59 protein-coding genes and 2 pseudogenes (1 of these 61 running past the window's edge) are annotated in these 57,671 nt (G+C 38.7%); 23 read left to right on the top strand and 38 right to left on the bottom strand.

From position 1 onward, the window contains the following. Positions 1-290, bottom strand: the 5' portion of a protein-coding gene (locus I6E80_RS18265) for a M14 family zinc carboxypeptidase (protein WP_197186155.1). Its footprint begins 2,263 nt before the window's first position; 290 of the gene's 2,553 nt are visible here — the first part of the coding sequence; it begins with the start codon at positions 288-290; the stop codon falls past the left edge of the window. Positions 291-436: 146 nt separating this feature from the next. Here I6E80_RS18265 and nfuA point away from each other — a divergent pair, with 146 nt between their 5' ends. Then, positions 437-1,012 carry a Fe-S biogenesis protein NfuA gene (gene nfuA, locus I6E80_RS18260; RefSeq protein ID WP_002959571.1) on the top strand — a complete coding sequence of 192 codons (576 nt, stop codon included), beginning with the start codon at positions 437-439 and terminating at the stop codon, positions 1,010-1,012. 9 nt (positions 1,013-1,021) lie between these two features. After that, the gene (locus I6E80_RS18255; RefSeq protein WP_002959572.1) at positions 1,022-1,291 is read left to right on the top strand and encodes a hypothetical protein; all 270 of its coding nucleotides are present in this window, start codon (positions 1,022-1,024) and stop codon (positions 1,289-1,291) included. A gap of 13 nt (positions 1,292-1,304) precedes the next feature. On the opposite strand, the gene I6E80_RS18250 is transcribed toward I6E80_RS18255, so the two are convergent. Beyond that, entirely contained in the window at positions 1,305-2,639 is a 1,335-nt protein-coding gene (locus tag I6E80_RS18250; protein WP_197186154.1) for an MATE family efflux transporter, read from the bottom strand. On the opposite strand from I6E80_RS18250, the gene I6E80_RS18245 reads away from it, so the two are divergent. Next, positions 2,619-3,656 (top strand): polysaccharide deacetylase family protein, encoded by a 1,038-nt coding sequence (locus I6E80_RS18245; RefSeq protein ID WP_182196125.1) that lies wholly within the window; start codon positions 2,619-2,621, stop codon positions 3,654-3,656. The two genes, I6E80_RS18250 and I6E80_RS18245, sit on opposite strands and share 21 nt — an antisense overlap. Here I6E80_RS18245 and I6E80_RS18240 read toward each other — a convergent pair. The 13 genes from I6E80_RS18240 to I6E80_RS18180 form a co-directional block, all read right to left on the bottom strand. Continuing rightward, positions 3,646-4,677: a chemotaxis response regulator protein-glutamate methylesterase gene (locus I6E80_RS18240; RefSeq protein WP_024599654.1), complete on the bottom strand. Its 1,032-nt coding sequence runs from the start codon at positions 4,675-4,677 to the stop codon at positions 3,646-3,648. The two genes, I6E80_RS18245 and I6E80_RS18240, sit on opposite strands and share 11 nt — an antisense overlap. 8 nt (positions 4,678-4,685) lie before the next feature. Continuing rightward, entirely contained in the window at positions 4,686-5,303 is a 618-nt protein-coding gene (cheD, locus tag I6E80_RS18235; protein ID WP_197186153.1) for a chemoreceptor glutamine deamidase CheD, read from the bottom strand. Beyond that, entirely contained in the window at positions 5,287-6,117 is an 831-nt protein-coding gene (locus tag I6E80_RS18230; protein ID WP_197186152.1) for a protein-glutamate O-methyltransferase CheR, read from the bottom strand. Before I6E80_RS18230 ends, cheD begins: the two co-directional genes overlap by 17 nt. A gap of 80 nt (positions 6,118-6,197) precedes the next feature. Continuing rightward, complete coding sequence (locus I6E80_RS18225) at positions 6,198-8,504, bottom strand: methyl-accepting chemotaxis protein (protein ID WP_170072822.1); 2,307 nt, start codon at positions 8,502-8,504, stop codon at positions 6,198-6,200. Between the two features lie 45 nt (positions 8,505-8,549). After that, positions 8,550-9,035 carry a chemotaxis protein CheW gene (locus tag I6E80_RS18220; RefSeq protein WP_024599650.1) on the bottom strand — a complete coding sequence of 162 codons (486 nt, stop codon included), beginning with the start codon at positions 9,033-9,035 and terminating at the stop codon, positions 8,550-8,552. Next, entirely contained in the window at positions 9,032-11,122 is a 2,091-nt protein-coding gene (locus I6E80_RS18215; protein ID WP_197186151.1) for a chemotaxis protein CheA, read from the bottom strand. Before I6E80_RS18215 ends, I6E80_RS18220 begins: the two co-directional genes overlap by 4 nt. A gap of 10 nt (positions 11,123-11,132) precedes the next feature. Then, complete coding sequence (locus I6E80_RS18210) at positions 11,133-11,495, bottom strand: response regulator (RefSeq protein WP_024599648.1); 363 nt, start codon at positions 11,493-11,495, stop codon at positions 11,133-11,135. Positions 11,496-11,503: 8 nt separating this feature from the next. Beyond that, on the bottom strand, positions 11,504-11,776 hold the full coding sequence (locus tag I6E80_RS18205) for an STAS domain-containing protein (RefSeq protein WP_024599647.1): 273 nt from the start codon (positions 11,774-11,776) through the stop codon (positions 11,504-11,506). A 151-nt stretch (positions 11,777-11,927) separates the two neighbouring features. After that, on the bottom strand, positions 11,928-12,545 hold the full coding sequence (locus I6E80_RS18200) for an SCO family protein (protein WP_076925824.1): 618 nt from the start codon (positions 12,543-12,545) through the stop codon (positions 11,928-11,930). After that, on the bottom strand, positions 12,542-13,471 hold the full coding sequence (gene cyoE, locus I6E80_RS18195) for a heme o synthase (RefSeq protein ID WP_024599645.1): 930 nt from the start codon (positions 13,469-13,471) through the stop codon (positions 12,542-12,544). The genes I6E80_RS18200 and cyoE overlap by 4 nt, the downstream gene beginning before the upstream one ends. 12 nt (positions 13,472-13,483) lie before the next feature. Then, on the bottom strand, positions 13,484-14,473 hold the full coding sequence (locus I6E80_RS18190) for a heme A synthase (protein WP_197186150.1): 990 nt from the start codon (positions 14,471-14,473) through the stop codon (positions 13,484-13,486). A 28-nt stretch (positions 14,474-14,501) separates the two neighbouring features. Continuing rightward, positions 14,502-14,996, bottom strand: a complete 495-nt coding sequence (locus I6E80_RS18185) for a hypothetical protein (RefSeq protein WP_024599643.1) — start codon at positions 14,994-14,996, stop codon at positions 14,502-14,504. After that, positions 14,986-15,726, bottom strand: coding sequence for an SURF1 family protein (locus tag I6E80_RS18180; RefSeq protein WP_024599642.1), 741 nt, complete (start codon positions 15,724-15,726; stop codon positions 14,986-14,988). Before I6E80_RS18180 ends, I6E80_RS18185 begins: the two co-directional genes overlap by 11 nt. 14 nt (positions 15,727-15,740) lie before the next feature. Between I6E80_RS18180 and I6E80_RS20635 the strand changes: the two genes are divergently transcribed. Further along, positions 15,741-16,049 carry a DUF2909 family protein gene (locus tag I6E80_RS20635; RefSeq protein ID WP_076914941.1) on the top strand — a complete coding sequence of 103 codons (309 nt, stop codon included), beginning with the start codon at positions 15,741-15,743 and terminating at the stop codon, positions 16,047-16,049. Here the strand turns inward: I6E80_RS20635 and I6E80_RS18170 are convergent. The 5 genes from I6E80_RS18170 to lexA form a co-directional block, all read right to left on the bottom strand. Continuing rightward, positions 15,952-16,827 carry a cytochrome c oxidase subunit 3 gene (locus I6E80_RS18170; RefSeq protein ID WP_024595089.1) on the bottom strand — a complete coding sequence of 292 codons (876 nt, stop codon included), beginning with the start codon at positions 16,825-16,827 and terminating at the stop codon, positions 15,952-15,954. The two genes, I6E80_RS20635 and I6E80_RS18170, sit on opposite strands and share 98 nt — an antisense overlap. Before the next feature lie 35 nt (positions 16,828-16,862). Beyond that, positions 16,863-17,393, bottom strand: a complete 531-nt coding sequence (locus I6E80_RS18165; protein ID WP_024599641.1) for a cytochrome c oxidase assembly protein — start codon at positions 17,391-17,393, stop codon at positions 16,863-16,865. After that, complete coding sequence (ctaD, locus tag I6E80_RS18160) at positions 17,393-18,985, bottom strand: cytochrome c oxidase subunit I (protein ID WP_024595091.1); 1,593 nt, start codon at positions 18,983-18,985, stop codon at positions 17,393-17,395. Before ctaD ends, I6E80_RS18165 begins: the two co-directional genes overlap by 1 nt. Next, positions 18,985-20,127, bottom strand: a complete 1,143-nt coding sequence (coxB, locus tag I6E80_RS18155; protein ID WP_024594300.1) for a cytochrome c oxidase subunit II — start codon at positions 20,125-20,127, stop codon at positions 18,985-18,987. The genes ctaD and coxB overlap by 1 nt, the downstream gene beginning before the upstream one ends. 482 nt (positions 20,128-20,609) lie before the next feature. Continuing rightward, positions 20,610-21,227, bottom strand: coding sequence for a transcriptional repressor LexA (lexA, locus tag I6E80_RS18150; protein WP_007584941.1), 618 nt, complete (start codon positions 21,225-21,227; stop codon positions 20,610-20,612). A gap of 167 nt (positions 21,228-21,394) precedes the next feature. On the opposite strand from lexA, the gene I6E80_RS18145 reads away from it, so the two are divergent. Next, a complete protein-coding gene (locus tag I6E80_RS18145; protein WP_024599638.1) occupies positions 21,395-21,835 on the top strand; it encodes a PaaI family thioesterase in 441 nt (146 codons plus the stop codon). On the opposite strand, the gene I6E80_RS18140 is transcribed toward I6E80_RS18145, so the two are convergent. After that, complete coding sequence (locus I6E80_RS18140; protein ID WP_008138697.1) at positions 21,836-22,216, bottom strand: hypothetical protein; 381 nt, start codon at positions 22,214-22,216, stop codon at positions 21,836-21,838. Positions 22,217-22,529: 313 nt separating this feature from the next. On the opposite strand from I6E80_RS18140, the gene I6E80_RS18135 reads away from it, so the two are divergent. Next, the gene (locus tag I6E80_RS18135; RefSeq protein WP_024599637.1) at positions 22,530-23,255 is read left to right on the top strand and encodes a membrane protein; all 726 of its coding nucleotides are present in this window, start codon (positions 22,530-22,532) and stop codon (positions 23,253-23,255) included. Positions 23,256-23,337: 82 nt separating this feature from the next. On the opposite strand, the gene I6E80_RS18130 is transcribed toward I6E80_RS18135, so the two are convergent. Both I6E80_RS18130 and I6E80_RS18125 read right to left on the bottom strand, forming a co-directional pair. After that, positions 23,338-23,658: a chaperone modulator CbpM gene (locus I6E80_RS18130; RefSeq protein ID WP_197186149.1), complete on the bottom strand. Its 321-nt coding sequence runs from the start codon at positions 23,656-23,658 to the stop codon at positions 23,338-23,340. Next, a complete protein-coding gene (locus I6E80_RS18125) occupies positions 23,658-24,626 on the bottom strand; it encodes a DnaJ C-terminal domain-containing protein (RefSeq protein ID WP_197186148.1) in 969 nt (322 codons plus the stop codon). Before I6E80_RS18125 ends, I6E80_RS18130 begins: the two co-directional genes overlap by 1 nt. Positions 24,627-24,851: 225 nt before the next feature. Here I6E80_RS18125 and I6E80_RS18120 point away from each other — a divergent pair. The 5 genes and pseudogenes from I6E80_RS18120 to I6E80_RS18100 all read left to right on the top strand — a co-directional run. Beyond that, a pseudogene (locus I6E80_RS18120) lies at positions 24,852-25,127 on the top strand (endonuclease I); the annotation flags it as partial. A 104-nt stretch (positions 25,128-25,231) separates the two neighbouring features. After that, the gene (locus tag I6E80_RS18115) at positions 25,232-26,665 is read left to right on the top strand and encodes a tyrosine-type recombinase/integrase (protein WP_231616824.1); all 1,434 of its coding nucleotides are present in this window, start codon (positions 25,232-25,234) and stop codon (positions 26,663-26,665) included. Further along, the gene (locus tag I6E80_RS18110) at positions 26,662-28,581 is read left to right on the top strand and encodes a hypothetical protein (RefSeq protein WP_197186146.1); all 1,920 of its coding nucleotides are present in this window, start codon (positions 26,662-26,664) and stop codon (positions 28,579-28,581) included. Before I6E80_RS18115 ends, I6E80_RS18110 begins: the two co-directional genes overlap by 4 nt. Then, positions 28,581-30,497: a hypothetical protein gene (locus I6E80_RS18105; RefSeq protein WP_197186145.1), complete on the top strand. Its 1,917-nt coding sequence runs from the start codon at positions 28,581-28,583 to the stop codon at positions 30,495-30,497. Before I6E80_RS18110 ends, I6E80_RS18105 begins: the two co-directional genes overlap by 1 nt. Beyond that, the gene (locus I6E80_RS18100) at positions 30,494-30,868 is read left to right on the top strand and encodes a hypothetical protein (protein WP_197186144.1); all 375 of its coding nucleotides are present in this window, start codon (positions 30,494-30,496) and stop codon (positions 30,866-30,868) included. The genes I6E80_RS18105 and I6E80_RS18100 overlap by 4 nt, the downstream gene beginning before the upstream one ends. Positions 30,869-31,176: 308 nt before the next feature. Here the strand turns inward: I6E80_RS18100 and I6E80_RS18095 are convergent, their stop codons facing one another. The 7 genes from I6E80_RS18095 to I6E80_RS18065 form a co-directional block, all read right to left on the bottom strand. Continuing rightward, positions 31,177-34,290 (bottom strand): efflux RND transporter permease subunit, encoded by a 3,114-nt coding sequence (locus I6E80_RS18095; protein ID WP_182671364.1) that lies wholly within the window; start codon positions 34,288-34,290, stop codon positions 31,177-31,179. A gap of 53 nt (positions 34,291-34,343) precedes the next feature. Next, positions 34,344-35,282: an efflux RND transporter periplasmic adaptor subunit gene (locus I6E80_RS18090; protein ID WP_197186143.1), complete on the bottom strand. Its 939-nt coding sequence runs from the start codon at positions 35,280-35,282 to the stop codon at positions 34,344-34,346. After that, positions 35,279-36,601, bottom strand: coding sequence for a TolC family protein (locus I6E80_RS18085; RefSeq protein ID WP_182671362.1), 1,323 nt, complete (start codon positions 36,599-36,601; stop codon positions 35,279-35,281). Before I6E80_RS18085 ends, I6E80_RS18090 begins: the two co-directional genes overlap by 4 nt. Positions 36,602-36,674: 73 nt before the next feature. After that, the gene (locus I6E80_RS18080) at positions 36,675-37,070 is read right to left on the bottom strand and encodes a hypothetical protein (protein ID WP_182671361.1); all 396 of its coding nucleotides are present in this window, start codon (positions 37,068-37,070) and stop codon (positions 36,675-36,677) included. Between the two features lie 87 nt (positions 37,071-37,157). Continuing rightward, complete coding sequence (locus I6E80_RS18075) at positions 37,158-38,042, bottom strand: cation diffusion facilitator family transporter (protein ID WP_058549644.1); 885 nt, start codon at positions 38,040-38,042, stop codon at positions 37,158-37,160. Next, positions 38,035-38,394: a DUF3703 domain-containing protein gene (locus tag I6E80_RS18070; RefSeq protein ID WP_058549645.1), complete on the bottom strand. Its 360-nt coding sequence runs from the start codon at positions 38,392-38,394 to the stop codon at positions 38,035-38,037. Before I6E80_RS18070 ends, I6E80_RS18075 begins: the two co-directional genes overlap by 8 nt. Next, positions 38,391-39,026, bottom strand: coding sequence for a cation transporter (locus I6E80_RS18065; RefSeq protein ID WP_182671358.1), 636 nt, complete (start codon positions 39,024-39,026; stop codon positions 38,391-38,393). Before I6E80_RS18065 ends, I6E80_RS18070 begins: the two co-directional genes overlap by 4 nt. Before the next feature lie 81 nt (positions 39,027-39,107). Here I6E80_RS18065 and cadR point away from each other — a divergent pair, with 81 nt between their 5' ends. Next, positions 39,108-39,497 carry a Cd(II)/Pb(II)-responsive transcriptional regulator gene (gene cadR / locus I6E80_RS18060; RefSeq protein WP_182671357.1) on the top strand — a complete coding sequence of 130 codons (390 nt, stop codon included), beginning with the start codon at positions 39,108-39,110 and terminating at the stop codon, positions 39,495-39,497. 429 nt (positions 39,498-39,926) lie between these two features. Next, entirely contained in the window at positions 39,927-40,475 is a 549-nt protein-coding gene (locus tag I6E80_RS18055) for a hypothetical protein (protein ID WP_197186142.1), read from the top strand. A gap of 105 nt (positions 40,476-40,580) precedes the next feature. Here I6E80_RS18055 and I6E80_RS18050 read toward each other — a convergent pair whose 3' ends face one another. Together I6E80_RS18050 and I6E80_RS18045 are read right to left on the bottom strand one after the other, a co-directional pair. Next, positions 40,581-41,099: a response regulator gene (locus I6E80_RS18050; RefSeq protein WP_197186141.1), complete on the bottom strand. Its 519-nt coding sequence runs from the start codon at positions 41,097-41,099 to the stop codon at positions 40,581-40,583. 114 nt (positions 41,100-41,213) lie between these two features. Then, positions 41,214-41,951 carry an excalibur calcium-binding domain-containing protein gene (locus I6E80_RS18045; RefSeq protein WP_197186140.1) on the bottom strand — a complete coding sequence of 246 codons (738 nt, stop codon included), beginning with the start codon at positions 41,949-41,951 and terminating at the stop codon, positions 41,214-41,216. A gap of 192 nt (positions 41,952-42,143) precedes the next feature. On the opposite strand from I6E80_RS18045, the gene I6E80_RS18040 reads away from it, so the two are divergent. The 7 genes and pseudogenes from I6E80_RS18040 (at position 42,144) to I6E80_RS18010 (ending at position 49,575) form a co-directional block, all read left to right on the top strand. Beyond that, a complete protein-coding gene (locus I6E80_RS18040; RefSeq protein ID WP_197186139.1) occupies positions 42,144-43,238 on the top strand; it encodes a nucleotidyltransferase in 1,095 nt (364 codons plus the stop codon). A 5-nt stretch (positions 43,239-43,243) separates the two neighbouring features. After that, a complete protein-coding gene (locus I6E80_RS18035; protein ID WP_197186138.1) occupies positions 43,244-45,454 on the top strand; it encodes a ThiF family adenylyltransferase in 2,211 nt (736 codons plus the stop codon). Between the two features lie 4 nt (positions 45,455-45,458). Continuing rightward, positions 45,459-46,523, top strand: a complete 1,065-nt coding sequence (locus tag I6E80_RS18030) for an SAVED domain-containing protein (RefSeq protein ID WP_197186137.1) — start codon at positions 45,459-45,461, stop codon at positions 46,521-46,523. Positions 46,524-46,690: 167 nt separating this feature from the next. Beyond that, positions 46,691-46,897, top strand: coding sequence for a helix-turn-helix domain-containing protein (locus I6E80_RS18025; RefSeq protein WP_197186136.1), 207 nt, complete (start codon positions 46,691-46,693; stop codon positions 46,895-46,897). 198 nt (positions 46,898-47,095) lie between these two features. After that, positions 47,096-47,485, top strand: a pseudogene (locus tag I6E80_RS18020) (endonuclease); the annotation flags it as partial. Positions 47,486-47,584: 99 nt separating this feature from the next. Beyond that, positions 47,585-49,204, top strand: a complete 1,620-nt coding sequence (locus I6E80_RS18015) for a S41 family peptidase (protein WP_197186135.1) — start codon at positions 47,585-47,587, stop codon at positions 49,202-49,204. After that, positions 49,204-49,575 carry a hypothetical protein gene (locus I6E80_RS18010; RefSeq protein WP_197186134.1) on the top strand — a complete coding sequence of 124 codons (372 nt, stop codon included), beginning with the start codon at positions 49,204-49,206 and terminating at the stop codon, positions 49,573-49,575. The genes I6E80_RS18015 and I6E80_RS18010 overlap by 1 nt, the downstream gene beginning before the upstream one ends. Before the next feature lie 69 nt (positions 49,576-49,644). On the opposite strand, the gene hmpA is transcribed toward I6E80_RS18010, so the two are convergent. Genes hmpA through I6E80_RS17995 form a run of 3 tightly spaced genes read right to left on the bottom strand, consistent with a single transcriptional unit; the run spans position 49,645 to position 52,348 of the window. Then, a complete protein-coding gene (gene hmpA, locus I6E80_RS18005) occupies positions 49,645-50,826 on the bottom strand; it encodes an NO-inducible flavohemoprotein (protein ID WP_197186133.1) in 1,182 nt (393 codons plus the stop codon). A 20-nt stretch (positions 50,827-50,846) separates the two neighbouring features. Next, a complete protein-coding gene (locus tag I6E80_RS18000) occupies positions 50,847-52,079 on the bottom strand; it encodes an NnrS family protein (RefSeq protein WP_197186132.1) in 1,233 nt (410 codons plus the stop codon). After that, positions 52,079-52,348 (bottom strand): hypothetical protein, encoded by a 270-nt coding sequence (locus tag I6E80_RS17995; RefSeq protein ID WP_197186131.1) that lies wholly within the window; start codon positions 52,346-52,348, stop codon positions 52,079-52,081. The genes I6E80_RS18000 and I6E80_RS17995 overlap by 1 nt, the downstream gene beginning before the upstream one ends. A gap of 160 nt (positions 52,349-52,508) precedes the next feature. Between I6E80_RS17995 and norR the strand changes: the two genes are divergently transcribed. After that, positions 52,509-54,065 carry a nitric oxide reductase transcriptional regulator NorR gene (gene norR, locus I6E80_RS17990; protein ID WP_197186130.1) on the top strand — a complete coding sequence of 519 codons (1,557 nt, stop codon included), beginning with the start codon at positions 52,509-52,511 and terminating at the stop codon, positions 54,063-54,065. A 21-nt stretch (positions 54,066-54,086) separates the two neighbouring features. Here the strand turns inward: norR and I6E80_RS17985 are convergent, their stop codons facing one another. After that, on the bottom strand, positions 54,087-54,986 hold the full coding sequence (locus tag I6E80_RS17985; protein WP_024599628.1) for a LysR family transcriptional regulator: 900 nt from the start codon (positions 54,984-54,986) through the stop codon (positions 54,087-54,089). 119 nt (positions 54,987-55,105) lie between these two features. Here I6E80_RS17985 and I6E80_RS17980 point away from each other — a divergent pair, with 119 nt between their 5' ends. Beyond that, positions 55,106-55,672: an NADPH-dependent FMN reductase gene (locus I6E80_RS17980; protein ID WP_182197794.1), complete on the top strand. Its 567-nt coding sequence runs from the start codon at positions 55,106-55,108 to the stop codon at positions 55,670-55,672. Positions 55,673-55,697: 25 nt separating this feature from the next. On the opposite strand, the gene I6E80_RS17975 is transcribed toward I6E80_RS17980, so the two are convergent. Beyond that, the gene (locus tag I6E80_RS17975; RefSeq protein WP_197186129.1) at positions 55,698-56,138 is read right to left on the bottom strand and encodes a TerB family tellurite resistance protein; all 441 of its coding nucleotides are present in this window, start codon (positions 56,136-56,138) and stop codon (positions 55,698-55,700) included. A 99-nt stretch (positions 56,139-56,237) separates the two neighbouring features. Between I6E80_RS17975 and I6E80_RS17970 the strand changes: the two genes are divergently transcribed. Then, positions 56,238-56,618, top strand: a complete 381-nt coding sequence (locus I6E80_RS17970; protein ID WP_076925808.1) for a hypothetical protein — start codon at positions 56,238-56,240, stop codon at positions 56,616-56,618. Between the two features lie 2 nt (positions 56,619-56,620). Here the strand turns inward: I6E80_RS17970 and I6E80_RS17965 are convergent, their stop codons facing one another. After that, positions 56,621-57,214, bottom strand: coding sequence for a hypothetical protein (locus I6E80_RS17965; protein ID WP_197186128.1), 594 nt, complete (start codon positions 57,212-57,214; stop codon positions 56,621-56,623). Positions 57,215-57,671: the final 457 nt, after the last annotated feature.

Here is a 57,671-nt window from a genome sequence, read left to right as displayed (position 1 = left end):
TTTGATAACTTATCAGCAGCAGTAATTGTTAGCATTACTAACGGGCGTTGTTCATGCGTGCGGCCAATCACCTCAAAATTTATACGGTCGCTTTTATCAGCAAGTATTTCCATATAACGTACGAGCTGATCGTGTCTCACGTGCCACTCTCCTACTTCGTAACCGAGTACTTGCTCAGGAGTAGGAATTGAAGGGTCAAATTTTACATCTTGTTCAAAATAATACGAAAGTGGCTTAGCTACACTTGAAAAGCTAAGCAACACCACCATTAATGTTAATACCAAACGCATATAAATCACTCAAAAAATGTTCGTTGTTTGCACGCTACCATTGCTTAAAATAGATGCCAACTTTTTACGCTCAACACTAGCCGCAACACGATGAGCGGAGTATGATACGCAGTATCCGAGTAATTTAGTCAAGTATAGATGGTTTTATGATTTCTATTTCCGAAACAGCGCAAGCGCATTTTGCTAAACTATTAGCAGATCAATCACAACAAACCAATATTCGTGTGTTTGTTGTAAACCCTGGTTCATCACAAGCGGAATGTGGTGTCTCTTATTGTCCAGAAGACGCTGTAGAAGCGAGCGATATTCGCCTAAACTTTAACGGTTTTGATGCCGTTGTAGATGCAGAAAGTGCTCCATTTTTAGAAGAAGCTGAAATCGATTTTGTTACCGACAAAATGGGTACTCAGTTAACGCTAAAAGCACCAAATGCAAAGGCGCGTAAAATAGGTGATGATGCATCGTTAAACGAACGTGTACAGCACATGCTAGAAACCGAAGTAAATCCACAACTTGCTAACCACGGTGGTCAAGTAAGCCTTGTTGAAATTACAGCTGCAGGTATAGCTATACTTCAGTTTGGTGGTGGTTGTAACGGTTGTTCTATGATCGATGTAACGCTAAAAGAAGGCATTGAAAAAGAAATGATAGCTAAGTTTGAAGAAATCACCGGTGTTGCTGATATAACAGAGCACGAAGCGGGCGATCACTCTTACTATTAGGCCTTTTAAATGCTAAAGCAGCTTATCTATCGCTTAGGGAGCAACCCTAAGCTGAGCTTAAAGCGCTTTTTTCGCGGCTTAGCACTGTTTGTGCTAGCCGTGATATTCATATCTATTGGGTATTACACTCACTACAGCTTACAAATAATTGGCGTTATAATTTTACTCCCCGCATTATTTTTTGCCGGTTGGGGCTACTGCGGTATTTTTGCTAATCGTTTTTCACAAGTTTTAAAAGATATGGGCCCTAAACACCACGACCCCGATCTCTGGAAATAAACCATTCATTTATTTAATCTAATAGCTGATTATTTATTTTTAAGTGGTAATATTTAATGATTAATGTAACCCCGCGCATTAACATAAAGCAGCTCATAGCCAGCCATAACCCATTATTTTCCCAGTCTATAAACACCCAAAACACACCAAAAAAACCAACTCCAGCGGAAAGTATCATACTGTTACGCATGTTCTTTGCTCTTGTGAGTCCAACAAAAACACCATCAAACAAAAAGCAACTCATGGCCAAAATAGGCAATACTATTAGCCATGGCAAATAGTGAGTTGCCTCTTGAATAACCTCTGGTACATTGGTTAAAAGCTTTATTATAGTGCTGCCAAATAATGCAAAAAAAGCGCTATATAACACGCCAAAAAGCATGCCCCAAAATACACTTATTTTAACCCATAGTTCTATATTTTTAACACTTCCTTGGCCTTTAGCTTGCCCTACTTTTGCCTCAGATGCGTAAGCAACGCCATCAAGAGCAAAACTCACCAACATTAGAAAGTTAAGTAAAACAGCATTAGCGGCGAGTGTAGTTTCGCCAATTCGCGCTGCGTAGAATGTCATAAAACTAAAGCATAATTGCAGTATCAAAGAGCGAATAAATATATCTCTATTCAAACTCAATAATTCAGCCATTTTGCTAATACTTAGCCAATTCGGTACATTTAGTTCAATACCTTGCTTTTTAGCTAATTTAACCACTAAAAACAGTGCAAATACTAAAGCCGTATAATCAGCAATAAGTGAAGCCCACGCAGCGCCTGCAACTGCCCAATCTAAATAAACCACAAAACAAATATCGAGCACTATATTAACGATATTAGTGACGAGTAATAAATAAAATGGTCCTCGACCATAATGCACACCAAGCATCCAACCCAGTAACACTAAATTACACAATGCTGCTGGAGCACTAAAAATACGAATGCTAAAATACTGATACGCTTGGGCGAGTACATCGCCATTGGCGGCGGAGAGATAAGCAATAGCGTGCTTTATTAATGGGGATAACACAATTAATAGCACAGCCACTGCGCTTGCAAGTAATAGGCTTCGTTTAAGTAAAGCGGCAAGTTGGGTTAAATCGTTTTTTCCGTACGCTTGTGCCACGAGTCCCGTGGTGCTCATTCTTAAAAAACCAGCAAGCCAAAATAAAATAGATATAACTGCAGAGCCAAGGGCAATACCCGCTAAGTAATGAGCGCTTCCTAAGTGCCCAATTACAGCAGTATCAACAATTCCTAACAACGGCACTGTGATATTTGATAGTATCATCGGACCCGCTAACAACAGCAAGCTTTTATGGTGTGCCTTATTATGTATAAGAAATTGTTTCATTTAGTATTATTTATCCTCATTAGTATATCTGTGCGGGCTCAAGCAGCCGTTATTTTACAGTATCATCATGTTAGTGAAACCCTGCCTGCTGTAACGAGCGTTAGCGCGAATACTTTTACTAAACATTTAAGCTATTTAAAAGAGCACAACTTTAACGTTATTCCTCTTAATGAGTTAATAAGCGCGCTTCAGCAAGGTGAAACCTTACCTGATAAAACTGTCGCTATCACCTTTGATGACGGTTATAACAATAACTATGAACAAGCTGCACCTATTTTAGAAAAGTTTGGCTACCCGTACACTATCTTTGTAAATCCTAAATTAATAGACGAAGGCATGAGTTACGTAATGGGGTGGGGTAAGCTCAAAGAATTATCTAAAAAAGGGGCATTAATAGCCAATCATAGCGGACAACATGATTACTTACACCTTAAGCTTGAAAACGAAACTGATGCGCAATGGCAATCACGTATTAAGCAAGATATTCTTAGCTCTCAAAAACGTATAAAAGAAGAGATAGGCCACGACTATAAATACTTAGCATACCCGTATGGTGAGTTTAATAACGAGCTGCAAGCACTTGTGACAGAGCTTGGTTTTGTGGGTATTGGTCAGCACTCCGGCGCTGTAAATAAAGATTCTAATTTTAGCCGCTTACCACGTTTTCCTGCATCAGGCTTTTACAGCAAACTAGAAACTCTTATTACTAAGCTTAACTCACGCGCGTTTAATATCACCAATTTAACTTATCAAGATAGCGTTACACAACAAAATCCACCCGCGCTCACAATTGAATTTAATATGGGTGATTTCCATAAGAGTCAATTTGCCTGTTACGTATCAAGCGTAGGACAAGCTGATTTAAAATGGATAAATAAAAATACAGTTGAAATAACCTCACCAAAAGTACTTAATGAAGGGCGCTCTCGCTTTAACTGTACTGCCCCTTCTATTTCAAGTCCTAGTGATTATTTTTGGTTTTCACAGCCTTGGGTAATCGAAGCGCCTAAACCTTAACGGCCTGATGTAAAAGCCGCTGGGTTATTTTATCCAGCGCAACTATTTCGTCTGCCGCATTTAGCTCAGCGGCAGCTTTAGGCATACCCCATACCACCGATGAATACTCATCTTGAGCTAGGGTATACGCACCGTTTTGTTTTAGTGCAAGTAGCCCTTTTGCGCCATCACTCCCCATTCCAGTTAATATTGCTGCAACTACATTTTTAGCCCCAGTCTCTACTAATGAGTTAAACAACACGTCTACCGCGGGTTTATGTCTGTTGACCGGCTCGCCATCATCAAGCTGGCAATACAGGCTAACACCCCGTTTTTTAATACTTAAATGAAAACCACCTGGTGCTATATAAGCCCAGCCCGCGCTAAGCTTATCTCCATGTTCAGCCTCTTTCACATTTATCGCGCATGTACGGTTCATTCGCTCAGCAAATGAAGCGCTAAACACAGGAGGGATATGCTGAGTAATTACAATGGGCGGGCAATTTGGTGGCATTTTAATAAGTACTTCTTTTATAGCCTCAGTTCCACCCGTTGAAGCACCTATCGCAATTACTTTATTAAGTAAAAACTGAAAATGAGTATTAATAGGCTCATTTGTGATGGCTACTTTTTTATAGCTTCTTACTCTTGCTCCAGCAGCTATTCGCACCTTTTGCTGGACAAGTGATGCATATTGGCTCAATTGCTCTCTTACGTTGTTAGTCGGCTTAGCTATAAAATCAACAGCCCCTAATTCGAGTGCTTCTAATGTGATAGGAGAGCCTTTTTGAGTTAGTGTTGAAATCATCACTACTGGCATTGGCCTTAATCGCATTAAGTTTTTTAAAAAACTAATACCATCCATTTTTGGCATTTCGACGTCGAGCGTTAATACATCAGGACTGAGCTTTTTTATCATTTCACGAGCTTCGTAGGGATCCTCAGCGCTACCCACTACTGTAATATCTTCAGCTTGTTGTAATATTTCAGTGAGTAAACGCCTTATTAAAGGAGAGTCATCAATTATTAATACTTTAATCATGCATACTCCTAAAACAGCTCTATATCAGTCATTACTTCTTGCTTTTTAAGATTTTGTAAATAACGGACTTCGCGTTTTTCAATCGTATTGTTGTGTAGGTTTTTAAGCTTTTTCATATGAACTTTACCGGTATTCGGATGAAAAAATATTTTCCGCGGCCATGGTCCACCCATATCGTGGGCAACTAGATTTAATGCCTCTTCTTTAATATACGCCGCTGCAAAACTAATATTACCTAGCCCTATATCCGTCATCGCACTAATAATTTTACCCCCGCCAAAAAGCTTTACTTTTAGGTTGCATCGAGATGCGCCATTTTTTAAAACTTCATTTATAAGATACTCCATAGCCCAGTTGCCGTAACGACAACTTAAACTATGCGCATTTTTAAGGTCTGCCCCTTTTTGAATTGGCAACATAAAATGATTCATGCCTCCAATTCCTAGCACTTCATCATAAACGCAAGCCGCAATACACGAGCCCAAAACAGTAGAAATCAGCTCATTATTTTTAGAAACATAAAACTCACCCGGAAGCACTTTGGCAACAACGCTACCTCTGCCTGAATCCCAATATCGTTTAATATGTTCAAAGTTAGGTAATACCGGCCTAAACTCTGTGTGCATCTTGTCCCTTTTGGTACATAGTTTTCCCTAAATTTTTAAATTGCGCATGCTCTTTCCCCATACTTTCTGAGTGACCTAAAAACAAATAACCTTGTTCATTTAATATATTGGCGTAACGTTTAAACAGCTGATCTTTTGTTTCTTTATCAAAGTAAATAACAACATTACGGCATAAAATAAGATCAAATGATCCTTTCATTGGCCAGTTTTGCAATAAGTTTAAGCGCCTAAATGAAATAGATTCTTTCAGCCTATCTTTAACTTTATAGTTTTCACCATCTTTACTTTTTAAAAACCAACGCTTAAGTTGCACACCATCTAAGCCGTTAACATTCGCTGCGGTGTAAATACCCTTTTGTGCCTTTGCCAATACATTAGAATCTAAATCGGTTGCTAGTATTTTTACATCCCAATTGCTTGGAAATGCATTATTTAAAGTCATCGCCAAACTGTAAGGCTCTTCCCCTGTTGAGCAACCTGCAGACCAAATTCTTACTCGCTTACTGTCTTTATTTGCCTTTAAAAGAGCTGGTACAAGCTCAGATTTTATAAATTCAAAATGGTGTATTTCACGAAAAAAAGACGTTAAGTTAGTTGTTATAGCATTGATGAAAGCATCAAATTCTTTATCTTTGTGGTTATTTAAATACTCTAAATACGCTTTAAAATCAGTTAGTTTACGCTCTCTAATACGTCTTGCTAAGCGTGAATAAACCATCTCTCTCTTATGTTCACCTAATACAATTCCACACGCGTTATAAACTAAGTTAGCAATTTCTTTAAAGTCGCGTTCGGTACACAAAAACTCTTTCATTGTTCGCTCTCAATTAAGCCTACCGAATAACACCTCGCTGTGATTATGTATCCAGCGAGGTATATTAAGAAGATTGGTTATTAAAACTCTTCCCATTCATCAGCAGAGTCTACAAAGTTATCGCCTCTGGGCTTATTACTCACAAAGCTACTTTGCGATCTATGAGATAATTTAGGCGTGTGCATAGTCGGCGAAATCATTGCCATCTCTTGCTGGCCTATTGAGAAAAAATTGAGTAGTCGACGCATCTCATTAGCTTGCTCAGCCATAGACTCGCCTGCTGCAGAAGCTTGCTCTACTAAGGCAGCATTTTGTTGCGTCATTTCGTCCATTTGGGAAATGGCTTTATTAACTTGCTCTATACCCGCACTTTGCTCTTCAGATGCCTCTGTAATATCAGAAATCATTTGTGTCACTCTTTGCACCGACACAACAATTTCTTTAAGTGTAGCGCCCGACTCATTAACTAATTGAGAGCCATCGGCTACTTTGCCTACGCTATCTCTTATTAACTCTTTAATCTCTTTAGCTGCACCTGCAGAGCGCTGTGCTAAATTACGCACTTCACCTGCCACGACGGCAAAGCCTCGACCTTGTTCACCCGCTCTTGCAGCTTCTACTGCTGCATTAAGCGCTAATAAATTAGTTTGAAATGCTATTTCATCAATGACACCAATAATGTCTGCAATTTTCTTGCTCGACTCATTAATTGCCGACATGCTCGTAACGGCTCTATTAACAACCTCACCACCTTGAATCGCTTTTTCACATGTTTCTTCTGCTAGATCGTTCGCTACTTTTGCGTTATCAGCATTTTGGCGAACGGTACTGGTCATTTCTTCCATACTTGACGCTGTTTCTTCAAGTGACGAGGCTTGCTCTTCTGTACGTTGGCTTAAATCAGCATTACCTTGAGAGATTTCTTCTGCACCACTGGCTACTAGCGTTGCCGATGAATTTATGCGATTAATCACTTCCGTTAACTTATCTGCCGTAGCATTTGCGTCGCGTTTAAGCTTATCAAATGAACCTTTATATTCTTTTTCAATACGTTTTGATAGATCACCACTTGCCATCGCATCTAGCATATTGCCAGTGTCGGCAACTGCATCATCAACTATTTTAACTAAGCTGTTTAGCCCTTGAGCCAAACGTAAAAAGAACCCTTCCTTCCCATCTTCCGCTACTCTTGTATCTAATTCGCCATTACCTGCAGCACCAATAAGCTCAGCAATCTCTTTTTCAAGCGCAACTTCATTGGTCCTATCTTCCCACTCAACAATAGTGCCTAAATGCTTTCCGTCTTGACTAATCCAAGGTGAAGCAATCAAGGTGAAAGTGACACCCGCTAAAAGTAATTCGGCTTTATGAGGCTTATCGAGATTTTTTAATAAATCGCGCTGATGGTTAGGGTGTTTATGAAAATCATCAACACAGGTGCCAATTAAATTATCAACAGAAAAGCTTGGTAATACAGTTTGTAATTCTTTTTCACGTACTTTTAGCATTTTCTGAACACGGTCGTTCACAAATACTATATTGAGATCTTTATCAGCAATCATTACATTAGCTTGGCAAACTTTAAGCGCATTTGCTAAATCGGCTGCTTTGCGAGATGCTTTTTCAAGCTCTTTTTGTTCAGTAATATCAGATGCATATTTGATCACTTTAAACGGCTTACCGTTCATATCATAAATTGGGTTATAAGAAGCCTGGATCCAAACCTCCTGACCCTGTTTCCCTATTCTTAAATATTCCCCTGAATCAAATTCACCGCGACCTAGTTTGGCCCAAAACTCTTTATACTCGATACTATTTGCATGTTCGGGGTCAATAAAAAGCCTATGGTGCTGACCTTTAATCTCACTGAGTTGATAGCCTAGCGCATTTAAAAAGTTATCATTGGCATCAATAATGGTGCCATCTAAATTAAATTCGATAACCGCTTGGGATTTACTTATAGCGCTAATTTGTCCAGAAGCTTCTGCTGAAATTAACTTTTGTTCAGTCACGTCGGTGGCAAATTTAACGACTTTTAATACTTGCCCTTGCTCATCAACAATTGGATTATAAGTTGCTTGAATCCATACCTCAGTTCCACCTTTAGCATTTCGCTTAAACTCATCTGAGATAAACTCGCCGTTACGCAAGCGTTGCCAAAAGTTTTTATAGTCGTTGCCCTGAGCTTCATCTGGGTCCACAAACATAGAGTGATGCTGGCCTTGAACCTCTTCAAGACGATAGCCCATCGCGTTTAGAAAGTTCATATTTGCAGTAATTATCTTACCGTTAGGTTCAAACTCAATCACCGCTAATGATTTATTTAATGCATCTACAATTAAATCGTTGCTTGATTTTGACTGCTTTGGATTACTAAACCATCCCATGCCCATCACCACCTTTAAGTTTATTATTCATTTAGTTTCTATTTGCTAAATATTCATTGTTTTTTGCAGGTCAATTAGCGCTACCATTTTTTCACCGACATTCACCAACCCCGCTACATATTCACAATTACTCGATTCAGATAAACTAGGGACCGCTTTCGCATCCTGCTCTGCAATACTGTAAACATCAGAGACGGCATCAACAGCAACACCTATAATTTTACTACCTAATTCAAATTCTATTTTGACAACGATAACCACCGTTAATGGACCATAGTCGACACTTGGTAATCCAAAGCGCAACCGTAAATCAATAATTGGCACTATTGTTCCACGTAAATTAATAACGCCTTTTACAAATTCAGGCGCATTGGGCAGTACTGTAATTTCTTCCCAACTGCGAATTTCTTGTACTGTTAAAATATCAACGCCGTATTCTTCATCAGCCATAATAAAAGTTAAAAACTGTTTTACACCTTGCTGTTGCTGAAGATTTAATTGATTACTTAACTGGCTTTGCTCTGAGCTCATAACGCCTCCAAAGTGGCTTGCGTTTCAATCGTTAGTTCTTGGCTACCTGGTTTTTTTAAACCTGAGAGCTTTATTAAGCCGCTAACGTCAACAATCAGTGATACTCGCCCATCGCCTAAAATAGTGGCTCCTGATACGCCATCAACTTTGTGATAGTTAGCCTCTAAACTTTTAATAACAACCTGTTGTTGAGACAGTAAATCATCAACTAATAAACCGACCTTTTGATTATCTGTTTCTACAACAACAAGTAGCGTTTTATCGAGTGATTCAATGGCATTTTTATGATTAAAAATATCGTAGAGCCTTAAAATAGGAATGTATTCGTCCCGAAGCCTCAATACATCAAGGTTTTTACCCACTCGACTCACTTTAGCAATATCAATTTGCAGAGATTCCACAATAGAAATGAGCGGAATAATATAAGTATGCTGAGCCACCTTAACTAATTGCCCATCTAAAATAGCGAGAGTAAGTGGTAATCTAATAGTAAACGTAGAACCAACACCGGGCTCTGAGGTTACCTCTACTGAGCCATTTAAAGATTGAATATTTCTCTTAACTACATCCATCCCAACTCCACGACCAGATAAATCACTTACCTCATCCATTGTTGAAAAGCCGGGCATAAAAATAAGCTCATTTATTTCATCGTTATTGAGGTGGTTATCAGCTGGGATTAATTGGTTAGCGATGGCTTTTTCTTTTATTTTTTTTGTATTTAACCCCTGCCCATCATCCATGATTTCAATAACAATGTTTCCACCCTGATGAAATGCATTTAAGGTTACTGTGCCAACGGGATCTTTACCTGCCGCCAGCCTTTGCTCAACAGTCTCTAATCCATGATCAAGTGAGTTCCTCACTAAGTGGACCATAGGGTCGGATATTTTTTCCATTACTGTTTTATCAAGCTCGGTTTGCTCGCCAATCAACTTTAGCTCAACCTGCTTGTTTAGCTTTTGTGCTATATCTCGCACTAATCGAGGAAAACGGCTAAATACAAAGTTTATCGGGAGCATACGAATGCGCATCACATTTTCTTGTAAATCACGCGTATTATGGGCGAGTTGCGCTAGGCCTTCTTGTAGTAAAGTGATTGTGGCTGGTGTGATTTCTTGTTCGCTAAGCTGATTTAGCATAGCTTGTGTAATAACAAGTTCACCAACCATATTTATTAACGAATCCACTTTATCAATGCCAACACGAATGGAGGTGGATTCTGGTGTACTTGCAGGTTTTTTTTCTTTATTAGCAGCCGGTTGCTGAGGCTTACTTGGTAACTCAGCTACTTTTATTGAATCGGATTCTTCAAGCTCAACAGCTTTAGATATTTCACCTTGATTTGGTTGTATTTGCTTGTCATTGCCAAATAAGCCTCCGCATAATTCAATTGTTATGTCGGCATCGTCTTCAACCCATTCAAATACTTCTTTTATGGCTTTTTCATCATGGCTAGTACTTAAAAAAAAGCGCCAATGTAAAAAGCATTCATCACTACTTAAATCGGTGATTTCTGGAACTTCATCGTAAAATGCTGTGGTTTCTAACTCGCCTAGCTCTTCAAGCTCACTGATCATATACAGTGGCTCGTTTCCTGTTTTAAATAAATGATGATGAGGTTTAAAGTCTATTTGATAGGTATTACTGCCTGTTTGCGGTTCTTGGCTTTGAGGTTTACTTGCTTGTGTTTCGTTTTTCATTCCAAGTACATGTTCAAATTGTACTTTTAACGAATCTGCCTCGGTTAAATCAGGCTCTTGCTCACCTTGAAGTGCAGCAAGTAAACCGCGTAAGCAGTCCACAGCTTTGAGTAATAAATTTACATGATCGGTGCTAAGCACACGTTCACCTTGGCGAATTTGATCTAGTAATGTTTCAAGTACATGAGTAAAATCAGCAACGGAGCTAAAACCAAATGTTCCACTGCCTCCTTTAATCGAGTGAGCAGCTCTAAAAATAGTGTTGATAGTTTCTAAATCTTCCTCACCTGGCACTAAGTTTAATAGCTCAGCCTCCATGGTATCGAGGCCTTCAAAACTCTCTTCAAAGAAAACTTCAAAAAACTGACTTAAATCTATACTCACACGGCGCTCCCTAGCGAATAACCTTTTTAATTACCGCTAATAGCTGATCGGGATTAAATGGTTTAACAATCCAACCTGTTGCCCCTGCAGCTTTACCTTCTACTTTTTTTTCTAAACCCGACTCTGTTGTGAGCATTAGTAGTGGTGTAAATTTATAACTCGGTAAAGTACGCAGCTCTCGTATTAATGTAATTCCATCCATTATTGGCATATTTACATCTGAAATAACGGCATCAAAGTCTTGCTGTTTGGCAATAGCGAGTGCCTCACTACCATCTTTAGCTTCGGTTACATCAAACCCGGCAGTTTTTAATGTAAAGCTCACCATCTGACGCATCGATGCTGAATCATCAACCGCTAAAATTTTTTTCATATATACCCCTAACTTTTACTTTCGGTTGTTAAGTATTGGCTTAAGCCAAGTTTATTAATTGTATGTGTTAAGGCCTCGCTACTGCCTACCCATATTATTTTGTGCTGTATGGTAAGTAGGTGCTTTTGTAAGGCGCATAAAAGTTGAATTGAGGCAGTATCAGCAGAAATTACATCGTTAATATCAAGACAGATATCATCGTTGCTATTGAGTTCTTGTAGTAAATCTTGATGTAGTGTTTCAACTTGCGAAATAGCAAGTTCGCTCGGAAGTTTTAGCATTAAGTAAGTGCATTCCCTGTCAATTCAATTCATAACAAAAGCTTAGCCCTAGTTATTAAAATTGCCATAAAATGCTTAATTAAATTTAACTTGTCGTTAAAAAACAAAAAAAGGAGCCTAAAGCTCCTTTAAAATTACTAAAAAGTAAAAACTAGTTTTTGTAGTAATCAGCTATTTTTTTAAACTCTTCAGTTAAAGTAGTCGCATTAATTAATGGCACACTACCTTGTTTAAATTCTGGTTTAAAAATAGCTCTAACGGCTCCATTTTGATCAACCATAGCGACCGAGGCACTATGATCAACAGCATATTCTGATTCACTACTATCGCTAATGGCGTAGATTAAACCAAGCTCTCGAACTACAGGAAAAAGGTGTTTATGCTCTCCTGATACAGCTAAAAAGTCAGGGTTAAAGTAATCTATGTATTGCTTTCGTTTAGCTGGCGTATCGCGTTTTGGATCAACCGATAAAAACCAAACTTGCAGCGGATAATCTGCTTGTAAATTTTTATAAACAGCATTTAACTTAGCAAGTGTTAATGGGCAAATATCTGGACAGCTTGTATAGCCTAAAAATACTAAATTCCACTGCCCTAAAAATTGTTGTTTAGTCACTAATTCGCCGCGCTGATCGTTTAGCGTAAAATCAGACAGTGGCTTTGCATTTTCGTAAACCAATGCATCTACATCTGGTCGGCTATTTTCATTTGAACATGCTGATAAAAACAAAACTAAAATAACAATTAATCCAAGCCATAACTGCTTCATAAAGGGAGCCATTTATCTATAAATAAGATTACAAAGAGTACCATTAAATGAATAATCGAAAAACGAAATAAGTCCATTGCAGCCTCATCATTTCCAGCAATTTTTAATTTAACCGCTTTATATATAAACACTGCATTTAATACACACGCACCTATTAAATATATTAATCCAGACATACCAATTAAATAAGGCAATACGCAAACTACAGCGAGTAAAACAGAGTAAGCAACGACGCACGTTTTACAAAAATCGATACCATGTGTTACTGGCAGCATAGGGATTTTAGCGCGTTCATAATCACTTTTTCGTGCTATAGCCAGCGCCCAAAAGTGTGGTGGGGTCCAGGTAAATATTATCATTACGAGTAACCAAGGGGCTGCTGCCATTTGGTTTGTTTCTGACACCCAACCTAATAATGGAGGCATTGCGCCAGCCAACCCACCTATAACAATATTTTGCGGCGTTGCACGCTTTAAAAATGATGTATAAACAAATGCATAACCTACCAATGCAAATAACGTTAATATAGCGGTTAAGACATTAGCCCACACCATCAGCATAATAAAGCCAGCAACCCCAATAACAGCTGCAAAACTAAGCGCATGTGTTTTACTTAAGCGCCCTTTAGCCACAGGGCGATGACGAGTCCGTGCCATTTTTGAGTCTATCTCGCTATCAACCACATGATTAATAACCGCTGCAGCAGCAGAAAGTAGCCCTATACCTAACAAGCTAATAAACTGTACGACCATACCGCGCCCCACATCGGGAGCCAGCGCTAAACCAACCCAAGCTGTTAGCACCAGCATGGCTACCACTTTAAATTTACTAATTGCTAAGTAGTCTTGCAGCAAACTATGAGTACGCGAAATTAGCGATTGAGTATTAACGGGTAGCAGTATTTTTTTATCAATTATAAGTGCCATCATATTTCCCCTTTATGTGCGTGATTTTAGGTAATAACACAACCTAACCATGCTTAATAACAGTATGGCAGCCATCAAGTTATGCGCCAGTGCAACTCCCAACGGAATATGCCAATGTATTAAAATAAGCCCTAAACTAATTTGGCACAGCAGGACAAGTAATACGCTCACAACACAATTTTTAATTTTTTTAGAGTACGCTTGTCTGTATATTTTCCACATAATTAATGCCAGAACGATGCAAGTAACGAGCGCCCAAATGCGGTGTAATAAATGAATAGACATACGCGCTTGCTGTGATAACACACCAAACTCATAATTACTGTGCTCAAGTGGTAATTGAAATACGCTACTCAATGAAAACGGTTGTGCGTAATTACACAATGGCAAACCACTACAATGCGGAGCGGCGTAATTTGCAGCCAGCCAACCACCAAGTGCAATTTGGATAACCAACACACTAAGCGCTACTAAACTCAAACCAAAATAGCGTTTTGCGCCGCTATCGCCCCCCATAATAGGTTTTGCGGTTAGCCGTAAATATAAAAGTGTTATAAGTGACAAAATACTAAAGCCACCTAATAAGTGGCCCATTACAATAAGAGGCTGAAGGCTCATAGTTACTGTCCACATACCAAGGGCAGCCTGAAACACCACTAGTAGAAGCAAAGCCAAAGGCAATTTAACTGGCGTAGTTGGATATTGGCGTTTTAAAAAAGCCAACACAAATAAACCTAAAATAAGTAAGCCTAAAGCACCTGCAAAATAGCGATGAATCATTTCTTTCCACGCTTTTGCGGTTTCGAACATCATATCGGGGTAGCTTTGAGTTGCTAAAGCAATATCGGCCTCATGCTTAGGTACCGTTAAAAAACCATAACAGCCAGGCCAATCAGGGCACCCTAAACCTGCATCGCTTAAGCGGGTGTACGCACCTAAAGCAACTACAATCAAAGCGAGTAATCCTGTTATTAATACTAAGTTTTTATAATTTTTATACATCAGATACTCCAACTTAAGATCAACTTAATTAGCTAGAACGAGAATAGTTAAGTAATTTTTTTAGATCTTTTAATAACCCTTTTTGTACTAAACGGTTTTCTTGTGGCTCGGCCTTAAAGGGATATTCAAGTACCACTAACCCCATATGATCAATTAAATATAAACTTGCAGGATTTAAACTCTGTTGCTCGGTAATAATTTTCCATGGTAGATTTTTATTGTCGGGGCTTCCTATTACAGCCATATCAACCTTACCTTGGTTTTTACCAAGTGCCACATATAAGTTATTAAGTGCATTGAGCTGTTCGCTGCATGGGGTGTTACATTCGTTTGAATAATTAAGTGCGATAGTCCATTGCTTGGGATTATTTTGCGGCCAATTTTTAAGTTTTATTTCTTGGCTTAAAAACTCTCCATTATTAGTAATTGCAGTAGGCAACCAATCAAACTTTAATGCGCCATATGCCAAAACTAATGGGATTGCGCAGCAACCCACAAACAACAAAAGGGGATTATTTTTCATTATGTGTCCTTTTTTTACTCGCAAAAATAGCAACAACAGCACATGCAACAGCAATTAAAAACCATTGCACAGCGTAGGCATTATGTTTTTGAGGGCTCATAACAACGGCCTCATAATGAGGTGTTGCAATCTCATCACCAGTACCTTGTCTGTAAGCCATAAAATTAATTAATGATTGCTGGCTTTGAGTGCTCAGCATATTTAAGTCGATAGATTGGATTCTTTTAGGTAAGTCGTTATTTGTAGTTTTATCTTCAAGCGTAAAGCTACTTAAGTTATTTTCTTTTATTTGCGCTTTAAGAATAAAAACACCTGTAGGCAGAGTAACCTTTGGCAGTGTACCTCTAGATATAGGCGCTTTTACCCATCCTAAATTAACTAAAATCACTTTTTCTTCGCTGTCTGGCTTTAGTAAAGCAAGTAAGTCGTACCCTACTTGCCCGTTATAAACTTGATTATCTAAAAGCCAATATTGGTTTTGTACAAACTGCCCTTTCAACTCAACCAATACACCTGTTTTGTTCCAGCTATCAGGCAGGTTAAGTAATTGAGACCAGCTCATCACACCACGAGTCTGTTGCTTAGCAATAGCGGTTAGTTGCTGCTGCTTTTGCTCACCTCGCTCCAACTGCCAAAACCCTAGTCGCACACACACAAGTACAACAACCACAACCATACAAAGTGTGATTAGTGAACTAAGCTTTTGTTTGTGCCATAAAACTAACTGCATAAAGGGTCAACTCAGTGATTATTAAAATTATTATCGTACTGTTGTTAATATTTATACTTTTTAACTTATTTAGAGCATTGTTTATTATGGTGTCAGGGAAAACTGGGGGACGACCTATGTCTCACTTTTTAGGTCGTCGCGTATTGTTTTCGGTCGTTGTTTTAGTTGTTGTTATTGCAGCGCTTAAACTTGGTTTTATTAAAGCAAATAATTCGCCAATAAACGCTACAGCACATATACAAATACAAACAAACACAGCCACACCACATCAACAAAGTGCCAATACCAAGCCGCTGCTTGAAAAGCAAAATGCTTATCTTTAGTAAAGTGCCCTTTTAATATCCGTAAAAATATTACAAATAAAAGTACGGTTCCAAGGGTTACATGCATGCCATGAAAACCTGTCAGTAAAAAGAACGTATTACCGTAAATACCTGCATCTAGCGTTAAGTTTAAATCGTTATACGCATGAATATATTCCTCAACTTGTAACCCTAAAAAGCAAACACCCAATAAAATAGTAGCGCCTAAAAAAACTTTAAGTGGAGTACGTTTATTGTTTTCCATCGCTACATGGGCAAAATGAAGAGTAACTGAAGAAGTAAGCAGTATTAAGGTATTAATAAGCGGTAAACCTTGCCAGCCCATAGCTTGAGTAGTTTCGCCTGCAGGTGTTGAAACTAGCGGCCAAACAGCTTCGAAAGTTGGCCATAATACTTCATTGGTCATTGCATTATTGCCTGCGCCTCCAAGCCAAGGTACCGACAATACGCGTGCATAAAAAAGCGCACCAAAAAAGGCCATAAAAAACATAACTTCAGAAAAAATAAACCAGCTCATACCTTGCCTAAAAGAGCGATCCATTTGTGCTGAGTACAAACCTTGATCCGACTCACTAATTACATTTTTAAACCAGCTAAACAACATATACACAAGCACAGCAATACCGGCATAAAGCAGGTAAACCCCGCTCCCCCCTTCTTTGCCTACACTCATAACTGTTAAGCCCGCCCCTACTGCAATAAAAAACAATGCAACAGCGCCCACAATAGGCCACGGGCTTTGCTCTGGTACATAATAATGCTCATATTCTTGATTCATTTTATTTACTCCTAGTTTCACACTAGTTTAAAAAGCTAGTTATTACTTGCCACCAGCTGTTCACTAATATCAAATACGGTATAAGATAAAGTTAATTCTTCAATGTCGCTTGGCAGTGCGGTATCAACATAAAAAAGCAATTTAAATTCAAGTTCTTCCCCTGCTTTTAGAGGTTGCTGTTCAAAGCAAAAACAAGCTATTTTATGTAAATACTTTGCCGCTTTACCTGGCGAGACTGATGGTACAGCCTGCATTACTTTATCTAGGTTGCTGTTATTTTTAGCACTAAACATTACTTCACGCATTGCACCGGGTTTTACCACAACACTGTATTCTTTTGATTTAACTTCAAACGGTGCACCTCTTTGCGCGTGAGTAGTAAAACTAACGCCAACTTCTCGGTTTTGTATTATTTGCGTACTTTGCTCTGCTTGCTCAAGCGAAGGTTTTCCATTAAGCCCTGTTACGTCGCAAAACACGTCATACAAAGGTACTAAAGCAAAGGCAAAGGCAAACATGCCTATGCAAATAAGTACCAAACGTTTGAGTAGCGGTGCGTGTGTCATTACTTGATTACCGGCGGCTTAGAAAAAGTATGATATGGCGCTGGAGAGTCAACTTCCCACTCAAGCCCTTCTGCCCCTTCCCATACTTTTGCAGGTACTTTATCGCCACCGCGTGCACATTTAATTACCACAGCTACAAACAACAATTGCGATAAACCAAAGGCAAATCCACCAATACTTATGATTGCGTTAAAGTCGGCAAATTGGAGTGCGTAATCGGGAATTCGACGCGGCATACCGGCAAGCCCTACAAAATGCATAGGAAAAAACAGTACGTTCACGCTCACCAGTGATAGCCAAAAATGCCATTTAGCTAACGTGATATTAAACATATTGCCCGTCCACTTGGGCAACCAGTAATAAGCTCCTGCCATTATCGAAAATACGGCCCCTGTTACTAATACATAATGAAAGTGCGCCACTACAAAATAAGTATCGTGATATTGAAAGTCAGCAGGTGTAATTGCCAGCATCAATCCCGAAAAACCACCTAAGGTAAACAGCACAATAAACGCAATACTAAAAAGCATTGGCACTTCAAAAGTTATTGAGCCTTTCCACATTGTGGCAACCCAATTAAATACTTTTACGCCTGTAGGTACCGATATAAGCATGGTCGCGTACATAAAAAACAACTCGCCAGCGACCGGCATCCCAGTGGTAAACATATGATGAGCCCATACAATAAAGCTCAATAGTGCTATGGAGGATGTGGCATATACCATTGAGGCATAGCCAAAAAGTTTTTTACGAGAAAAGGTAGGTACTATTGTAGATATAATGCCAAAGGCAGGAAGAATCATTATGTATACTTCGGGGTGACCAAAAAACCAAAAAATGTGTTGGAACATCACCGGATCGCCACCGCCTGCGGCATCAAAAAAGCTGGTCGCAAAGTACTTATCGGTAAGTACCATAGTGACAGCCCCTGCAAGCACAGGCATTACCGCTATTAATAAAAAGGCAGTAATTAACCACGTCCATACAAATAAGGGCAACTTCATCCATGTCATGCCGGGGGCGCGTAAGTTCACTATGGTTACGATCACATTGATTGCGCCCATTATTGAGCTAATTCCCATAATATGTACGGCAAATACAAACAATGCAGTATTATCATTACTGTATGTTGTAGACAGTGGTGCATAAAAAGTCCAACCAAATGCAGGACCCCCACCAGGCATAAATAACGATGCCAATAGGATTAAAAATGCAAACGGTAAAATCCAAAAGCTCCAGTTATTCATTCTTGGCAATGCCATATCTGGCGCGCCAATCATTAGCGGTATCATCCAATTAGCAAGGCCTGTAAAGGCCGGCATAACCGCACCAAACACCATAATTAAACCATGCACTGTGGTCATTTGATTAAAAAAGTGAGGGTCGACCAACTGTAAACCAGGTTGAAATAATTCAGCTCTGATCACCATGGCCATTCCACCACCAATTAAGAACATGGTCAGCGAAAAAATTAAATATAAACTACCTATATCTTTATGATTAGTTGTGTAAAGCCAGCGTTTAAAACCTTTAGCTGGGTGATGAGCATGATGAGCTTCATTGGCGTTAGGTTGTTCTACTATGCTACTCATTAGTTCGCCTCCACTTTGGCATCAAGCGCTGCCTGTATTTGACTCGGTTGAATAACATCACCCGTATCATTACCCCACGCATTACGTTTATAAGTAATAACCGCTGCTAATTGCTTTATAGATAACTGCTTGGCAAATGCTTGCATTGCCGTACCAGGTCGTCCATGGATAACTACATCAATGTGATCTTTTATATCGCCAAGCACTATCGGGCTGCCTTTAAGTGCAGGAAATACACCCGGTAATCCCATGCCAGTGGGCTGATGACATGCAGCGCAATTGGCCATATATACTTGTTCGCCTAAAGTCATTAATTCTTCTTTTGGGAGGGTTTTATCAAGTAATGCGGCATCTGCTAATGCTGCTTTTTGCTTCGCCTGCTTTGCATCTGCAAGCCATGTTTTAAAATCAGCCTCAGATTTAGCAACCACCACAACGGGCATAAAGCCATGATCTTTACCACACAACTCAGCACATTGGCCTCGGTAAGTACCTTCTTCGTTTATGTTCGTCCATGTTTCGTTTATAAAGCCGGGATTCGCATCTTTTTTAACTGCAAAATCAGGTACCCACCAAGAGTGGATAACATCGTCAGAAGTCATTAAAAATCGTACTTTTTGATTTATTGGCAGTACGAGAGGTTTATCAACCTCAAGTAAGTAGTTAGGATTTTTATCTGCAAGATTAGCGATTTCATCTTGCGGGGTAGATAAAATAGAGTAGAACTCTACATCTTCGCCCATATATTCATAATGCCATTTCCATTGTGAACCTGTAATTTTAATAGTGAGATCAGCTTTGCTGGCATCTTCCATTGCAATTAGGGTTTTAGTAGCTGGTACTGCCATAGCAATTAAAATAACAAACGGAATTGCAGTCCAAAGTATTTCTACTTTAGTGCTTTCGTGAAATTGGGCAGGTACAGCCCCTTTAGATTTACGGTGATGAATAAGTGCCCAGAACATAATTGCGAACACTATCACCCCAATCACACAACATATTATAAATATGGTCATGTGCAGCTGATATACATTATTGCTTATATCGGTTACGCCTTTGCGCATATTGTATTGGCTGTTAGCCAAAACTGGGTGCGAAAAAACACATAATATAAGCCACAAGGTAGAGGTCAGTTTACCCATGTGGTGGCTCCTTTGATGCTATTGCGAATGCAAAGCGAAGAGGCATACGGCTTAAACGCCAATTCGTTATTTTTATTTTTTTAGCCAATCTCATTTAATATTGATTGGTTTTGCTGCGCCAACAACGTGTTTGTGTATATTGTGTGTTCTCAAAACTAAAAAGCTGTGAGTTATTATTAGCTCAGCACATTAACAATTAGCTAAAAAATGAACAACAAGCAAGTTTTAGTATAAAAAACAATCAGGTTGTAATTGGGTAATTAACAAAAAATCAGCAACTAGCTAGGCAACAGGAAGTTCAAAAGATGAGAAAAACAAAGGGGTTTAACGCATTTGGAGGGGAAATTATAAGTGCAAAAAAGTTTACAGGTTGAATAGTCAGTGGGCTGTTTACGCCCTATTTTAGTACGAATTTTAAAACAAAAATGCGTACTAATTAGTACGCATTTATAAAACTGCTTGTTTAAAAGCTATTTTTAAAGTCACATCCAATCAGCGTTTCTTATAACGCCAACGGCTAAGCCTTCAATATTAAAAGACTCATTCTCAAGATCTACTTCAATAGATTCAAAATCGTCGTTTTCAGCATGAAGTAATACTTTACGACCTGCTTTCTCAAGACGTTTTACAGTTACGTCTTCGTCTAAGCGGGCAACAACAACTTGTCCGTTTTCAGCGGTTTGAGTACGATGTACAGCAAGTAAATCACCATCCATAATACCAATATCTTTCATGCTCATACCGTTAACGCGTAGTAAAAAATCTGCAGCCGGTTTAAACATTAATGGATCGATTTTGCAGTGACTTTCAACGTGCTCTTGCGCCAAAATAGGTGAACCAGCAGCAACACGCCCTATAAGCGGTAAACCTAATTGTTCTGGCTCTTCTTCTTCAATTAACTGAATACCACGGCTTGCACCTGGCTTCATTTTAATGGCGCCTTTTTTAGCAAGTGCTTTTAAATGTTCTTCAGCAGCATTGGCACTTTTAAAACCTAATGTTTGCGCTATTTCAGCACGTGTAGGAGGCATACCAGTGTCTTTAATAAAAACTTTAATTAGTTCGAGTATTTGAGCTTGGCGGTTCGTTAATGGTCGCATACAACTGGTTTTCCATACAGTACATTTAACTGTGAGTATATACAGTTAAATAAAAATCGCAAATTTAAATTAAGCCTTAAAATAGCCAAAGTAATTTCACTTGTGTACATTTTAGGGATATAACTAAAACTAAGTTTATAAATGATAAAAAAAGCAAAGGAGTCATTATGAGTATTTGGTATCAACCTATTACTTTAGAGTTTTGCAAACAGCTAGATGAAGGTATAAATGGTCAAGGTACGCTGATGAAAACTATGGGGATAGAAATCACAGAGATTGGCGATGATTACTTGGTTGCCACAATGCCAGCAATTCCTGAGCATCATAACCCAATGGGGATGGTTCACGGCGGTGCTAACGTTGTACTTGCCGAAACAGTTGCCAGCTATGCAGCTAACTTTGTTGTCGATTTTACAAAATTTTACTGCGTGGGACAGGAAATTAGCGCAAGTCATTTAAAAGCGTCTCGTAACGGCACTTTAACAGCCACGGCAAGAGCATTTCATATCGGTAAACGTAGTTCAGTATGGGAAATAAAAATTACAAATAGCCGCAATGAGCTGTGCTGCGTATCTAAAATGACCGCAGCAGTCGTAGAGCGAAGATAGTTACTTTTCGATTGGGTAAATTGTAATTTCCATACCCGCACCAATCGCAGATATACGTAGTAATGTATCTGCATCTAAGGCTTGATTAAAGCACTTAGGAGAAGTGCCTGATTCAAAACCAATATCAAACGTTCTACGTGAACAGCTTAACCATTGCTTTAGCGCGTTACGCGAACACGATTCAATAAGCTCACATATATGGTTTATTGCTTTGTCAGGCGTGTTTACTACACCTGTTGCTTCAATACGCGCTAATTGACGGTATTCGTCTTTGTCATAATGTAAAATCGTAGCGACTTTTTTCAAGTCCGCCACTAGCAAACTAATATCTTGCTTTGATTCAAGCTCAAGATCTACATTTAAAAATTGAATTTCCGACATCGTTTCGTATTTATCCTCTAATAATTTCATTGCAAACTTTAACGCAGTTTTACCGTTATACCAAATCAACTATGCTCTATTAACCACTTTATATGGATATTTCGCAGCTTTTAAGTATTTATTAGCATTTAAAGCTAGCTAGATATCAAACATTCAGCTCAATTAAACAAATAAATCATGTTAGCAATTTAAGTGTAATCTTTTTTATTTTTAAATGATTACAGTAAGCTATAGTTTAAACTGCGACAAAATGTCGCAGTAACTTATCTCATTAATGTAATAAACTAGCCTCTAAAAATAATAAGACTAAAACATGAATAAAAAAATATTTAAACATGCTCGCAAGTTACATAAATGGTTAGGTTATTTATTAGCATTACAAATTTTAGCTTGGCTATTAGGTGGTTTAGTAATGAGCGCTATCCCTCTTGATAAAGTTCATGGGAAGCATCTTGCAACACGCACTCTTAATAACCCATTTACGCAAGCTGATTATGTTGCCTCCCTTGACGATATTGCATCTCAGGTGGCTAATCCAACACAAATAATTTTTGAGAACTTCTTAACCACACCTATAATTACAGTTATAAATAAAGATGAACAGCAAAGCTTTAACGGTATAACAGGCCGGCCTTTTGAGCCGCCGACTAAAATACAAATTACCGCAAATGCTAAAGCACACTTACTTATTGATGCTCAAGTGACAAGCGCTGTATTGCTAAAGCAAGGTATGCGAGAAGTTGGATATAAAACCAATGTTTGGCAGGTACAATTTGACGACACATTTAACACAACACTGTACTTGTCAGAAAATAACGGCAGAGTTGTCACCGTTCGCAGCACACTCTGGCGAATTTTCGACTTTTTTTGGATGTTACATATTATGGATTACGATGAGCGAGAGGATTTTAATAATCCGCTGCTTATTAGTTTTGCAGCAACCAGCGTACTTTTTTGTTTAAGTGGAATATTACTACTTATACAAAATATACGACTAAAACGATTTATCCGAATTAAAAGTAAGAATAAATCAAAGTAGTCATATTTCATATTGGTTTTTGAGAACTAGCTCACTCTCACCATAGAGTAAGTAAGCCCTAGGAAGTACACAAGGGCAGATTTTATTCCAAGTGTTTAAATCGACTCAAATGTCGCTTTAACATTTCGTTTTCGAAAATCAACTCATCACGCTCATCCAGTAATTGTAAAACTAAGGCTATTGCCGACCAATCTAACGAAAAGTCATGTTGAATACGGGCCGCTTTTTTAACTAAAGTCACTGCAGATACCGTAAATTGCCACTGCGTAATATGATCCCCCTCAATTGGAACCGCAATATTATGCTCAACTAGCTCATATAAAATTGCTTCGCTAATATCACTGCTCAAACATAGCTCTTTGCTAGTAAGTAAATCGTCTTTTTGTGTCACGATAATTTGCATTATGGCTTGCTCCAGTTATTACGGGGATCAAAGTGAGCTTTTTCGGCTAATTCTTCCCACAGTTTTTTACTGGCATCATCAATAGATGTTGGATTAACAATTTTAAGCACAGCAAATAAATCACCTTTGGCTTTTTTACTCATTAATCCCTTACCTTTAATACGCAAGCGTTGACCTGACTGACTATTAGATGGAATAGTTAATTGGATTTTGCCTGCCAACGTAGGTAAATTTATTTTTGTACCAAGAGCCGCTTCCCATGGTGCAAGAGGGACGACTATATTTAGGTTATGGCCTTCAACATCAAATAATGGGTGAGGCACTAAACTAATTTGTAAATACAAATCACCATTTTTCCCATTCGCTGACCCTAATCCGCCTTGCCCTTTTAGTCGAATTCGCTCACCATTTACTGAACCTGCAGGAATTTTCACTTTAAGTGATTTTTTAATTTCAGAGACACGCCCACTGCTATCTCGCTGCGGTAACATAAACTCAACAGGCTTAACGGTATCAACTAAAGTCTCTTCAAGAAAAATTGGGAATTCTATTTCCACATCTTGTCCTTTTTGCGCGCGAGCGGCGTTACTTCTGCTCTGCCCGGAACGATCGAACCCACCAGTTCCGCCAAACATTGAATTAATAAAATCAGAAAACTCTTGGTCGGTTTGAGGATCGCTCTGCTGGTAATTACTTTGCGAAGAGGCATTGTTACCACCATAATTACCTTGTTGTTGACGAGCACGATTTTGCTGGTGACGACGTAACTCGTCGTATTTTACACGTTCTTCTTTGTTATGAATGACTTCGTAAGCTTCTGCTATTTCTTTAAACTTATCTTCTGCTTGAGGCTCTTTGCTTACATCTGGGTGATATTTTCTGGCTAACTTTTTATAAGCTACTTTAACCGCTTTATCGTCTGCATCAGGCGATATTCCAAGCACTGCATAATAATCAACAAATTTCATTTGCAATCCAAATCCCCATATTGAGTAAGCTTTAAGCATACTCCTTAACGGGTAATCTTGTGTGGTTAAAATACGATAAATAGTAAGAAATAAATGAATAGTGAAAATAACTTTAAGTAAAAAATTAATCAGACACCTTTTAGTAATATAAGTACAGGCCTTAAGTTAACTTTATCTTTTATCTTCAAGGCTTTAAACTGCCTGTTCCTGTAGTTCACATTTGTGATGGATATGACTCGATTTATTCTGGCCTTACTGGCTTGTTGTGTGTGCGTTTCGGTATCTGCCGAACAATTTACCCGTTTTTCAACGGCTAAAAGACATTTAATTAAAACCCTACCAGACAACGCTAAAAGTATTTACTGCGGTTGTGATATTAAAAAAGAAGGCAAAAAACTCATTCCTGATCCTTCTAACTGTGGTTACATTCCTCGAAATACACTTACCCGCTCAGGTAAAGTAAATGTGCGAGCACTACGCATTGAGTGGGAACATATTGTACATATAAGTTTTTCATAAAAAACCATACATATAACTATTTAACAAAGTGGACAAAATATAGTTAAGAACTAACCTTTAGTTTTAAGTGTTCGAAATTGAAGCTAATGACAAATAGATGCTACTTAGTTCTAATACCAAAATTTGATCTTGACCCTAGCTATAATTTAAAAGATCAAACAACAGGTCTTCGAAATATCCTTGAAGAAAACACGCCTATTTCATTTTGTGAAATGAAATATTATCCACACTTTCCTATAATTTTAATTAATGATAATTATCCATGGGAAAATCCACTAAGGTATTTTCTAAACAAAATAAGAAGTAGCTATGAAGTACCATCACCTGAAACTCTAAAATCCATAGCCTCAAGCTTAATAGACTATTATAACTTTTGTTCGAATGATTCTGTTGATTATTTAAGCTGCGAACACCCTCTAAAATCACCAATAAGAAAATATAAAAGCCACCTAATATATAAAATCAAAACAGAATCTATTGCAGTTTCAACCGCAAAACTTAGGCTAAACCATGTTGTTAATTTCTATAGATATTTGATCAAAGTAGAAGAGATTGCGTTTCAACATCCTCCTTTTGAAGATAGTGAAGGCATTATTTCAATTTATAATAATGAAACTAATCAGTACTACCATAAAATAAATTTAACCTCCGATGTTCAGCGTGGTCTAGGTAATACAGGGTATAACCACCAAGACTCTGCCTTTAAAGGAAATATAAGGGACTATGGTGACCTGAAGCCCCTGTCTTTAAATGAGCAAAGTATTTTGATAAAAGCTCTAGATGAGCTTGGTAATATTGAAATGAAGCTTATATTTTTAATCGCTTTAACCACAGGTGCAAGAAAAGAAACCATTCTCACTTTGAGGCGCGCTGATTTTTCTTCTTCCTATGAGAAACAAAAAGAAGTAATTATTTATGCTGGCGATTGGCTCAGAAGACCATCCAATTCGCCTCGAGAGGTAGAAGTACCTTTACCTGATAGTAAATCAAATAAGCCTATAAAAATTTTTTTCCCGATACCAATATATAACAAAGTTAAAACTTATATAAATTCACCAAGAGCCTTAAGTAGGCTTAAAAAAGTAGATACCGCTAAAAAAGCTAAGTCTGCTCATTATGTTTTTTTATCACAGCAAGGCAACCCTTTCTTTATCTCTAAATTTGATGAAAATATTTTTGACTACCAGACAAGACCAACAGGCCAAGCCCTAGCTACTTTTATCCAAGAAAAGCTCAAGCCCCTTTTGAAAACTATGGGATTCAGCTCACATTTTAAGTTTCATGATCTCAGAGCAACATTTGGGATGAACTTAACAAATTGTCTAATTAAAAAGGCAAAGGATGAACAAAAAGTAGATTTAAGTGAAGCATTAATTATTGTGAAGACCAGAATGAATCACTCTAGTTTTTCTACAACGCAACAATATTTAAATTTTAAAAGTAACTCAGCTTTAATGGCCAAAGCACAAAAAAATTATGAAAAATACTTGGCAGATATATTTGAGAACCTCCCCATATGATCGAAAATAAAAATAAGTTTTGGGAAAAAGCTCCTGAAACAGTTTATACAATTCAGGAGTTATTTGTACTTTTTGAACAAGACAAAACTCTCAGCCAAATAAGGCCATATAGTCAAGTAATAATCTATATTGAAGATGAGCAATATTGTTTCAATTTGGCTCTAATATGTTACAGGCAAGCTAAAAAAGTATCCAAAAGAAGTAATAAAAATGTGTTGTTCATTTCATCGAGCATTATTGCTGGCGCGGATGCTTTTGCATTTTCCGTCATTCAATATGTTTTATTTGAGAAGCAAAAAGGATTGAAAGTTCTACAAAAGCTGCAAAGTGCAGTGAAATATATTGCCAATTCAGCCCAAGTAAAAGGATTTCCTTCAACCGGAAATCTAAATGAAGCAAGAAATTTTTTAGATAATTTTATAGCCGAGTTACAACACCAGATCAAAATCTATCAACGACATTATTCGGGAATATCAACTAACACTGCAAAAAAATTTGTATCCACACTCACCTCGCTACTATCAATACATGCAAATGTTGATAAAAACACATTAAAAATTGGAATTGAAAGTATAAGAGTTAATAGCAATGAAGTTATTCATTCTGAAGCATTAAGCAATGAAGAGCTATCTAAACACTTTAATTTTTATACTACTATGTTTAGACAACTAGCAAAAATTATATTAGATGAGTGCTCCTTCCCACAAAAGCTAAGTCTCCCTGAACAAGATATTTGGCTTATTGGTGATAGCTTTATTGATACAAAATTAAACTATAATCACGATAGTAGCCCTAGATTTATCAAGGGTTTTGATTACTCTAATGGCAAGCCTAAAGATCGAGATGAACTTCTTACTGAAGGCTATTCTTGGATACAGTCAAGTGACATATTAAGAAAGTACAAACACTCTTTACAACAAGCGAATGGAGATAAATCGATAATTAAAAGGCGCTTAGCTACGCTTGCATGCAATGCTTATTTCATGCATTTCTTAACCCTAACTGGTATGAATGATTCGGTCGCATCAAGATTAAAATTCAACCATTCATACGAAATAAAACCAGAGAGCATCCATTTCAAAGTTATAAAGTATCGAGCTGGAAATAAAAAGATATCTTTTTCAATACAATCTGAATTTATAGAAGACTTTAAGCTTTATTTGAAGTTGAGAGAAAAATTATTAATTAAATATAACTCTAGCCTCTCTACTCTTTTTATAAAGTCAGTGGTTTATAAAGTAACTTCTCCTAACACCGATGGCACCACAACTTCAAAAATAAGGAAATTAATGAAGACCTTAACTGGTAATGCTATTGGAGGTACTAGTAGGCAACTAAGAGTTACAAAAGGGGTTTGGATTAGAAGCAAGTATGGTGAAACAGTTTCGGCCTATTCTCTACAGCATAATGTGGGAACTTCAATAAAGTCTTATACATCTCAAACAGAAGAGAAAACAATAGATGAATTAACCAACTACTTTGACAAACTTAACGCTAAAGTAATCAACAGAAAAGACTCTACCATTGATATAACTGAGGTTGGGGGATGTAGTGATAAGTACAATCCCTCAAACCAAAAAAATATAGATACTCCAAGTAACTGCATCGAGAATGAGGGATGTCTCTTTTGTGATAAATATAGAGTTCATGCTGATGAAATAGATATTCGTAAATTACTTTCACTTAAATACGTAATAGAACAAAGTAAAAGCTTATCAAAAAGTATAGAACAATTTCACCAATTTTTCGGGCCCGTACTAGAACGAATTGATGAGCTATTACATTCACTTAAAAATGCAGATCCTGCATTAGAAAAAAAAATCCTTCGCGTTAAAAGTGAAGTTTTCGAATATGGTAAGTTGACACCCTATTGGATAAGAAAAATAGAATTACTTGATACACTTGGAGTATTTTAATGTCTACCAACAGCTCACTTATTACATTTAACGCAGAGCAACAATTAAAAGAGAATCCGGTGATCTCTAAAGATATTAATGGCTCTGTTATCAGTCGATTGGGTGACAATATAATCGACTTATCCCCTTATTCTACTTCTGCTTCAAAATATAGCTCGAAGTTCAATTTTCAAAAGATATCCCCTAAATATAGAGAGCAAATAAAAACCCTTTGGTACATACTATTTAAATACGGCAAGGGGAAAAACAACAACAACTTATCTGTATCAACGCTTTATAAAGTATTCAATGAATTTTTATGTAAATTATCATTATTTTCTGTAAAAAATGATATTGAGCCTATCAAAGTTTTATCACATGAAAAAAGCATGTTTGCCTTTATAAGAAAAAATGCTAATAGTCGTCCATTCCTAAAAACGGCACAAAGTTCTCTTTCACTATTTTACAGTCGTCCTGAAAAAGCTGGATTTATAGTTAGCTTGCCTGAAGTTTTATCTCAATATATAGCCAGTAAAATTAAACTTTTTGACGCACACTTAGAGCAAACGACACTAATTCCTCCACGCCTATATACAGGAATGATAAGTCAATCATGGAGCTTGATTTATGAACACCAGAGACACCAATTAAAAATTACATCATTAATAATTAAAATACTCGATAGTAGAATGTCTATTAGTAACCCCCACAATCAAAAAGTCAGCTATGATTTCGAAAGTTTAGGGCCTGTAATTTATGGGTATATTAAAAAACAAACTAATGGCATAAGGGGTTTTATTAAATATTTAACTGCAATTATGGGGGTTTGTAAAAATCTTATTCAAATATACTCTGGAATGAGAAGTAACGAAGTCTTAAGTTTAGACTCACATTGTTTATCTTTAGATATGAAGAATATAAGGCCGAAGGCGAGAATTATAGGGAACACAACTAAATATATAGGGAATAAAAAAATTGCGCAGTGGATTACATCATCTGAAATTGAACATGTCGTCAGCTTATTACATTCGATAACCAAGCCAATTGCAGATAAACTACCTAATATTTCATTTTCCCATAATGTGCCCAAAAATAAAAAGCCATGTCCTTTATTTTTAAGTGTTCAGTATTTAAAGCAACCTCAATATCTCGATAAAAAACCACTTGGAGCTGTTGGAACATTAAATACCTCTCTAACAATGAATGGTCTTTATGACTATTCAGAGTTCATAATATCTGAAAATGATTCTGACTTTATGAGAAAAGTAGAACCTCATCGAGACTGGCAAAATTCAAGTTTTGCTACAGGACTTCCATTTCCATTTAAGGGTCACCAGTTTCGAAGAAGCCTTGCTGTATACTCTGCCCAATCAGGATTAGTGTCTATTGGTTCTCTTCAAAATCAACTGAAACATCTGTGCCAAGAAGTATCATTTTATTATCGGAATGGTGCAGAAAATGCAAAAGGCTTATTTAACATGCCCTCTCAGAACCATATAGGAGACCTATACAATAAGTTAAAGCCAGAATCGGATTTTTTGTCTTACCTATTTGAAGTTATATATTCGGAAGAGAAGTTGCTAGGGAATCAAGGCCGCGCATATCAAAATTTAAGAAATAAAAGTAATTATAATATTTTATCCGATAGAAAACATACTCTTAAGCAATTTAAAAATGGTTCTTTAGCTTATCAAACAACCTCATTAGGTGGTTGTTCCAGTGTAGAGCCATGTAATAAAAGATTAACCAGAACAATAACGGCTTGTATTAGCTGTGAACATGCGACGATTAAACTTAGTCGAGTTCACAGGGCTATAGAAACTTTATCTATATACTTAGATGATCACCCAACAACCTCTGTTGAATATAGAAGTGAAAAAAGTGAGCTTGAGGCCTTAATTTCTTTCAGAGAAAATAAAAGGAATTCATTAGAATGAATAACAATCAACATTACTTCGAAGCATTAAATCGCTTATTAGACAAAAAGCCTGAAATAATAGACGACCTTTCTTATAAGATAAACTTGGATACAGTCGCTATTGAAGCTGGCCGAAAAAGAGGTTCGATAAAATCGGGCAGAAAAAGCTTTCAAATTTTGATTTCAGAGATAGAAAGGGCAGCTGTAATCTATGAAGAAAAAAATAAGAAAAAGCCTAGCAGCCCAGAAAAGTACAGAATGAAATATACCGTGCTGAAAAAAAAGTATGACGATTGCTTGAACCGAGAAGCAATATTAATTGAAAAGTTATTTTTATTAGAATCTAAAGTAAAGGTTTTAGGGAATAAAAACATACATAAAATTAGATGACTATATTAACTTATCACAAGCCATTGGAAGTAAAGCCCTACAGTCTCATATGTGCCAATTGCAGTTGTTGAGCAGAAATTCTCTGACGGTCTGCTTTGAGCCTATAAGCGGACAGTCGAACGTTAGACCTGACTGTTAAATTTGTGTCATTTGCAGATCATCATTCGACCTTGATTGAATTGGTGGTAATTGTAGTATTCCGGACAATCAGCTTCTTATTGGTGAATATACAGTTCAGTAATCATTTTCAGTTGTTTTAAATTTCCAGACGAAGAGCACCGTATTTTCTGCAATACGGTGCCCAACATTCACTCCTTAGTTAATTTCGAGTGCATCATCCGATATAAAATAGGCAAAACGACCAATGTTAGGATGGTGGACGAGATGATCCCGCCAATCACTACCGTTGCAAGCGGTCTTTGCACTTCAGCGCCAGTCCCGACATTCAGTGCCATGGGGATGAAACCTAAACTTGCTACCAGTGCCGTCATCAGAACCGGACGCAATCTTGTGATAGCTCCATCAACGATTGAGTTAATCAAGTCACCTGTTTCTAGTACTCGCTGTTTAATAAATGACAACATCACTAAGCCGTTTAGTACCGCAATACCAGAGAGCGCAATAAACCCGACTCCGGCAGATATAGACAGTGGCATGTCACGCATCCAGAGTGCGAAAACACCTCCTGTTAAGGCTAAAGGCACACCAGTGAAGATGATCAAGGCATCACGAAATGAGCCAAACACCACCACTAGTAACACAAGTATCAGGAAAAGCGTGGCCGGCACCACGATAGACAGTCGCTGACTGGCACTTTCAAGCTGTTCAAACGTGCCGCCATAATCCAGCCAGTAGCCTGCTGGTAGAGCTACCTGTTCGGTTATTTTGATTTTGGCTTCGTCAACAAAACTCCCCAAGTCGCGCTCTCTGACATTGGCGGTAACCACGACTCTGCGCTTACCGTTTTCTCGACTGATTTGATTGGGAACAGACGAATAACCCAGCGTAGCGACTTCTGATAACGGCACAAATTCCCCATCGGACGTAATAATAGGAGTGCTGTCAATGGCATCTAAGTTTGTGCGGATACCTTCATCAAATCGCACAAGCAACTCGAATCGTCTATCTCCCTCAAAAATTAAGCCTGCGGTATTACCCCCGATAGCTGACGCCAACCACTCCTGTAAATCGGCGACGTCCAATCCATAACGTGCCAACTCGACTGGCTTGGGGTTAATAGTGAAGATAGGGATATCATCGACCTGTTCAAGTCGTGCATCCGCCACGCCGTCAATTGATTGCAAAACTGTTAAGATGTCGTTTGCAGAGGCAACAAGCGTGGTTAAATCATCTCCGAAGACTTTTATACCAAGATCAGCCCTTACCCCACTAATCAACTCGTTAAAGCGCATTTGGATAGGTTGGGTAAACTCATAGTTATTACCTGTCACCGCTTGTAAGTCTCGCTCAAGGGTTTCCACGAATTCAGCTTTTGATAGGTCAGGATCAGGCCATTGCGCTCGTGGTTTTAGCATCACAAAGGTATCGGTTACGTTGGGCGGCATCGCATCGGTAGCTACTTCTGCGGTACCGGTTTTCGCAAACACTGTGAGTACCTGTTCGTATTCCATCAAGGTAGATTCAAGTGTTTTTTGCATTGCGACGGCTTGTTCAATACCTGTGCCCGGTATTCGCATGGCGTGCAGTGCGATGTCTCCTTCGTCAAGCTGGGGAACAAACTCAGAGCCTAATCGCGTTGCCAACCATAAGCTGCCCACTACCAGCACGACTGAGCCGAAAAGCACTATCCAGCGTAATTTCAGTGCAAGATTAATGATAGGACGATAGGCGGATTTAGCTGCAACAATAATGAAGCTTTCTTTCTCACTGACTTTACCTGCCATAAACATCGCGACTGCCGCCGGTACAATGGTAATGGAGAACAGCATCGCTGCTATCAGCGCCATGATGACCGTTGCCGCCATTGGTTGGAACATCTTGCCCTCAACGCCTGTCAATGAGAACAGCGGGATATACACGACAGTAATAATCAATACACCGAATAAGCTAGGACGAATGACTTCGTTGGTCGCTTGAAAAACCAGTTCTAGCCGCCCTTTTAGTGGCAAGACTCCACCTGTGCGTTTCTGAGACTCGGATAACCGCCTGATACAGTTCTCTACGATGATCACCGCACCATCGACAATTAATCCAAAATCCAATGCCCCAAGGCTCATTAGGTTGGCAGACACACCGGTATTGACCATCCCAGTGATGGTCGCCAACATCGCTAGCGGTATAACTGCCGCAGTGATGAGCGCGGCGCGAATATTGCCAAGCAATATGAACAAGATCACTATGACTAATAACGCACCTTCCACTAAATTCTTCTGAACCGTTTCGATAGCTTTATCGACCAGTAGGGTACGGTCGTAGACTGGCTCAATGACAATACCATCAGGCAAGCTGGATTGAATGTCCTTCACCTTTTTGGCTACGGATTGAGCAACGGCTCGTGAGTTTTCGCCGACTAGCATCATTGCTGTACCTAAAACGGTCTCTTCACCCTCCTGCGTTGCCGCACCAGTTCTCAGCTCCTTACCAATAGCCACACTGCCAATGTCTTTCACCGCAACGGGGACAGTATTAATGCGTTTTATTACCACATTTTCGATATCGCTAAGTGTTTGAAGTTGACCTTGTGAGCGCACCAGTATTTGTTGCCCATTTCGCTCAACAAACCCCGCCCCCTGATTGGTGTTGTTTCGCTCCAGAGCACGATGGATATCGCTTAGACTAATGTCAAAATTCAGCATAAGCTGTGGTTCAGGATTCACATGGTATTGCTTAACATAGCCTCCAATGGCGTTGACTTCAGTGATCCCCTTAACCAGTGCGAGCTGCGGTTTTACAATCCAGTCGTGTATCTCGCGAAGCGCCATTGCATTGTAAGGCTCACCATTTTTTTGCATCGCATTTTGCTTGGCTCGCAAGGTATACATGTAGATTTCGCCCAACCCAGTAGCGATAGGTCCCATTTCAGGCGCTAACCCTTCTGGTAGCTGACTTTTGATTGCGCCTAATCGCGTATTGATGAGATTACGCGCAAAATACAGATCAGTGCCTTCATCAAATACCGCTGTTACCTGAGACAGGCCGTAGCGTGATAAAGAGCGGGTGTAGGACAGGTCAGGTAATCCCGCCAGTGCTGTTTCTACTACGAATGTGATCCGCTGCTCGGTTTCCAAAGGCGAATAGCCCGGTGCTTGTGTATTGATTTGCACTTGCACGTTAGTGATATCGGGTACCGCATCGATAGGTAATTTTTGATAACTGAATATCCCCATGCCCAGCACAAGGAAGATCAACATCAGCATTATCCCTCGTCGCTCTATGGATAAACGTAATATGGATTCAATCATGTGTTCGTCCCCCAATAACTGAGACGCATGACCAAGTAAATAGCATTGAGTTATTAGTGGTCATGACCGGCCTCCGACTTTTCTAAATCGGCTTTAAACAGGTAGCTGTTCTGGCTGACAATCACATCTGCAATGTGCAGACCTGATAACACTTCAATATTGTAGTTATCTTGTTGACCTAAGGTAACGGGCACGGGACGGTATTCATCACCTTCTTTGACAAACACGACAGAAGCCCATTCAAACTCTTGAATCGACGCTTTAGGCACCATCATGGCGACATCAAGTTTGTTGATTGTGACAAGCCCTTTGATAGCCGCGCCAACCGGCCACTGACCTGAGGTATTAGCTATTTTGGCATACGCCAATACATACGGTTTTTCATCTGGCGAGGGTAAGATATGCTGGATAGTGGTTTCTAACGATGAGCCTGCCACACTAAGTTGAACACTTTGCTGCTCTGCAATATCAGAGAGCTGTTGTGGGAAGACTTTAAGCTGTGCCCACACGTCATCATAGTTTGCGATTGAAAATAACACTTGGCCATTAGATAACTCGCCTTCATTGGCATGTCTGGCAATCACGGTGCCTGAAAACGGCGCGGCAACGGGATAACTTTTCAGGCTTTCGTTGGATTCAACTACCGCCAGTGTCTCGCCTTTTTTAACTTTTTTACCTAAATTTGCATTGACCTTGGTCACCATACCGTCGAATCGTGCACGCACATGACTCAGTGAAGCAGGGTCGGTCACGATATTTCCGTAGACAGTGGTGGTAATATTGAGACTACCCGTTTGCACACTTTGCGTCATTACGCCCATTTTTTGCGCCATGCTATCTGACATGAATACGCGTTCATCCTTATGGGCTTCCTCTTTACCATGTTCGCCTTCTGATGCTTGTATTGTGGTGCTTGAAAAAAATCCCAACGCACTGCAAACAATGAAAACTAACAGAGCGTTTTGCTTCTTATTTAATATATTTTTGTTCATTTTGTTTTTCTCGAAAAAGAGGTGTTGATCGTATCCACAAGTGGCTGTGCAGTCAGTGATTCGATATCTGCACCGCGCTGATGAGCTTGCTTCGCTGATTGAATTAAGGCTTGTTTGGCATTGAGTAGTTCTTGACGTGTACTCACCCATTCAAGGTAGCTGAATCGACCGTTGATATAGGCTTGTTCTACTAATTCCAGCGCTTGAACTAAGGGTGGGATAATAGAGTTTTGCAGTGTATGTACATTGAGCAACGCATTGTTTCTGACCATCAAGGCCATATTTAGCTGATGGTATAGGTTTTGAGTCGCTGACTCTTTTTGTTGTTCCAGCTGTGCCTGAATTGCCCGCTGCTTTTGGTACTCGCCAAGATTTCGGTCACCGGCAAACAGAGGCATACTCACGCCTGCTACAAAGGCTGTTTCATCTATGCCATTCATGCGCCTGATACCGGCCGTCCAGCTTAAATCCGATTGATTAGCTGCTTGAGTAAGGCGGACTTGGGAAGCCTGCAATCTCGAACCTTGCGTATAGACCTCAAGATTGGGACTGTCCAATAGAGTGGTGAAAAGCGCGGTTAACGAAGGAGACGATTGCAGCGCAAATAAGTCACCCTCCACATCAGTAAAAGTGGGATCTTTTTCCCCCCACATAATAGCCAGACTATTTATCATGCCTTGCTTAGTTTGCTGTGCCGTCACCACATCCAGTCTAGCTCTTGCTAGCGCTGCTTCAGCGCGTTTCTGTTCAAATGCAGGGGAAGCACCTGCATCCACGCGTCTTGTGACAGCCTGATAGGTATATCGAGCAAGTGTTTCTGCCTCTTGTTGCGCGTCAATTAACGCTTGTTGCGCCAATACATCGATGTAGCGACGTGTCACTTCAGCCAGTACATCCAAGGTGTGCACTTGTTTTTGCGCTTCGACTAAGGTGGATTGCGCCTTAGCAAACGCCTTACGTGAGTTGAGTTTATTGCCCAATTCAATGACCGACGACAATGTGAGAGTCAACTCGGTGTCCTTAATGCCAGAGACCTCGCCTGTTCCTAAGAAGTTTTCCATTTCAATGCCTACGTTGAGGGCTGGTTTGAGAGAAGCAGTTTTAATTTCTCCCTCAATCGCTTGTTGCCTATATGTGAACTCATGCAACTCGGGTGAATTCGCTAATGTTCGCTGTATGGCGCTTTGCAAGGTCATTTCGCGATTGGTGATACTGTTTGTTTGTGCTACTACCACGGTGTGTGTTGTCAAAAGAACAAGCATCGTGAAAATCACCCAAGCGTGCACACGCATAGGGCGACTCAATGAAAAATGCATCATTGTTTTATTCCTAAATTATCAAAAAAATATATATCGCCAAACTGTTGGCGAACGGTGTTTGATTAGTTCAGGGTTATGCTTTAGGTGGGCGTAGTAATTGCGTGATCGGTGCATCTATTACTTTTGATAAGTAATAGAAATTGTGATGGGTGGCAACAGAATCGAGTTCGATACCATTGGTGCTTACAATCCATTGGGCATGGGTTCCGTGACAATGGCCACAGTGGTGGCAATCAGCAGGATTGTGAGATTTATCTACGGGGACGTTATCAGCATCAGGTTGTTCGCTAGATTTTAGTTGAACCTGCGCATGTTCAGTAGCGATGTTATCGCCCAATTGATGTTCGTGTATTTCATTTAGATGTTGTGAGTCGACAGTATGAGAATCCAATGTATTGGCGACAGCAGAAAACGACTGAAACAAAATCAGCGAAATCAGCAGGTAACTTGTCACCCTTACACTAAACATATCTATCTACTCTCATCTTTTTCATATTAACAGGTAATCGAACTAAGACCAATCGACCAACCTAAACAAAGTATTTCAATCATTACATTACTCATCACGACAATCTTCATTGGCAAATTCAATTTCAATGGTAGTGTGCACAAAATCAAACTCATCAAGACCTTGGCGAAGTTCGTCTTTAAGTGTTCTCAATTGAGAAACCGAAACATCTTGTTTCAACTCCACATGTGCCGTCATGACGCTATGTTCACCGTCCAAAGACCAGATATGAAAATGATGTATATCCGCCACATCATCAAATGACATGAGTACTTTACGCACTTCCTCCATCTGCTTAGCATCGGGCGTGGCTTGCAGGAATAACAATAAGGTTTCTTTTAGATTTCTAACTACATTGAATAAAATGAATAACGTGAAGCCAATGGATAAGATAGGATCTAAAATTGGCCATGGCTTAAACATCAGCACGATCGATACGATCAGCACTGCCACCCAACCCAAAACATCTTCAAGCAAATGCCAGTTTAAAATACGTTCGTTTAAGGAATTCCCTTCGCTAAGTTTATACGCAGCAAATCCATTAACGGCGATGCCAAAAATTGACAGGAGTATCATGCCTTCGACTTGCGGCATTTCGGGTGCAGAAAGCCTTGGGATAGCTTCGAATAAGATCCATATTGAGCCAGTCGTTAACACTAACCCGTTAATCAATGCACCAAGAAGTGAAAAGCGTTTATAGCCATAGGAAAATGTATTGGTTGCTTGTTTATCACTGAGTTTATTTAAGCCCCAAGCGGTGCCAATGGATAAACTATCGCCCAAATCATGCACTGCGTCGGCCATAATAGCCGTGCTGTTTGTCAGCCACCCGCCGATAAATTCAATGATAGTGAACACGACATTCAAGAAAAATGCCCAGCCAATACGTTTTGATGCGCTGTTATCACTGTGACTGTGGTTATGATTATGCATGGTTGATTTTGTCCAATATCGCTTGATTTTCAGCACTGATTGGCAGTCGCTTAAAGGGGCTGATGTCAGTGCCACCTGTATTCCCTTTAGGTACAAGGCCGATAGCTGTTTTGGTTGCAGCACCAACTATTCTTATTACTTGTCCAAAAACGGCTCTCCAATCTTTGTTTAGAAGACCGTGTCGCAGCATTTTACAATGAATTAAACAATGATAATAAGTAGAGTGCTGACCAATTACATGCGCATCCTCCAGCGCTGCAAATGCCTGCCTCTCATTATTGTTAGACATTGCATCTGAGTAATCTGTTAATTTGGAATCGATATGTGGCTTAACCGCTTTGTTGTATGTCATAGTGGATCACCCGCTTTACCTTTCTGTACTTCGCTATTAAGTACTTCCTGCTTGGCATCTTTGAGGATCATCCACGCTCCGCGCAGCACGACAATCGACACAATACAGCCGATAACCAAATCCGGTACTCTGCTATCAAGCCATACCACTAAAACTCCGGCGATAATGACACCCATGTTGGCGATGACATCGTTGGCCGAAAAAATCCAGCTGGCTCGCATATGTACTTCGTCGTTTTTATGATTACGAATGATCACCAAGCAAACGACGTTTGCAATTAGTGCAATGAACCCCATTCCTATCATTAGTGATGAGATAGGCTCACTGCCCAAGAATAACCTTCTGGTAATATCAATAAGAATAATTACGCCCAGCAATAGCTGAAAGTAACCACTGATTTTCGCAGCTTTGGCTTTGTGAAGTATAGATTTGCCCACAGCATAAATACCTATGCCGTATACAACGGCATCCGCTAGCATGTCCATAGAGTCTGCTATTAAAGCAGTAGAGTCAGCCAAAATACCCACGGTCATCTCAACGAAAAACATCGTCGCATTGATGCCGAGCAGCCAATACAGAACCCGTTTTTGTGAGGCATCTTTGATTTCCACTTCACAGCCGCAACCACTCATTGTTCAACTCTTATTCCCAAAACTATAGGTACAGTGTAAAGTCTATACCTAGTATAGAGTCAACAACACAAAGGCACGTTTATGAAAATAGGTGAGCTATCAAAAAAAAGTGGGTGTTCTATTCAGACGATCCGTTTTTATGAAAAACAGGATTTGTTTGAGGCTTGCAATCGCAGTGAAGGCAACTACAGAATTTACGACGCATCATCGTTGAGAGCACTGCGATTCATTAAACAATGTCGCTCATTAGATTTGACCATAATAGAAATTAAACAGCTGTTGGATACAAAAAATAATCCCGATAAAAGTTGTTCTAGTGTGAACAATTTGATCCATCAACATATGGTTGACGTCACGCATCGCATTGCAGAGCTTGAGGAGCTAAAGGCTACCCTATCTGAGATAGCCTCGGCATGCACAGATGATAGAAAAGTTAAAGAATGTGGGGTATTGCAGTTGCTTGAAGAGTGATACTTATATCTACAAGTCTTGTAGTTTACGTTTGCCTAAGGTTTCATAATTGTACATGGTTCGCTAATTGATATTAGATAAAGAATAAATAGCTATGTCCGCATTTTTGGGCTAAGCAGTCGTTCGACTGAGGTAGGTCGAATGTCCGTTGATCGCTCACAGCCGAATTTCGCATAAGTGTCAATAATAGACTTTCAGTTGCTCCGCGTTAAGGTGTGAACAGTGCAACCATGAAACTAAACCATACCAGCGTAAATACTGAACTAAACGATAAAATAAAAAAAGTAAGGTATTGAGAATCACTCCTAAATACTGAGTTATATAAACAGGGTATCTAGCCAATAAACAAGCAAAACCACCTTGACAAAGTGATACCACATGCTAAATTTGATACTTAAAATTAAAATACAAACCAAACAGAGGTTAAGCATGAAGTCTAAAGAAACAATGTCTTTCACTTTAAGAGGTGTGCCAGAAGACCTGGAAAAGAACCTTTCAGCTGTAGCAGTGATGGAAGGAAAGTCTCGTAACCAGCTAATATTGGATACACTTACTAAAGAGTTCTCTAATCCAATTGCAACATACGGCAGAAAAAGCCCACTAGTTAAAGCTATGGATACTGATTTATGTAACAAGCTTGATTGTAAATTAATCGAAAACTGGTTCGAGAATGAGCATATAATTTATGCAGAGAAAAAGTACTGTCATATTTTAAAACTCAATTCAGAGCCTGACGTAGATGAGATGTTCAAACGCAACATTGCTTTAATCGAATTTAGGGCGCGACAATTACAACATAGAAATTACAGCTCAGTTGCTCTAGGTACATCACTAACTTATGCTCTATTCATCGAAGTGGCAAGAAGCGATAAAGATACAATTGAAAAAGTAAAGAACCAAATATTTAAAATAAAACCAGACAACTTTGATGAAGATATTAACGAGGTTAGAGAAGAGCTTGGATTACCAATATATTGAGGGAAGAGAGCAGCGCCATATGTATTACTTAGCGCTTTATTATTTAGGTGAACTAGCTTAGGCTTATTCTGGTAAGGTAGCCTACCTAAGCTGGCCACCTACATTTTAACTACTTTGTGTATGAAGAATAACTGATTTAACAGCTTTTATCTTACCTAGAATTTTTAAATGATTTTTCATTGTAAATAAATATTTCGGCTCAAGATAACCTTGAAGCTGAGGTAAAGATGTATAGAGTTTTTTATATTCTTCTGACTCACCAATGTTTGATAACAAGTCATTTTCAAACTTGTTCAAGCGAGCTTGTAAGATCGATATTGAGTCATCAGTAGTAAAATCATGAATATAAACTTTGTCCTTGCTAATAGTGAAATTTGTTTCAGAAAAACGCTTAGTTTTACTGTAGAAAACTCTTTTCCCTTTACCATTTTTTTCTATTATTTTATTTTTTTTTAATTTATTTATTTGTCTATATAAATACTGATAGGTATCTTCACTACTCTTTCTTTCAGCTGATAAAGTGATGTACAAATCTCGTAGTTGAATTACTCGAAAATTATCAAACTGATCATCCGCTAGAATTTGATGTAGTATCTTATCTATGGTTATTACTGCTTTTTTCATTATATCCTCGGAGGTTTCACTTCAAACAGTATTAGGCTCGCCCAAAAATGAGGATTATAATCCGTGACTATATTTACCGCAACCTCCATAAAGAAATTACATTATAGTGAATTGCTAATTACAAACGATTCCATCATTATCACGATCATTCATAAAGATGTAAGCTGGATGATCTTGCCTTACTGGTGAAATTCCATGCTTACGGGCCTCAGAGCAAGTAATACGGCCATTGTTATTATCATCATATAACTCTAGTGCGTTAGAGGAGCCTATTGCTTCAGCTTCACCCAAAGATATACCCTCTTTTGGATAAAATACCATGTCAGTACTCCCGCAATTAATCAATATAGACTCCAGAACCTTTGCTTCAGCTGAATCTACACTCAAAGTATATTTACTTTTAATAGCTAAAATCCTATTGGCAAACCAACACTTGTTCCTTGATGGTAACCACTCCGCAGCATCAAAACCACACTTACCATGCGAGCCACATCTATTCACTTCTGGTGCAGCGAGGGTTAGATTTAGTATATCGGTTGCAAATTGAACTTTAATTTCCGTTGGCTGTGCACATAAACCACTATCATGACCTTCTGATGCAGCTACAATATGCTCTATATCAGTCTCTTTATCAGATACAAAATATTGTCCTGAATATGGGCCATAAACTATCCCTCCCATACTAGAAACAACCGCGTCTTCAACGCTTTGAGGGTAAGGGTATTGCTCAGATTTATTATATGGAGAGCATCTTTTTTCAGGCTCTATAACTAATCCTCTCCAAGTATCAGAAGCAGAAGCAGAAGGAACCAAAAGGATGTAAAGAAAAGAGAAAAATATAAAATAGTTCATTGTGCAACAATAGGTCTGCGAAAGGAGTTTTGATTATATTGTAATTTTCAAAAAATAAAAAACGAAGCCCCATTCGAATAAATTATCACCTTCTATTGGAAATAAAAAATGACTATTTTTCAACCTACACACTTGAAATTTACTGTGTTTATATCCATATATACTGATTAACCCATTACTCAGGAACTAACTATGTCTATTCAGACTCACTTCGATAAATTTAATAAGAAAATTTATCTAACAAGCCATTCTGCTGGATATAGAAAAGCTAAAGAGAAAGACGAAGGTATTTTTGAAGAAATAAAAAAGGCCTTTAGTGATGCAGGTTATCCTGTAATTGAAACCTTCATGCAAGGTTCTTTCGCCGTAAATACTGCAATTAATAGTCTTGATGGTGATTATGATATAGACCGTGCAATCGTCATTGATGCAGAAAATGCCCCAGATGATCCTATCGCTCCCAAAAAAATTATCAAAGAAGTGTTAGAAAAGAGAAGTTTTAAGGATCCAAAAATCAAGAAACCTTGCGTAACTGCTGATTATAAATCAATAAATTTACATATTGACTATACTGTATACAAAAAGGAGAAATCATTTTTTGGCAATGACGTTTATTACCTTGCTGTAGGAAAAAATGGTTCTAGTGATGAACATAAGGAGTGGTCAGAGTCGGATCAAAAAGGTTTAATCGAATGGATCGATAGTGTTGATGATTACTTTATGGGTGCTTTAGTCAAGCGGCGACAATTGAAACGCTTAATTCGTTATATAAAACGTTGGAGAGATGTGAACTTTAGCTCTGAAGGCGTTAGACAAAAAATATTTTCGATAGCATTAACTATAATGGTTAAAGAACAATATAGTCCTTCAATATTGTCTGATGAGATAAAAGATGATTTGGTTGCTCTAAAAAACACGATTGATGGAATTTTGGACTCCAACTATATAGTAAAACTTTGGGGATCAGAGGGTTACCGTATTCACACTAAATTACCCAAAAAACCATATCGCGATGTATTTCAACATAAAGATAATAGCGTGAATGTTGATGGTAGTGATTTGAATACAGGTATGCAGCTTAAAAATAAATTAACTACTTTAAAGAATAACCTTCAAAGAGCTATAGACGAGCCTAATGAAATAAAACAATGCGAAATATTAAATCAGATTTTTGGTGACGATTTTGAGATACCCAAAAAAGACAACAAATCATCTATATCAGGCAGTGCGTTAGCTTTTTCACCTCTTAGTAATGCCGGAGCTTCTGGTACTTCACAGGGAGCCTAGCTAGCATGAACTACGATTTGATACTCAAACACTTTCTTAACAGTAACTTTGAAGTTGAGCCATCTCAATACATAGATCAAGATACGATTACAGTAACTATTGAAATAAATGGTAACTTTCTTCATTTGATTCACTTTTGCGTAAACGAACTCACACAGCTTCCACTTTTCTTTCTTAGTAATCCATTCAAGCTAGGTGTGTTAGCACATATTCAAATTGATCCAAAATATAAAGATTTGGGGTTTATATGTGTAAATAATCTGGAGTCGGTATCAGTAAACTTTGAGCGACCTGAACTAGCTTTTGAAGAATCAATTAACCGCCACATCAAACTACTTGATTCTTTAATTACTGATCCAGAATTTAACCATAGTGAGCTACTTAGGGAATTCAGCACTAACTGGTACAGAAATACTCAAAACCTAATAGGGAAGTCACCTAAAAAGCTATTTTGTACTTTAGAGACACAAGGTTTCACTCAGTTAAATCTTTATAAACCTGTTATTAATGATGAGGTAATGAGTATTTCTGCATCATTTGCAGCAGCCCCAAAAGAGAAGGGTGACCCGTATGTAGAGCAGTTTTTAAATATAAAATCAAGGCAACCCCATAAAGATGCTGTATGCTTTTTCATGTCATTCAATAATATTGACCCAATTATTCCTACTACCTCTGATGAATTAAAAGACTGGTTGCTTGAAGCTATCAATAAACTTCCTGCACAAACTAGAGCGGTTATTGAAAGTAAGTTTTTTTCCTACAAAGCAAAGGAATTCTGGCTAATCATCAATACTGATACGCCTTCGGGGAAATCATGGGTCGGATTAAGGTTAAGCATCGATAAAAAGAAAACATTCCCTGTTAACAAAGAAAAATTTCTTAAGTGGAGAATTGAGCCAATCTATGTTGAAGCTTTCAACCAAGAGCTAATGCTTCCAAGAAGCGGGGCTATACCATCTTTAGATAAAAAAAGTGTATTGTTGATCGGATGTGGCTCTGTCGGTAGTGAGATAGCAGATAAGCTAGGAGCATCTGGTATTGGTAATATAGATATCACAGATCCAGACAGTTTTAGTACTTCAAATTTGTATCGCCATACGATGAATGGTTACATGATAAATTGGCCAAAATCTAAATCGGTAGCTAACCAACTTTTGGGGAAATATCCTTGGGTTAAGTCAGAAGGCTTTAACCATGAATTATTGAGTTTAAGAAATCCAAATATCCTAACAAGATTCGATTTAATAATTATTGCTATAGGGTCCCCAACACATGAAAGACTATTTCACGATTATATTATTAAGTCCAAATTAAAAGTCCCAATTATAAACTGTTGGCTTGAAGGGTATGGGATTGGAGGCCATGCAGTGCTCGATATTCCAAATAGTAAAGGTTGCTTAAGATGCGCTTATGTAGAACCAAATACAGGTATTAGAGGACTTTCTTCTAACCTCAACTTTCTAAGACCAGATCAGGACATAGTAAAGAATTATGCTGGCTGTGGTGAAATGTTTATCCCATATGGGGCAAGTAATTCAGCACAAACGGCACTGATAGCAACTAATTTAGCTATTGAATATTTACGAGATAATATTAAAGAATCAACCAAAGTTAGTTGGAAAGGAGAAAGTAAAGATGCTGAGAACGAAGGAATAATTGTAACGGATAGATATGATAAATTTACACAATCGCTTAAAAAACTTACTTTAAGGCATCTTTTATGTGATATCTGCAATCCTAGCAATTCTATTATTTTCGAAAGTAAATGTGGTAAGCGCTTAGAGCTACCTATTGATATATATGAAGAACTACAAAATTATAGGCAGTTAGATAGTACAAGCTTAGAATCCGCTGGACTTTTAATTGGATATTATAAAAGTAGATATTCTGTACTAATTGATAGAATTACAAAGCCGAAAGAAACAGATAAAAGAACACGTACGTCTTTCAAATTAGATGCAAAAGCTCATCAATTTGAAGTTGATGAAGCGTATGCAGAGTCTGAACAATTGATTGGTTATACTGGTACTTGGCATACGCACCCCCAAAGTAAACCTATACCATCTAGCCCTGATTTATCTGACTGGCGAACCCATGAACGAGACAATCCTGATAGAGCTTTGTTTTTTATAGTTGTTGGATTAGAAAAAACTTCTGTCTATTCAATTAATGACGGTGCAGTTATTGAGCTTCTTGAAGCTGAGATTGAGGAATAAACATATGTGGGAGCGCTTTAAATGGTTGCTAACAACCACCTTTAAATTTAAAAAAACAGCTTACCCTAGAACTTTATGGGGAACAAAACTATGCTTACTTTCGGTTACCGCTGGTATGTTCTCGTTAGGCACAGTTAATATTAAGTTTGAAAGTGGATTCTTCGTAGATACTCTTGGACTAAGTTACAAAGAACCATCTCTATACTCAATGTATCTAAGTATTCTGTTGTTTTTAGTTGGCTGTATTTTAATATTTTCTGAGTGGAATCAAAAATTACGTCATACTGCAAAAGTTATGATTTCTGCTATGCCAGGTGTACCGGCCTACTTTCCAGAAAACATATTAGATTCGACTGAAAAGGCCTTCTGCAGGGAACCTATATCTATTGGTGTTCAGCAAAGCGTTTCCGAAGATATAGTTATGCAAATAAAGCGTTATAATGCTGAACTAGAAATTGACATTTTTAAAAATTATATACTACATAACCAAGGCCAGAAGTTATATATCGGAGGACTTGCAAGAATTCCCTTTCTTGTAGCATATGGTGCAATGCTAAGAAACCTTACTTCTGAGATAATCTATTTTGACAAGTTTCACCGAGATGGTAGCTACGGTTTACTCTCCGATGAGAATAAACAAATTAATTTTAGGAAATTAATTACTGTAGATGAGGTTAATAGTTCAGGTGAAATAGGCATTGCTATCTGTTTTACAACTGAAATCAATATAAATCAGATTCCAAAAGAATTAAAAGACTCAACAAATATACTAATTTCAGATCAAGGGATCTCGAGAAATTTAATAAAAAACCAAGACAATTTACAAAAACTGTCAACGCAAGTGGGTGAACTCATTGATCAGCTTTCATCATTAAATGACTGTAAAAAAGTACACCTTTTTTTATCAGTACAATCTACTTTTGCAATTGAGATAGGACGGCGTTATCAAGAGGGGACTCAGCAAGATTGGGTTATTCATAATTTTGATCCACCCTCTCAAGCTTACACATGGGCTTTGGAATTATCAAAATCTGGGATTTCTCTTTACACCCCTTATACAACAATATAATTACCTATAGCTCCTAGTTCATATTATATAATGAAGTAACCTAGCTACGACTCAATATAAACTCACCACTTTATAACAAGATTTATTTCAACCACTAAAATACGGATTATAGTCCGTGGCCTTATAGTCATCAAATACGGATAGTCTCTCATTTTACTGGGACTAAAATGAAAGATATTTCTATCCAATTCGGTATAAACCTAAAGAATAGACGCAAAGAACTAAAAATCACACAGGAAAAAATGGCTCTTTTAGCAGATATAGACCGAAGTTATATGGGTAGAATTGAGCGGGGCGAAGTCAACATAACCCTACTTAAAGCATATCATTTGGCTCAAGTATTGGATTCCAATGTTAAAGAGCTACTTCCTTAATCTTTAAGCTCGAACACACCATCAAATTAATTGCTACTCTTATATAAACTTTCAGATTGCAAAGTATAATGACAAACCAGAAAAATATGTCCATATAAAAAAAACAATACATGGACAGTGAGTGAATTTTACCATTACCAAAATCTTATATTTTTTATATAGTTATAAATGTCCATATACTAGAATATTATAGTTACGCATATTCCGGCGTGGGAATTTGGTCACCAGCTACAGTGTTGGCAAGATGGCGGGCGTAAAAACTGCCGTAAAGTAAGTGCTAAATTTAGAAAAATGGAAGCTGATATAAATAACTTAGCGCCAGCTATTGGCGAAATTAATGCCGATCGCTCTAATTATCGTTTTGGTATGCTTAGCGAAAACGCCACACAGTATGGTCGCTGCGAAGTAAAAGTAAACTTTAAGCAACGTGTAGTTGAACCGCCTGTTTATGCACGTAAACGTATAGCCGACACCTACACTTACATGCAAAAAACATACGGTTTAAAAATCTCGGATAAACAGCAAAAGTTATTTAATGCATGGCAAAAGCAAGCATTCGCAGATACAAGTAGTGCGAGCAAGCTCTAAGCTTTAACACTCATTTACATAAATCAAAGCTATAAATGTTGAATAAATGAGCGAGTGTTGTAATATTTTAAACAACTTATTTACAGAAAGTCCTTAACTATGTTTGAAAATAATAAAACCTCGCTAGCCATTTTTACAGCACTTTCGGGCTTTGCTTTAACGGGTTGTGGCGGCGGTAGCGGCATCGACTCTGCTCCTGTAATTACTACTCCTATCGTTACAACACCTGTTAGTAGCAGTCCAACATGGACAGCAGGGGTATTTGAGCCCTCTAATGATTTAAAAAACTTTTGCGAAACCCCTCGTACGGGTAACGATCCCTTTAATAACAACGAGCCTTACCCAGATCAAGCTGGCTCTGCCCTTTACGAAAAACTCTGGCTTCGCTCTTGGAGCGACGAAACCTACCTTTGGTATGATGAGATTACCGATAACGACCCTGAAAGCTTTGGCACAGTAGCCGATTATTTTGCCCAATTAAAAACAGAGCAACTTACCGACTCAGGGGCAAAAAAAGATAACTTTCATTTTTCAGAACCTACTGAAGATTACTTTCAAGAAGCGCAATCGGGCGTTACTTCTGGTTACGGTATAAATTGGGCGTTTATTGGCGATACAGCCGACCGTATTTTACGCGTCGCTTATCTTGAAGATGATTCACCTGCAAGCCAAATAGGCTTTCAACGTGGTGATACTGTACTTTCAGTTGACGGTGTTAGCATTAATACCAATACAGAGTCGGGTGTAGATACGCTTAACGAAGGCTTATTTAGCCCAACTAACGGCGATTCACATACTATTGTTGTACGCAGTAACGATGGCGCCGAAAAAACATTTAATGTAACCGCTGGTAATATTGAGCAAACACCAGTTCAAAATGTTAAAACGATTCCGACTGAAAATGGTTCAAACGTGGGTTACATGCAGTTTAATAGCCATATAAGCATTGCTCAAGAAGGCCTTATTGCTGCGGTAAATAAGTTTAAAACCGATGGTATTGACGAGCTTGTAATCGACTTTAGATATAACGGCGGCGGGTTATTAGCGCTATCAGCTCAATTGGCTTATATGGTTGCCGGTAATGCCAACGTTAACAACCGCTTTTATTATCAAACTCAACAAAACAATAAACAGCCCGTAGATTCGCCTTTTCCATTTATTGATGAAGAAATAGATTACTCTACTTTTTTTAGCACAGGTGAAAACCTACCTGATTTAAACTTATCGAAGGTTTATGTATTAAGCACATCAGGCACCTGTTCGGCATCAGAAGCTTTTATTAATGGTTTAAAGGGTATAGACGCAGAAGTTATTTTAATTGGCGACACGACCTGCGGTAAGCCCTATGGCTTTACCCCAACCCATAACTGCGCAACAACCTATTACACTATTCAGTTTAGTGGGGTGAATAGCAAAGGATTTGGCGAATACTCTGCGGGTTTTACACCAACCCCTACGCCACAATTTGATGCTGATGTTCAAGGTTGTGAAATTGAAGACGACTTTGATCATCAGTTAGGCGACAGTGACGAGGCTGTTTTAGCCACCGCATTATTTCATGTTGAAAATGGCAGTTGCCCAGTTAGAACGGCTGCTGCAAAAGCAGAGCCAGCTAGTTTTTCAAGCTCTCGTGAATCCCTCATTCCTTTAAATATGCCTGAGCAATTTACCCAGCGTAATATGGACTTAACTTGGCCAACACTGAGTGAGGAAAGATAGTGGCTAAATTATTACTCCCATTAGCCATCTTGCTCACTTTAGGTGGATGCCAAAGTGTAAATAGTGAGCCCGCTAAACCCGCTATATTAACGAGCGTTAATCCCAGCGCTATTACAACACTACAACAGGCAATTCAACAAGTTAAGGGAGGCGCATTAGTAACACTTGCCGATTCGGTATTTACTAAACGTAGCGAACTGCTAATTGATCATGCAATGAGTAAAGGGTCTGATGGCAGAGTAATTATGGGCGCGCATAATATAAAATCTGAGAAGTTTATTTTGCAACTACGTAATAACCAATGCGAGCTTTACTATCCTAAAAAAGAGCTTACTACAGTACTTGAAGGTGTTACCTGTAAAGAATTATAAGGCACTTTAAAGTTTATCAAAAAGGCGCGCAGCATATCGCTGCACGCCTTTTTCTATTTTAAAGCGTTATTACAAGTCTTGGTGCGGACCAAACACTTCATAATGAATCTGCTCGTTTTTAACACCTAGCTCAAGTAACTGGTTTTTTATAAATGCCATAAACCCGGCAGGACCACATAAGTAAAAGTCGCCATTACTCAATGGTAGCTGTGCTTGTACTGCATTTAGGTTCATTAACCCAGTAAAGTCAGCGCCCTCTGTCGCTTGGTTAAACCACGTCATTGTTTGTAAGCGGTTATAGACTGCATTTAACTCATTTAAATATTTTGAAAACGAATGCTGCTGAGTATTTTCGCAGGCATGTAAATACATAATCTCTTGATTAGAGTTGTCACTTAATAGCGTTTCAAGCATAGCCAGCATTGGCGTTTGCCCAACACCTGCTGAAATTAGTACCGCTGGACTTGTATTATTACGTAAAAAGAAGTCTCCTGCCGGCGGGTATAACTCAACAATAGTGCCTTGCTCTAATGAGTGTAAATAATTAGACACCATGCCAGGCTTTGGCTGTAGCTCTTTTTTAACACTAATACGGTAGTTTTTAGCGTTACTTTTTTGTGAAATAGAATACTGGCGAATTTCTTCATATTCAGCGCCCTCTAGCTTAACTTTAATACCTAAATACTGCCCTGGTTTATGTGTAATAACAGCTTCGCCATCAACTGGCGTAAGTGTAAAGCTCGTTACTAGTTCTGATTCAGCCTGCTTGTTGGTTATTTCAAATTGGCGAGTTCCCACCCAGCCACCGTGTTTATTTTTACTGTGCTCATACAAAGCAGCTTCTTCGGTTATACAAATATCAGCAAGTACGCCGTAAGCTTCGCGCCAAGCATATTCAACATCGGGAGTAAATTGATCAGGAATAAGCTCTTTTAAAGTACCAATTAAATGCGCACCTACAATAGGGTAATGCTCAGGTAAAATATTCAAGCTTGTATGCTTATGATTAATACGTGTTAGCGCTTCTTTTAATACGACTAAATTATCAATATTTTGCGCATACGCAGCCAATGCATTAAAAAGTGCAAATTGCTGACGACCTGTATCTTGATTCGCCATATTAAAAATATTTTTAAGCTCAGGATTATGGCTAAATAAACGCTTATAAAAATGATCGGTAACAACCGTACCCGCCTGCGCTAATAACGGAACAGTGCTTTTTACAATCTCAATGGTTTTATCAGATAACATATGTGTTTCCTATGGATGAACTAACCACGACGCCCATCAACACGACGCCGCGTTAATATAGGTGTGCAGTGAATTAAAAATAATGAAAAAGCCACTAACCACAGCACAGCACTTATTTGCCAAGAAAGTTGAGGCCCAATAATAAAAGGGAGTAACGAACGAGTAATAGCGGCCACAAGCAAAAACGCAAAAGCAACAGCCATGTAATGAGGAATAGTGAGTGTCCGCCCTGTATGACCATGTGATACACGCGTCATCATTGCTAAAATCATCATACCTATTGTGCCAATAGTGATTAAGTGCAGCGCATCTTTAAATTGTATTGCACTGCTATAAAAGCTGAATGCAACCATCATTAACCCTACGCCTAACGTAAGATAGGAAAAATGCAAAGACCATAACAACGGCACTCTCAATACCTTGCTGTCCCACCAAAAACCAGCCCTGACCAGGTGAAGCGCAGCAACAGTTGCAACAACTAACGCAGGGTCAATCGTGTTCAAAAACAACTTGTTGATAAAAAATAAAGTGATAGCCACAATAGATAAATACATCACTGCTTTATCTATTTTAGGCGTTCGAACTTGCTCGGTTAAACCCAGACCTTTAGCGGTAAAAAATGGTAAAACGCGACCCGCAACAATGCCAATTAGTAAAGTAATGACGAGTACTGCGGTATCAACCACACCAAGTGCAAGCTGCATGTTTTTCTGTAAAATGAGTATTAAATACAATACATTGAGCCCACAAAGCACAGCTAAAATAGCTAAAAACGGATAGTTACTTTTGCTATTGGCTTTTAATAACATATTAGCCAATACAGCTATGGCGCCTAGCCACCAAATAACTTGTAATGTAAGTGCAGCATATAAATTAAAATGAGCAATATCGGGCAATATCACAAAAAAGGCTAAGCGCGCTGCAAGCCATATAAACGTAAGCCACATAAGAGCTTTGCCACTTATGCTCGCAACGCCTGTCCATGTTTGTGCTGCGGTAAGTAAAAAGCCAACAGCTACAACTCCTGCAAAGCCAAACAGCATTTCGTGTGCATGCCATAATGTCGCAGGTATCGATAAGTGCCAACTTGCATGGCCTGTTAAAATAAGTAGCCAATACCCCACCGACAAAAATGCCAATAAGCCACCGCCTAAAAAGAAAGGTCTAAAAGCGAGCGTCCATAACGGCCATCGAGATACTTGATGAATAGCCACTCGTGCTGGCATTGGTTCAGTTAAGTTTATAGGGCGCATTATCGTACCTCCTGCCCTAAACCATGTTGTGCAACACAGCGCAGTACGTAACTTACTTTTAAAATAGCAGCAATAACAATAGTGCCAATATGAGCTGATACTTGCACCGCAATAGAAAAGTACTCAGCAAATGGGTAGCTAATTAAAATACTGGCCGTAATACACACTAAACTCACGAGCAATGCAGTATTGGCTGCAAATAATACTGTTTCATATAGTGAACTAGGCTGTATTTGATTGTTTAAATTATTCAGCATTAGTGTGTTCATGGCGATCTCTGTAACTAACTACGTTACTTAGCTATTACACATACTGTGCCAAAAAATTTATTCAATTAAATTCAATAGGTTAAATTAAACCACTTTACACTATGAGTCTTTATGACCTATTATAAATTAACTCATAAAAACACGAATAGGTCATTTTGACATGAACCAGCAATTCAACCTTACACAAGTTGCTCTAGAGCTTGCTCAAAGTACACTGCACGAGCATAGCTTTGATCAATTACTAGCAACGGTTGAGCGGGTGATTCCTAGTGATGCAAGTGCGTTATTAGTGCTTCAGGGCGAGCAATTAAAACCACTGGCAATTAAAGGATTAATGTCCGACAGTCTTGGCAGACGATTTAAAATAGTAGAACACCCTCGCCTAGAAGCTATTTGCAAAAGCACACTCGCGTTACAATTTGCGCACGATTGCCCACTACCCGATCCATACGACGGATTACTATTAGCTAAAACCGGCGACATACCGGTACATGCATGTTTAGGCTTACCTCTTTATGATAAAAACGCGCTACTTGGCGTACTTACGTTTGATAGCCTTAACGCCAATGCATTTAAAAGCATAAGTACTGATACACTCAATACTTTACAAACGCTGTGTAGTGCGCACTTTAAAACAGCTTTAGAGCTTGCCCATTACAAACAGCATGCACAGCACTCAAGTGCATTAGTGCAAGAACTAAATCGTGAAGCGTTAACACGAGATGGCGGTGAAATTATTGGCCAAAGTCCGCTAATACAAACACTTAAGAACGAAATTAAACTCGTTGCAGCATCTAACTTTAGCGTGCTTATATTAGGTGAAACAGGAGTAGGGAAAGAACTTGTTGCGCGTAATATTCACTTAAATTCAGCTCGAAAAGATCAACCGCTTATTCACTTAAATTGTGCATCGCTCCCTGAGAATCTTGCCGAAAGTGAATTTTTTGGTCATGCAAAAGGGGCTTTTACAGGCGCACAAAATTCGCGCCAAGGTAAATTTCAATTAGCTGATGGAGGCACGTTATTTTTAGATGAAATTGGCGAACTGCCTCTTGCCATGCAAAGTAAATTATTACGAGTGCTACAAAGCGGCGAAATACAAACGGTAGGAGAAGACACGCCAAAGTACGTAGATGTACGCGTCGTTGCCGCAACCAACAGAAATTTAAAAGAAGAAGTAGAACAAGGTCGCTTTAGAGCCGATTTATACCATCGCCTCAGTGTCTACCCTATTACTGTGCCACCACTTAGTAAACGGGAGCACGACATAACACTCTTAGCTGGTTATTTTATTGAGCAAACAGCCCGTAAACTAGGGATAAAACAATTAAAACTGAGCCCTGAAGCGCAAGTATCGCTTAATCAATACAACTGGCCAGGTAACGTTCGCGAGCTTGAGCATGTCATTAGCCGCAGCGCCCTAAAAGCAAAACAAAGCCAATGGCAAAATCCAATAATAACCATTACAAGCGAGCACTGTGATTTAACACCGAGTGCGCCGAAAAACTCTTTAGTAGCAAGCCAAAGTACAACCAACACCTTAATCAACCAACCTTTAAAGCAAGCTGTAGAATCGTTGCAATACAACGTAATTACTGAGCAATTAAAGAAGCATAACTACAACTGGTCAGCAGCAGCAAGAGTGCTTGAATTAGATAGAGCTAACTTAGTACGCTTGGCTAAACGCATAGGGATAGAAGTAAAAAAAACACTATAATCATCCAAAACACAGCTAAAATTATTGATTAGCAGCCAACTTACTAAAGTGTGTTTTTAACAACCCTGCAAAAGCTTGTACTTTAGCAGTGCGATGTACTAGGTGATGCGTGACTAACCATACATCTGTAGGCCAGCTTAACTCACTGTGTAATATAGGTACTAAATCAGAATATTGCGCCGCCACATCATGTTGTAATCCGCCAATGCCTAGCCCTTTAATTATTGCACGAGTTGCTTCTGCGGTTTCAGACACTCGCAGCTTTATTTGCGATGCGGGAATATGTTCATCAGCCCATGCAAAATAAGGCACGCGGGCATTAAAACCCGCCACACCTGATACAAAATTATGTTGTTGTAAATCACTTAATAATTTAGGCATGCCGTATTTATTGATGTAACGTTTATTAGCGTATAAACCCGATGAAAGCTGCGCTAAATGCTGAGCAATATAATCGCCCTCATCAGGTCTTGGGCCTGCACGCACTGCAATATGTGCTTGTCCGTGATCAAGTCTTAACCTTTTTTGTTCTAAAATAACCTCAAGCTGCACTTGTGGATGTAGTGCCTGAAATTGCTCACATACATCACCAAGTACATCCATAAAACCACTTACCGTCGTTAGTAATAAACTCCCTCTAAGGGTGCTATCGGCCGCTGCTATATCGTTATGTAACTGCTCTAAGGAGCTATGGATAGTTTGTGCTGTTGCAAATAACTTGGTGCCAATTTCAGTAACCTTGTAACCACGGGCATGACGATGAAAAAGGCGTGTATTTAAGTTTTTTTCAAGATTATTAATTCGCCTAAGAACTGTGCTGTGGTGCACATTAAGCTCTTCTGCCGCCGCCGTTAACGTGCCTAATCGTGCTACTTCAAACGCTACTTTGACGTCTTGCCAATCTTCAAATTTTATCGCCATGCTGCTTACCTTATACTTATGTGCATTTACGCACATAAGTGTTGCGTTTATTGGGGTTTTCTACAAGCAAAATTTTGCTACATTAGCGTTGTAATTTTAAACACTAAAAGGTCACTAGCATGTCAGCACCAAAAATTATTGCCCTAGCAGGAAGCCTTCGCCAAGAAAGCTTTAATCAAAAAATTATTAATGAGGCAGCACGTTTTGCTCTACAAACAGGTGCTGAAGTAGAGGTAATAAAACTAAACGAATTAAACATCCCACTATTTAACGAAGACATTGAAGCACAAGGTACACCAAGCGATGTACAGCTTTTAAAAGACAAACTACGTGCAGCTGACGGTATTTTACTAGCAAGCCCGGAGTACAACGGCTCTATAACTGCAGCGCTTAAAAATGCGATTGATTGGGCATCGCGTACAGAGCAAGGTGCTGTTCCTGCTTTTCGTAATAAAGTGGTGGCGCTGTTTTCAGCATCACCAGGTGGACTTGGTGGGTTGCGCGGTTTAAATCATGTACGAGATATATTAAGTGGTATTGGATCGTTAGTGCTTGCCGATCAACTTGCAGTACCCGCTGTACACACATTGTTTGATGAAAGTGGGCAAATTAATGAACCTGTTACAGCTGAAAAAGTATCAGCACTTGCTCATCAGTTAGTAAGCGTTGCAAGTAAGTTAAAATAACTTGCACGCCTAAATAACTAAATAATTACTTTGTCGCCGCGATTTTTGCGGCGATAAAATCGGTATGCGTTACATATAAAAGCCCTGCTACTTTACGTATTACGTAGTCCTCCTGGGGATCTATTTCTCCATCAGCATAAGCCAAGCGCCATAGTAGTTCTATTATTTCAATGCGCTGAACAGCACTACAATGCTCATTAATTTGTTTTGAAAACTGAAAGTAGTCAATAGCACCATCTAAACTACTTGCTGCGTTATTAGTAAGCTCTTCAACTTCTGCATTTGTTAAATTAAAGTATTTTTTTAAGGTTACAGTCAGGGTTCGTTGTTCATCATGGTCAAGCTTAGTATCAGCACGCATAACCTCAATAAGCAATGCAGCGACCGCTGTTTTTAAATCATGCTGCTCTATACTAGGTTCCTGATCATCGAATACAGCAAAAAGCTGCTTTATTTGTTTGAACATCACATTATCCCTTTTTGGGTGTTAGACTAATACGTAAAGAAATCGATCTTATTACTCTTATTAATGGGTATAAAGTTCGCAAATTAAAGGATACATTTTATGAAAGGAATAAACACACCACGCTTATTTATAGGCGCTACACTGGTGGCTCTTTCGAGTGCAAATACTGCACTTGCTGAAAAAGCCGAAACAGAGAAGCTCTACGACTTTGACAACAAAGTGCATTACTACCAAACAAAAATTGGCGAAGACAACTATAAAATAGAAATCCAGTCAGACGATTACAAACACTTTACCAATCAAAGTGTATTTTTATTACGCCATGCTGACCGTCTATGCCGCGGCAATACCTTTATGTTGAAAATACTTGAAGGCGTGCAAGAGTACGAGCGCTTTCCAACAAAACCACGTGCTTACCAACCAGATTTAAGTGTTTTACTACAATGCGAAACTAAAGAAGATACAAACAAGGGTAAGTAACCTTAGTCTTTATAACCCCAAGGTGCTGATGGTGGAGTAATCGGTTTCGTTAAATCAAAATCCACCTTAAACTCACGTCCTTGGCGAATTAATCGATAAGTAAATACTTCTGGGTAAATATACATTTGCCATGTATTACCTACAGACTGTGCAATGCCTTCTTTTATGAATAACTCTTTAGAGTATTGGTCTGCTGGAAACGACTGCATTTGCGCAAACCCTGCATTAAGCGTATGGCCACCATACATAGTTGATGCGTCGTCTGTTCCATCTTTATGACGATGATCGTGCTTTAAACTCAAGCCACTACCCGTTTTAGTTATGATCCACGTACGTGATGCATCGTCACCTACATGAAACGGTACTTGTAACTCAGTCTCGCTACATTTACGTACATGCATAACCAGCTTTTTATCTGTAAATGAGCTTGGCCCCTTCGCGTTATCTACCGCTACTTCACCTTCAAAAGCTTTACCGCAATGCGCTGCAATACTATTAAAAAAGGCATCATGAGTAGGGATAGACACTAAAGGTGCAGGGCGTGAAAAAGCTGTCGATGAAGCAAGTATTAGAGTTGCTGCAGTTAATAATTTCATATTTTTCTCGTTATAGTTATTTTAAAACACCTGTAATAGTACAGCTTTCTTTAGTGCTTTATTAGAAGTATCTCTACCTAATTAAATATGCAATTCAGTTGAGTGTTTAATGGATAATTAAATGAACCATAATAACTCACGCATTATTTTCTGCAGACGTAAAAAAGCCCGACTATTTCGAATCGGGCTTTCTACAATTTGAAGCCTGCTAATGTCATGGTTCCCACAGCGGTAAAAAGTCACCTAGCAAATGCTACATACTTATCGGCGTGCAGAGATATTGAGGGCTTTTGGTGTGATTCTAGCGTCGGAAGTCGCTTCGCTCGCCCTACGTGATGGGTGTTGATGTGAGTGTTAACTGCGCGCATTTTACTTTTCTGCAGACGTAAAAAAGCCCGACTCTTTCGAATCGGGCTTTCTACAATTTGAAGTCGGTGCGCTACGCAGTAGAATGTCG

This window comes from Pseudoalteromonas sp. NSLLW218 (genome assembly GCF_015864775.1).
Classification (GTDB): Bacteria; Pseudomonadota; Gammaproteobacteria; order Enterobacterales; family Alteromonadaceae; genus Pseudoalteromonas.
Note: the sequence above shows the minus strand (reverse complement) of the source record. Positions and strands in the feature narration are given on the sequence as shown.

What these genes read in the sequence shown, in the direction of transcription:
- I6E80_RS18035 (WP_197186138.1), top strand. Translation starts at nt 43,244, where the DNA reads ATGAACTACGATTTGATACTCAAACACTTTCTTAACAGTAACTTTGAA.
- I6E80_RS18085 (WP_182671362.1), bottom strand. Translation starts at nt 36,601, where the DNA reads ATGATGCATTTTTCATTGAGTCGCCCTATGCGTGTGCACGCTTGGGTG.
- I6E80_RS18140 (WP_008138697.1), bottom strand. Translation starts at nt 22,216, where the DNA reads ATGTCGGAAATTCAATTTTTAAATGTAGATCTTGAGCTTGAATCAAAG.
- I6E80_RS17965 (WP_197186128.1), bottom strand. Translation starts at nt 57,214, where the DNA reads ATGAAATTATTAACTGCAGCAACTCTAATACTTGCTTCATCGACAGCT.
- I6E80_RS18135 (WP_024599637.1), top strand. Translation starts at nt 22,530, where the DNA reads ATGAATAAAAAAATATTTAAACATGCTCGCAAGTTACATAAATGGTTA.
- I6E80_RS18065 (WP_182671358.1), bottom strand. Translation starts at nt 39,026, where the DNA reads ATGAGTGGTTGCGGCTGTGAAGTGGAAATCAAAGATGCCTCACAAAAA.
- I6E80_RS18110 (WP_197186146.1), top strand. Translation starts at nt 26,662, where the DNA reads ATGATCGAAAATAAAAATAAGTTTTGGGAAAAAGCTCCTGAAACAGTT.
- I6E80_RS18200 (WP_076925824.1), bottom strand. Translation starts at nt 12,545, where the DNA reads ATGAAGCAGTTATGGCTTGGATTAATTGTTATTTTAGTTTTGTTTTTA.
- I6E80_RS18250 (WP_197186154.1), bottom strand. Translation starts at nt 2,639, where the DNA reads ATGAAACAATTTCTTATACATAATAAGGCACACCATAAAAGCTTGCTG.
- I6E80_RS18205 (WP_024599647.1), bottom strand. Translation starts at nt 11,776, where the DNA reads ATGCTAAAACTTCCGAGCGAACTTGCTATTTCGCAAGTTGAAACACTA.
- I6E80_RS18225 (WP_170072822.1), bottom strand. Translation starts at nt 8,504, where the DNA reads ATGGGATGGTTTAGTAATCCAAAGCAGTCAAAATCAAGCAACGATTTA.
- cyoE (WP_024599645.1), bottom strand. Translation starts at nt 13,471, where the DNA reads ATGGCACTTATAATTGATAAAAAAATACTGCTACCCGTTAATACTCAA.
- I6E80_RS18210 (WP_024599648.1), bottom strand. Translation starts at nt 11,495, where the DNA reads ATGAAAAAAATTTTAGCGGTTGATGATTCAGCATCGATGCGTCAGATG.
- I6E80_RS17975 (WP_197186129.1), bottom strand. Translation starts at nt 56,138, where the DNA reads ATGTTCAAACAAATAAAGCAGCTTTTTGCTGTATTCGATGATCAGGAA.
- cadR (WP_182671357.1), top strand. Translation starts at nt 39,108, where the DNA reads ATGAAAATAGGTGAGCTATCAAAAAAAAGTGGGTGTTCTATTCAGACG.
- I6E80_RS18240 (WP_024599654.1), bottom strand. Translation starts at nt 4,677, where the DNA reads ATGATTAAAGTATTAATAATTGATGACTCTCCTTTAATAAGGCGTTTA.
- I6E80_RS17995 (WP_197186131.1), bottom strand. Translation starts at nt 52,348, where the DNA reads ATGAACACACTAATGCTGAATAATTTAAACAATCAAATACAGCCTAGT.
- nfuA (WP_002959571.1), top strand. Translation starts at nt 437, where the DNA reads ATGATTTCTATTTCCGAAACAGCGCAAGCGCATTTTGCTAAACTATTA.
- I6E80_RS18030 (WP_197186137.1), top strand. Translation starts at nt 45,459, where the DNA reads ATGTGGGAGCGCTTTAAATGGTTGCTAACAACCACCTTTAAATTTAAA.
- I6E80_RS18090 (WP_197186143.1), bottom strand. Translation starts at nt 35,282, where the DNA reads ATGAACAAAAATATATTAAATAAGAAGCAAAACGCTCTGTTAGTTTTC.
- I6E80_RS18040 (WP_197186139.1), top strand. Translation starts at nt 42,144, where the DNA reads ATGTCTATTCAGACTCACTTCGATAAATTTAATAAGAAAATTTATCTA.
- I6E80_RS18145 (WP_024599638.1), top strand. Translation starts at nt 21,395, where the DNA reads ATGAGTATTTGGTATCAACCTATTACTTTAGAGTTTTGCAAACAGCTA.
- I6E80_RS18245 (WP_182196125.1), top strand. Translation starts at nt 2,619, where the DNA reads ATGTATAAGAAATTGTTTCATTTAGTATTATTTATCCTCATTAGTATA.
- I6E80_RS18255 (WP_002959572.1), top strand. Translation starts at nt 1,022, where the DNA reads ATGCTAAAGCAGCTTATCTATCGCTTAGGGAGCAACCCTAAGCTGAGC.
- I6E80_RS18165 (WP_024599641.1), bottom strand. Translation starts at nt 17,393, where the DNA reads ATGACACACGCACCGCTACTCAAACGTTTGGTACTTATTTGCATAGGC.
- I6E80_RS18045 (WP_197186140.1), bottom strand. Translation starts at nt 41,951, where the DNA reads ATGAACTATTTTATATTTTTCTCTTTTCTTTACATCCTTTTGGTTCCT.
- I6E80_RS18095 (WP_182671364.1), bottom strand. Translation starts at nt 34,290, where the DNA reads ATGATTGAATCCATATTACGTTTATCCATAGAGCGACGAGGGATAATG.
- I6E80_RS18070 (WP_058549645.1), bottom strand. Translation starts at nt 38,394, where the DNA reads ATGACATACAACAAAGCGGTTAAGCCACATATCGATTCCAAATTAACA.
- I6E80_RS17985 (WP_024599628.1), bottom strand. Translation starts at nt 54,986, where the DNA reads ATGGCGATAAAATTTGAAGATTGGCAAGACGTCAAAGTAGCGTTTGAA.
- I6E80_RS18075 (WP_058549644.1), bottom strand. Translation starts at nt 38,042, where the DNA reads ATGCATAATCATAACCACAGTCACAGTGATAACAGCGCATCAAAACGT.
- I6E80_RS17970 (WP_076925808.1), top strand. Translation starts at nt 56,238, where the DNA reads ATGAAAGGAATAAACACACCACGCTTATTTATAGGCGCTACACTGGTG.
- cheD (WP_197186153.1), bottom strand. Translation starts at nt 5,303, where the DNA reads ATGCACACAGAGTTTAGGCCGGTATTACCTAACTTTGAACATATTAAA.
- I6E80_RS18105 (WP_197186145.1), top strand. Translation starts at nt 28,581, where the DNA reads ATGTCTACCAACAGCTCACTTATTACATTTAACGCAGAGCAACAATTA.
- I6E80_RS18015 (WP_197186135.1), top strand. Translation starts at nt 47,585, where the DNA reads ATGTTTGAAAATAATAAAACCTCGCTAGCCATTTTTACAGCACTTTCG.
- I6E80_RS18190 (WP_197186150.1), bottom strand. Translation starts at nt 14,473, where the DNA reads ATGTATAAAAATTATAAAAACTTAGTATTAATAACAGGATTACTCGCT.
- lexA (WP_007584941.1), bottom strand. Translation starts at nt 21,227, where the DNA reads ATGCGACCATTAACGAACCGCCAAGCTCAAATACTCGAACTAATTAAA.
- I6E80_RS18220 (WP_024599650.1), bottom strand. Translation starts at nt 9,035, where the DNA reads ATGAGCTCAGAGCAAAGCCAGTTAAGTAATCAATTAAATCTTCAGCAA.
- I6E80_RS18170 (WP_024595089.1), bottom strand. Translation starts at nt 16,827, where the DNA reads ATGAATCAAGAATATGAGCATTATTATGTACCAGAGCAAAGCCCGTGG.
- I6E80_RS18180 (WP_024599642.1), bottom strand. Translation starts at nt 15,726, where the DNA reads ATGCAGTTAGTTTTATGGCACAAACAAAAGCTTAGTTCACTAATCACA.
- I6E80_RS18230 (WP_197186152.1), bottom strand. Translation starts at nt 6,117, where the DNA reads ATGAAAGAGTTTTTGTGTACCGAACGCGACTTTAAAGAAATTGCTAAC.
- I6E80_RS18185 (WP_024599643.1), bottom strand. Translation starts at nt 14,996, where the DNA reads ATGAAAAATAATCCCCTTTTGTTGTTTGTGGGTTGCTGCGCAATCCCA.
- I6E80_RS18025 (WP_197186136.1), top strand. Translation starts at nt 46,691, where the DNA reads ATGAAAGATATTTCTATCCAATTCGGTATAAACCTAAAGAATAGACGC.
- I6E80_RS18100 (WP_197186144.1), top strand. Translation starts at nt 30,494, where the DNA reads ATGAATAACAATCAACATTACTTCGAAGCATTAAATCGCTTATTAGAC.
- I6E80_RS18125 (WP_197186148.1), bottom strand. Translation starts at nt 24,626, where the DNA reads ATGAAATTTGTTGATTATTATGCAGTGCTTGGAATATCGCCTGATGCA.
- I6E80_RS18115 (WP_231616824.1), top strand. Translation starts at nt 25,232, where the DNA reads ATGACAAATAGATGCTACTTAGTTCTAATACCAAAATTTGATCTTGAC.
- I6E80_RS17980 (WP_182197794.1), top strand. Translation starts at nt 55,106, where the DNA reads ATGTCAGCACCAAAAATTATTGCCCTAGCAGGAAGCCTTCGCCAAGAA.
- I6E80_RS18130 (WP_197186149.1), bottom strand. Translation starts at nt 23,658, where the DNA reads ATGCAAATTATCGTGACACAAAAAGACGATTTACTTACTAGCAAAGAG.
- hmpA (WP_197186133.1), bottom strand. Translation starts at nt 50,826, where the DNA reads ATGTTATCTGATAAAACCATTGAGATTGTAAAAAGCACTGTTCCGTTA.
- norR (WP_197186130.1), top strand. Translation starts at nt 52,509, where the DNA reads ATGAACCAGCAATTCAACCTTACACAAGTTGCTCTAGAGCTTGCTCAA.
- coxB (WP_024594300.1), bottom strand. Translation starts at nt 20,127, where the DNA reads ATGGGTAAACTGACCTCTACCTTGTGGCTTATATTATGTGTTTTTTCG.
- ctaD (WP_024595091.1), bottom strand. Translation starts at nt 18,985, where the DNA reads ATGAGTAGCATAGTAGAACAACCTAACGCCAATGAAGCTCATCATGCT.
- I6E80_RS18055 (WP_197186142.1), top strand. Translation starts at nt 39,927, where the DNA reads ATGAAGTCTAAAGAAACAATGTCTTTCACTTTAAGAGGTGTGCCAGAA.
- I6E80_RS18080 (WP_182671361.1), bottom strand. Translation starts at nt 37,070, where the DNA reads ATGTTTAGTGTAAGGGTGACAAGTTACCTGCTGATTTCGCTGATTTTG.
- I6E80_RS18050 (WP_197186141.1), bottom strand. Translation starts at nt 41,099, where the DNA reads ATGAAAAAAGCAGTAATAACCATAGATAAGATACTACATCAAATTCTA.
- I6E80_RS18000 (WP_197186132.1), bottom strand. Translation starts at nt 52,079, where the DNA reads ATGCGCCCTATAAACTTAACTGAACCAATGCCAGCACGAGTGGCTATT.